The 57413-nt window shown below is 71.7% G+C and carries 54 protein-coding genes (2 of these 54 running past the window's edge); 4 read left to right on the top strand and 50 right to left on the bottom strand.

Annotated features, from left to right (window positions below; translation table 11 throughout):
• From HEK131_RS10460 to fmt, 12 genes are all read right to left on the bottom strand, one after another.
• On the bottom strand, positions 1–114 hold the 5' portion of the coding sequence (locus HEK131_RS10460) for a carbon-nitrogen hydrolase family protein (protein ID WP_244334460.1). It extends 687 nt beyond the left edge of the window; 114 of the gene's 801 nt are visible here — the first part of the coding sequence; it begins with the start codon at positions 112–114; its stop codon lies beyond the left edge, outside the window.
• A 182-nt stretch (positions 115–296) separates the two neighbouring features.
• Positions 297–677, bottom strand: coding sequence for a DUF742 domain-containing protein (locus HEK131_RS10455; RefSeq protein ID WP_244334459.1), 381 nt, complete (start codon positions 675–677; stop codon positions 297–299).
• A gap of 3 nt (positions 678–680) precedes the next feature.
• On the bottom strand, positions 681–1118 hold the full coding sequence (locus HEK131_RS10450; protein ID WP_217460944.1) for a roadblock/LC7 domain-containing protein: 438 nt from the start codon (positions 1116–1118) through the stop codon (positions 681–683).
• A complete protein-coding gene (locus tag HEK131_RS10445) occupies positions 1108–3351 on the bottom strand; it encodes a sensor histidine kinase (protein ID WP_244334458.1) in 2244 nt (747 codons plus the stop codon). The genes HEK131_RS10450 and HEK131_RS10445 overlap by 11 nt, the downstream gene beginning before the upstream one ends.
• A 97-nt stretch (positions 3352–3448) precedes the next feature.
• A complete protein-coding gene (locus HEK131_RS10440; protein ID WP_030810550.1) occupies positions 3449–3901 on the bottom strand; it encodes an Lrp/AsnC family transcriptional regulator in 453 nt (150 codons plus the stop codon).
• 107 nt (positions 3902–4008) lie between these two features.
• Positions 4009–5451 (bottom strand): GuaB1 family IMP dehydrogenase-related protein, encoded by a 1443-nt coding sequence (locus tag HEK131_RS10435; RefSeq protein ID WP_217460942.1) that lies wholly within the window; start codon positions 5449–5451, stop codon positions 4009–4011.
• Between the two features lie 126 nt (positions 5452–5577).
• Positions 5578–5913: a barstar family protein gene (locus HEK131_RS10430; RefSeq protein WP_244334457.1), complete on the bottom strand. Its 336-nt coding sequence runs from the start codon at positions 5911–5913 to the stop codon at positions 5578–5580.
• Entirely contained in the window at positions 5910–6377 is a 468-nt protein-coding gene (locus HEK131_RS10425; RefSeq protein WP_244334456.1) for a ribonuclease domain-containing protein, read from the bottom strand. Before HEK131_RS10425 ends, HEK131_RS10430 begins: the two co-directional genes overlap by 4 nt.
• 67 nt (positions 6378–6444) lie before the next feature.
• Positions 6445–7488, bottom strand: coding sequence for a sugar-binding transcriptional regulator (locus tag HEK131_RS10420; RefSeq protein ID WP_161150573.1), 1044 nt, complete (start codon positions 7486–7488; stop codon positions 6445–6447).
• Between the two features lie 90 nt (positions 7489–7578).
• Entirely contained in the window at positions 7579–8265 is a 687-nt protein-coding gene (gene rpe, locus HEK131_RS10415; protein ID WP_217460939.1) for a ribulose-phosphate 3-epimerase, read from the bottom strand.
• Positions 8266–8420: 155 nt separating this feature from the next.
• On the bottom strand, positions 8421–9839 hold the full coding sequence (locus HEK131_RS10410; protein WP_217460938.1) for an RsmB/NOP family class I SAM-dependent RNA methyltransferase: 1419 nt from the start codon (positions 9837–9839) through the stop codon (positions 8421–8423).
• Between the two features lie 80 nt (positions 9840–9919).
• Positions 9920–10852, bottom strand: a complete 933-nt coding sequence (gene fmt / locus HEK131_RS10405; RefSeq protein WP_217460937.1) for a methionyl-tRNA formyltransferase — start codon at positions 10850–10852, stop codon at positions 9920–9922.
• A gap of 303 nt (positions 10853–11155) precedes the next feature.
• On the opposite strand from fmt, the gene HEK131_RS10400 reads away from it, so the two are divergent.
• Complete coding sequence (locus HEK131_RS10400) at positions 11156–11683, top strand: hypothetical protein (protein WP_161149568.1); 528 nt, start codon at positions 11156–11158, stop codon at positions 11681–11683.
• Between the two features lie 65 nt (positions 11684–11748).
• Here the strand turns inward: HEK131_RS10400 and HEK131_RS10395 are convergent, their stop codons facing one another.
• From HEK131_RS10395 to pyrR, 14 genes are all read right to left on the bottom strand, one after another.
• Positions 11749–13896 carry a primosomal protein N' gene (locus tag HEK131_RS10395; RefSeq protein WP_217460936.1) on the bottom strand — a complete coding sequence of 716 codons (2148 nt, stop codon included), beginning with the start codon at positions 13894–13896 and terminating at the stop codon, positions 11749–11751.
• Positions 13897–14005: 109 nt separating this feature from the next.
• Positions 14006–15214 (bottom strand): methionine adenosyltransferase, encoded by a 1209-nt coding sequence (gene metK, locus HEK131_RS10390; RefSeq protein WP_030810578.1) that lies wholly within the window; start codon positions 15212–15214, stop codon positions 14006–14008.
• A 263-nt stretch (positions 15215–15477) separates the two neighbouring features.
• Positions 15478–16680, bottom strand: coding sequence for a bifunctional phosphopantothenoylcysteine decarboxylase/phosphopantothenate--cysteine ligase CoaBC (coaBC, locus tag HEK131_RS10385; protein ID WP_217460934.1), 1203 nt, complete (start codon positions 16678–16680; stop codon positions 15478–15480).
• A 123-nt stretch (positions 16681–16803) separates the two neighbouring features.
• Positions 16804–17076: a DNA-directed RNA polymerase subunit omega gene (gene rpoZ, locus HEK131_RS10380; protein ID WP_005319902.1), complete on the bottom strand. Its 273-nt coding sequence runs from the start codon at positions 17074–17076 to the stop codon at positions 16804–16806.
• A gap of 97 nt (positions 17077–17173) precedes the next feature.
• Positions 17174–17767, bottom strand: a complete 594-nt coding sequence (gene gmk, locus HEK131_RS10375) for a guanylate kinase (RefSeq protein WP_161150173.1) — start codon at positions 17765–17767, stop codon at positions 17174–17176.
• A gap of 60 nt (positions 17768–17827) precedes the next feature.
• A complete protein-coding gene (locus HEK131_RS10370) occupies positions 17828–18151 on the bottom strand; it encodes an integration host factor (protein ID WP_030810589.1) in 324 nt (107 codons plus the stop codon).
• Between the two features lie 255 nt (positions 18152–18406).
• The gene (gene pyrF / locus HEK131_RS10365) at positions 18407–19252 is read right to left on the bottom strand and encodes an orotidine-5'-phosphate decarboxylase (protein WP_244334455.1); all 846 of its coding nucleotides are present in this window, start codon (positions 19250–19252) and stop codon (positions 18407–18409) included.
• Positions 19249–20355 carry a quinone-dependent dihydroorotate dehydrogenase gene (locus tag HEK131_RS10360; protein ID WP_217460931.1) on the bottom strand — a complete coding sequence of 369 codons (1107 nt, stop codon included), beginning with the start codon at positions 20353–20355 and terminating at the stop codon, positions 19249–19251. The genes pyrF and HEK131_RS10360 overlap by 4 nt, the downstream gene beginning before the upstream one ends.
• A gap of 78 nt (positions 20356–20433) precedes the next feature.
• Positions 20434–23742 (bottom strand): carbamoyl-phosphate synthase large subunit, encoded by a 3309-nt coding sequence (carB, locus tag HEK131_RS10355; protein ID WP_244334454.1) that lies wholly within the window; start codon positions 23740–23742, stop codon positions 20434–20436.
• The gene (gene carA, locus HEK131_RS10350) at positions 23735–24892 is read right to left on the bottom strand and encodes a glutamine-hydrolyzing carbamoyl-phosphate synthase small subunit (protein WP_217460929.1); all 1158 of its coding nucleotides are present in this window, start codon (positions 24890–24892) and stop codon (positions 23735–23737) included. Before carA ends, carB begins: the two co-directional genes overlap by 8 nt.
• Complete coding sequence (locus tag HEK131_RS10345) at positions 24889–25473, bottom strand: hypothetical protein (RefSeq protein ID WP_217460928.1); 585 nt, start codon at positions 25471–25473, stop codon at positions 24889–24891. The genes carA and HEK131_RS10345 overlap by 4 nt, the downstream gene beginning before the upstream one ends.
• Positions 25470–26756, bottom strand: coding sequence for a dihydroorotase (locus HEK131_RS10340; protein ID WP_217460927.1), 1287 nt, complete (start codon positions 26754–26756; stop codon positions 25470–25472). The genes HEK131_RS10345 and HEK131_RS10340 overlap by 4 nt, the downstream gene beginning before the upstream one ends.
• A gap of 5 nt (positions 26757–26761) precedes the next feature.
• On the bottom strand, positions 26762–27742 hold the full coding sequence (locus HEK131_RS10335) for an aspartate carbamoyltransferase catalytic subunit (RefSeq protein ID WP_161150180.1): 981 nt from the start codon (positions 27740–27742) through the stop codon (positions 26762–26764).
• A gap of 91 nt (positions 27743–27833) precedes the next feature.
• Positions 27834–28406: a bifunctional pyr operon transcriptional regulator/uracil phosphoribosyltransferase PyrR gene (pyrR, locus tag HEK131_RS10330; protein ID WP_217460926.1), complete on the bottom strand. Its 573-nt coding sequence runs from the start codon at positions 28404–28406 to the stop codon at positions 27834–27836.
• Positions 28407–28657: 251 nt separating this feature from the next.
• Between pyrR and bldD the strand changes: the two genes are divergently transcribed.
• Positions 28658–29158, top strand: coding sequence for a transcriptional regulator BldD (gene bldD, locus HEK131_RS10325; RefSeq protein WP_161150182.1), 501 nt, complete (start codon positions 28658–28660; stop codon positions 29156–29158).
• A 155-nt stretch (positions 29159–29313) separates the two neighbouring features.
• On the opposite strand, the gene nusB is transcribed toward bldD, so the two are convergent.
• The 18 genes from nusB to HEK131_RS10235 form a co-directional block, all read right to left on the bottom strand.
• Positions 29314–29748 carry a transcription antitermination factor NusB gene (nusB, locus tag HEK131_RS10320; RefSeq protein ID WP_161150183.1) on the bottom strand — a complete coding sequence of 145 codons (435 nt, stop codon included), beginning with the start codon at positions 29746–29748 and terminating at the stop codon, positions 29314–29316.
• Positions 29749–29750: 2 nt separating this feature from the next.
• A complete protein-coding gene (gene efp, locus HEK131_RS10315) occupies positions 29751–30317 on the bottom strand; it encodes an elongation factor P (RefSeq protein WP_161150184.1) in 567 nt (188 codons plus the stop codon).
• Positions 30318–30366: 49 nt separating this feature from the next.
• Positions 30367–31473: an aminopeptidase P family protein gene (locus HEK131_RS10310; protein ID WP_244334453.1), complete on the bottom strand. Its 1107-nt coding sequence runs from the start codon at positions 31471–31473 to the stop codon at positions 30367–30369.
• 69 nt (positions 31474–31542) lie between these two features.
• A complete protein-coding gene (locus HEK131_RS10305; RefSeq protein ID WP_244334452.1) occupies positions 31543–32520 on the bottom strand; it encodes an AAA family ATPase in 978 nt (325 codons plus the stop codon).
• A 165-nt stretch (positions 32521–32685) separates the two neighbouring features.
• Positions 32686–33777, bottom strand: a complete 1092-nt coding sequence (gene aroB / locus HEK131_RS10300) for a 3-dehydroquinate synthase (RefSeq protein WP_244334451.1) — start codon at positions 33775–33777, stop codon at positions 32686–32688.
• Positions 33774–34292, bottom strand: a complete 519-nt coding sequence (locus HEK131_RS10295; RefSeq protein WP_217460922.1) for a shikimate kinase — start codon at positions 34290–34292, stop codon at positions 33774–33776. Before HEK131_RS10295 ends, aroB begins: the two co-directional genes overlap by 4 nt.
• Positions 34289–35473 (bottom strand): chorismate synthase, encoded by a 1185-nt coding sequence (gene aroC / locus HEK131_RS10290; RefSeq protein ID WP_161150189.1) that lies wholly within the window; start codon positions 35471–35473, stop codon positions 34289–34291. Before aroC ends, HEK131_RS10295 begins: the two co-directional genes overlap by 4 nt.
• A 179-nt stretch (positions 35474–35652) precedes the next feature.
• Positions 35653–36492, bottom strand: a complete 840-nt coding sequence (locus HEK131_RS10285; protein WP_244334450.1) for a shikimate dehydrogenase — start codon at positions 36490–36492, stop codon at positions 35653–35655.
• Positions 36482–38167 (bottom strand): endolytic transglycosylase MltG, encoded by a 1686-nt coding sequence (mltG, locus tag HEK131_RS10280; RefSeq protein WP_244334449.1) that lies wholly within the window; start codon positions 38165–38167, stop codon positions 36482–36484. The genes HEK131_RS10285 and mltG overlap by 11 nt, the downstream gene beginning before the upstream one ends.
• 122 nt (positions 38168–38289) lie before the next feature.
• Positions 38290–38754, bottom strand: coding sequence for a Holliday junction resolvase RuvX (gene ruvX / locus HEK131_RS10275; protein WP_217460918.1), 465 nt, complete (start codon positions 38752–38754; stop codon positions 38290–38292).
• A gap of 11 nt (positions 38755–38765) precedes the next feature.
• Positions 38766–41438, bottom strand: coding sequence for an alanine--tRNA ligase (alaS, locus tag HEK131_RS10270; RefSeq protein WP_244334448.1), 2673 nt, complete (start codon positions 41436–41438; stop codon positions 38766–38768).
• Positions 41438–41785 (bottom strand): hypothetical protein, encoded by a 348-nt coding sequence (locus HEK131_RS10265; protein ID WP_244334447.1) that lies wholly within the window; start codon positions 41783–41785, stop codon positions 41438–41440. The genes alaS and HEK131_RS10265 overlap by 1 nt, the downstream gene beginning before the upstream one ends.
• 8 nt (positions 41786–41793) lie before the next feature.
• Positions 41794–42237: a DUF948 domain-containing protein gene (locus HEK131_RS10260; protein WP_217460915.1), complete on the bottom strand. Its 444-nt coding sequence runs from the start codon at positions 42235–42237 to the stop codon at positions 41794–41796.
• A 184-nt stretch (positions 42238–42421) separates the two neighbouring features.
• The gene (gene rpsD, locus HEK131_RS10255) at positions 42422–43036 is read right to left on the bottom strand and encodes a 30S ribosomal protein S4 (RefSeq protein WP_161150195.1); all 615 of its coding nucleotides are present in this window, start codon (positions 43034–43036) and stop codon (positions 42422–42424) included.
• Positions 43037–43378: 342 nt separating this feature from the next.
• Positions 43379–44734, bottom strand: coding sequence for a replication-associated recombination protein A (locus HEK131_RS10250; protein ID WP_217460914.1), 1356 nt, complete (start codon positions 44732–44734; stop codon positions 43379–43381).
• A gap of 41 nt (positions 44735–44775) precedes the next feature.
• Positions 44776–45426 carry a vitamin K epoxide reductase family protein gene (locus HEK131_RS10245; protein ID WP_217460913.1) on the bottom strand — a complete coding sequence of 217 codons (651 nt, stop codon included), beginning with the start codon at positions 45424–45426 and terminating at the stop codon, positions 44776–44778.
• A gap of 223 nt (positions 45427–45649) precedes the next feature.
• On the bottom strand, positions 45650–46909 hold the full coding sequence (gene hisS / locus HEK131_RS10240; protein WP_244334446.1) for a histidine--tRNA ligase: 1260 nt from the start codon (positions 46907–46909) through the stop codon (positions 45650–45652).
• 10 nt (positions 46910–46919) lie between these two features.
• A complete protein-coding gene (locus tag HEK131_RS10235; protein ID WP_244334445.1) occupies positions 46920–47627 on the bottom strand; it encodes an MBL fold metallo-hydrolase in 708 nt (235 codons plus the stop codon).
• A 190-nt stretch (positions 47628–47817) separates the two neighbouring features.
• Between HEK131_RS10235 and HEK131_RS10230 the strand changes: the two genes are divergently transcribed.
• Entirely contained in the window at positions 47818–48636 is an 819-nt protein-coding gene (locus tag HEK131_RS10230; RefSeq protein ID WP_217460910.1) for a peptidylprolyl isomerase, read from the top strand.
• 168 nt (positions 48637–48804) lie between these two features.
• Positions 48805–50034 (top strand): DUF349 domain-containing protein, encoded by a 1230-nt coding sequence (locus HEK131_RS10225; protein ID WP_244334444.1) that lies wholly within the window; start codon positions 48805–48807, stop codon positions 50032–50034.
• Positions 50035–50099: 65 nt separating this feature from the next.
• Here HEK131_RS10225 and HEK131_RS10220 read toward each other — a convergent pair whose 3' ends face one another.
• From HEK131_RS10220 to ruvB, 6 genes are all read right to left on the bottom strand, one after another.
• On the bottom strand, positions 50100–52613 hold the full coding sequence (locus HEK131_RS10220) for a RelA/SpoT family protein (RefSeq protein WP_217460908.1): 2514 nt from the start codon (positions 52611–52613) through the stop codon (positions 50100–50102).
• Between the two features lie 239 nt (positions 52614–52852).
• Positions 52853–53392: an adenine phosphoribosyltransferase gene (locus HEK131_RS10215; RefSeq protein ID WP_161150203.1), complete on the bottom strand. Its 540-nt coding sequence runs from the start codon at positions 53390–53392 to the stop codon at positions 52853–52855.
• Positions 53389–54498, bottom strand: a complete 1110-nt coding sequence (gene secF, locus HEK131_RS10210) for a protein translocase subunit SecF (protein WP_244334443.1) — start codon at positions 54496–54498, stop codon at positions 53389–53391. The genes HEK131_RS10215 and secF overlap by 4 nt, the downstream gene beginning before the upstream one ends.
• A gap of 3 nt (positions 54499–54501) precedes the next feature.
• Positions 54502–56286, bottom strand: a complete 1785-nt coding sequence (gene secD, locus HEK131_RS10205) for a protein translocase subunit SecD (protein WP_217460906.1) — start codon at positions 56284–56286, stop codon at positions 54502–54504.
• Positions 56287–56430: 144 nt separating this feature from the next.
• Positions 56431–56967 carry a preprotein translocase subunit YajC gene (gene yajC, locus HEK131_RS10200; RefSeq protein WP_217460905.1) on the bottom strand — a complete coding sequence of 179 codons (537 nt, stop codon included), beginning with the start codon at positions 56965–56967 and terminating at the stop codon, positions 56431–56433.
• Positions 56968–57130: 163 nt separating this feature from the next.
• A protein-coding gene (gene ruvB / locus HEK131_RS10195) for a Holliday junction branch migration DNA helicase RuvB (protein ID WP_244334442.1) crosses the window boundary here: on the bottom strand, positions 57131–57413 show its 3' portion. Its footprint extends 785 nt past the window's final position; the window shows 283 of its 1068 coding nt (coding positions 786–1068); its start codon lies off the right edge, out of view; its stop codon occupies positions 57131–57133.

Raw genomic sequence — 57413 nt, 5'->3', positions numbered from 1 at the left:
CGCCAGCAGCCCGGCGCCCGCCTCGGCGGCGCGGCCCGCGGCCTCGTCGAGGACCTTGAGGTTCTCGGCGACGGAACCGGGGCGGCCGGAGCTCTGGAGCAGGGCGGTGCGCATGCGTGATCCTCACCGGAAAATGGGGGTTCGGGGGGCATCGGGAAGCCAGTAAGACGGTACGGTCGGCGCGCTCACCCGGACAAGAAGCACCCGTTGCGCGCCGGTGCGCGGTTCGTTGCGTCGACGCGGCCCCCGGCGGCGATTCATTGCGCGTGCCAGGGATGCACGCGCGTAGATGACGCCTAGAGCTCGCGCAGTCGGCGCACGATCTCCCGCAGCAGCTCCGGGTCGGCGGCTGCGCCGTGGACCGGGAGGCGGCGGGGCGCGTCGATGCGGATCAGGCCCTGTTCGGCCAGGTCACCGAGGAGAACCCGGACGACGGTGAGGGGCAGGTCGGCGTCGGCCGCCAGCTCGACCACCGGACGCGGCCCCCGCCGGACATGGCCGAGCAGGGCCGCCCGGGCGTGGTCGACGCCGGGGCCGTCCGGGCCGGGTTCCAGTGCCGTGACCCGGGACATCAGGTCGATGGCGTGCCGCGCCGAGGGCCGGGTGCGGCCGCGGGTGACGGTGTAGGGGCGGACCATCGCCCCGGTGTCCTCCTCGTACCAGTACTCCTCGTCCACCGGTCACGGCGCCGAGCGGGCCGCGGCGTCCAGGTGACGGCCGAGGCGGCGGACGAGGAGGGCCATCTCGTGGGCGAGCTGCCCCACGTCGGTGCGCGCCTCGCACAGCACGGCGAGCCGGCTGCCGTGTCCGGCGGGGGTGATGAAGAGGTAGGCGTCCTCCAGCATGACCATGGTCTGCCGCACCTCACCGGCGGTGAACCGCTCCCCCGCCGAGTCGGCGAGCCCCTGCAGGCCCGAGCAGACGGCGGACAGGTGCTCGATGTCGCGGCGGCGCATGCCGTCGGAGCTGCTGAGCGGCAGCCCGTCGGCGGTGAGGAGCACGGCCTGGCGCACGTGTTCGGTGCGCGAGACGAGGTCGTCGAGCAGCCAGCCGAGGTCGGTGCCGGGCGCGCCCTGGGGCACGGCCGGGTTCTCCGGGTTCAGATCGTCACCGTACATCTTCGGTGTCCGTCCCTTCGTCGACGTTGACGTCGGTGGGAGTGGGGGCGCCGCCGTCGGCGGGCAGGCCGTTGCGGCCGTCGTGCAGGCCCCGCTGGAAGGCGGCGAACAGCGCGCGCATCTCCTCGGGGTCGGCCGCGCCGAGCGGGGTGTCCTCCGGGGACGGCGGCTGGGCGCGGAGTTCGGGGGCGAGGGACGCCTGCCGGGTGCGGGTGGGCAGCGGGGCGCCCGCGGGGCCGGACACCGGCACGGGCGCCGCGCGCACCGGCCTGCGGGGGCTCGGCGGTGGTGCCGTACGCCCCGACGGCCGGGCCCCGGTGGGTTCGACGGCCGCGAGCACCCCTGCGGGGAGCAGCACCGTGGCGGTCGTGCCTCCGTAGGGGGACTCCCCGAGGCCGACCTCGATGCCGTGCCGGGCGGCGAGGCGACCGACGACGTACAGGCCGAGCCGGTCGTGCCGGGTGGGGTCGAAGGCGTCCGGGTCGCGCAGGGTGCGTGTCGCCTCCTCGCGCTGCCCGGCATCGAGTCCGAGGCCCCGGTCGTCGACGCGCAGGACGAGCCGGCCGTCCTCGTGCTCGGTGCGCAGGGTGACCTCGGTGTGCGGGGGCGAGAACAGGGTGGCGTTCTCCAGCAGTTCGGCGAGCAGGTGCACCACGTCGGCGACGGCGTCGGCCGCGATCCCGGCCCCCGGCATCGGCGGCACGACCACGCGGGCGTACGCCTCGATCTCGCCGACCGCCGAGGCGACCACGTCGGCGACGGGTACAGGTCCGCGCCAACGACGTCCGGGCGCCGCGCCGGAGAGGATGATGAGGCTCTCCGCGTGGCGGCGCATCCGGGTGGTGAGGTGGTCGATCCGGAAGAGCTGCCCCAGCACGTCCGGGTCGTCCGTGCGGCGCTCCAGGGTGTCGACGAGCTTCAACTGCCGGTGCACCAGTGCCTGGTTGCGGCGGGCGATGTTGAGCAGCACCGCCGACAGGCCCCGGCGCAGCGTGGCCTGGTGGACGGCGGCCTCGACGGCGGCGAGCCGGGCGGCGTTGAAGGAGCGGCCGACCTGGCCGATCTCGTCGTCGCGCACCTCGTCGGCGGTCAGCGGCGGGGCCTCGGCGGCCGCGTCCACGCGTTCGCCCGCGCTCAGCCGCCGCATCACGTCGGGGAGTTGGCGGGTGCTGAGCAGGTCGGCGGCGTCGCGCAGGTTCTCCAGCCGGCGGGAGACGCGCCGGGCGCCGCGCACGGCCAGCCACAGGGAGAGCGCCGCGGCCGCCAGACCGACCGCGCCGACGACGGCGGCCTTGGTCAACTCCCGGTAGGCGAAGGCACGTCCACGGACGGCGGAGTACTCGGCGGCGCTGGAGCACAGCCGCATGTAGCTGTGCACGGCCTGGTCCGCGACCGCCCGCCAGGTGTCCGCGGCTACGGCTCGGTCCGCGCCCCCGACCCCGGCGGTGAGCAGCGCGTCCTCGGCCCTCTCCAGCGCCCGGTGCAGGTCGCCGTCCCGGAACCTCTCGTACAGGGCGTGGGAGTCGGCGGGCAGGTCGGGTGCGTAGGTCCGCTCGAAGAGGCGGCGGTCCTCGATGGTGGCGGTCAGCAGGGCGTACTGGGCCGCGGTGAGGGTGCCCGCGGCCCGCGCTCCGGCGACCTGGGCGTCCTCCCGCGAGACGAACTCCCTTACCCGCACCAGCTCGATGACGGTCTGCGACTCGCGGGCGAGCTGTCCGGCCTGGAGGGCGGTGAGCGCGGACTGGACGGCGAAGCCGGGTTCGACCAGGGCGCTGTACCCGGTGACGGCGCGGTCCCAGCCGATCCGCCGGGACAGCACGTCGCGGCGCAGCGCGTCCAGCCTGGTGGTGGCGGTGGCCATGGCGTCCAGGGCCCGGCGCTGGCGGGCCGACAGCCGGTCCCGGTCGCCGCTCGCCATCGCCCGCCGCATGGCGGCCACCGCGCGGTCGGTGCGGCGCTGCTGGGCGAGGAGGTCGGCCGCCGGGGCCGCCGCGCTCGGGTCGCCGAGGTGGGCGGCGGACATGCGGCGCTCGATCTGGATCTGCCCGACCGCGGTGTCCACGGGGGTGCCGTAGTCCTCGTACACCCCCTGGAGCCGGATCAGGGCCCGTAACTCGCCGGTGACGGAGACCATGGCGAAGCTCCACAGCACGGTCAGGGCGAGGGCCGGAGCCAGGGCGAGGGCGACGATGCGGGCGCGGACGCTACGGGGACGGCCGACGGGCCAACGCATGGATCACCTGCCGGTTACCAGTCGGTAGAAAGTGCCGGACAACCTACGGGATCGCTCCGCGGAGCGCAATGGTCACCGTAGGTCGCCCGGCTCCCGGTCAGCCCGGAGCGCCCGAGGAGAAGCGCCGCAGCAGCGGCGAGAGCACCAGCACCGACTTGGTCCGCTCCACGAAGGGCTCCCCGGCGATGCGCTCCAGGACCCGTTCGAAGTGGCGCATGTCGGAGGCGAAGACCTGGGCGATGGCGTCCGCGTCCCCGGTGACGGTGGAGGCGGCCACGACCTCCTGGTAGCGCTCCAGACCGCGCAGGATGGTCTCCGGCGAGGTGTTGCTGCGGCAGTAGATCTCGATGTACCCCTCCGTCTCCCAGCCGAGGGCCGCCGGGTCCACCCGGACGGTGAACCCGGTGATGGCTCCGGTGGCCCGCAGCCTGTCCACGCGCCGCTTCACGGCGGGTGCGGACAGGCCGACCAGTTGCCCGATGTCCGCGTAGGAGCGGCGGGCGTCCTCGGCGAGGGCGTGCACGATGCGTTCGTCGAGATCGTTCAGCACAGGGGGTGGTTCACTTCTTCGGTACGGTCACTTCTCCTACGAAGTAGAACACGAGCCCCGCCCGTCCCCGCACCCGGAGACCTCCCAGGTGGGAGGCGTGCGCGAGGTCAGCTCCAGCTCGCGTGCAGGGGCATGCCCTCGGCGTACCCGGCCGCGCTCTGGATGCCGACGATGGCCTTCTCGGCGAACTCCTCCAGCGAGCCGGCGCCCGCGTAGGTGCAGGAGGAGCGGACGCCCGCGATGATCGAGTCGACCAGGTCCTCGACGCCCGGCCGGGCCGGGTCGAGGAACATGCGGGAGGTGGAGATGCCCTCCTCGAAGAGCCCCTTGCGGGCGCGGTCGTACGACGACTCCTCGGAGGTGCGGTTGCGCACCGCGCGGGCGGACGCCATGCCGAACGACTCCTTGTACAGGCGCCCGTCGGCGTCCTGCTGGAGGTCGCCGGGCGACTCGTAGGTACCGGCGAACCAGGAACCGACCATGACGTTGGAGGCACCGGCCGCGAGGGCCATGGCCACGTCGCGCGGGTGGCGGACACCGCCGTCGGCCCAGACGTGCTTGCCGAACTTCTTCGCCTCGGCCGCGCACTCCAGCACGGCGGAGAACTGCGGGCGGCCCACGCCGGTCATCATCCGGGTGGTGCACATGGCACCCGGTCCGACACCGACCTTGATGATGTCGGCGCCGGCCTCGATCAGGTCGCGGACGCCCTCGGCGGAGACGATGTTGCCCGCCACGATCGGCACCCGCGGGTCGAGGGCGCGCACCGTGCGGACCGCGCTGATCATCGACTCCTGGTGGCCGTGCGCGGTGTCGATGACGAGGGTGTCCACGCCCGCGTCCAGCAACTGCTTGGCCTTGCCCGCCACATCGCCGTTGATGCCCACGGCCGCGGCGATGCGCAGCTTGCCATTCGCGTCCACGGCCGGGGTGTACAGGGTGGCGCGCAGGGCGCCCTTGCGGGTGAGGATGCCCGCGAGGCGGCCCTCGGCGTCGACGGCCGGGGCGTAGCGGCGGTTGGCCGCGTCCAGCGTGTTGAACGCCTCGCGCGGGTCGATGCCGGCGTCGAGCAGCACCAGGTCGCGGGACATGACCACTTCGAGCTGGGTGAAGCGGTCGACCCCGCTGAGGTCCTGGTCGGTGACGACACCGACCGGGCGGTGGTCGGCGTCCACCACGACTCCGGCGTTGTGCGCCCGCTTGGGCAGCAGGGCCAGCGCGTCGGCGACGGTCTGGTGCGGGGACAGCACGATCGGGGTGTCCAGCACGAGGTGACGGCTCTTCACCCAGGTGACCACCTCGGTGACGACGTCGATGGGGATGTCCTGGGGAATGACCACCAGTCCGCCGCGCCGGGCCATCGTCTCGGCCATCCGGCGCCCCGCGATGGCGGTCATGTTGGCGACGACCAGCGGGATCGTCGTACCGGTGCCGTCCGGGGCACCGAGGTCCACCGCCTGCCGCGAGCCGACCGCGGAGCGGCTCGGCACCATGAAGACGTCGTCGTACGTCAGGTCGTAGGCAGGCTGGATGTCATTGAGGAAACGCACGTGCCGCACATCCCGGTCGATCAGAGGTGACCCCCTGACGGGTGCGCCAGGGGGAAAGAGCACGTACTTCATTCTCCCATGGCAGGGCCCCGGACATGCCCCCACCGAACCTCCAGGGACACCGGGTCACAGCTCGGAGGTTCCTCCAAGGGCGAGCACGACGTCGAGGAAGGAGGTGCGGTCCGCCGCCTCGGAGAGCACGTCCCGCGCGATGCGCCACTCGTCCGGAGCCGACTCGGCGAACGGCTCCCAGTTCCGTACGACGACCAGCAGACCGCTCTCGACGGCGGCCGGGGGCCAGACGGTGGTGTCGGAGAGGGAGTCCAGCAGGGCGTCCCAGTTGCGGCCGAACCAGTCGGGCAGGCTCAGGGCCTTCGCGGCCCGGTCCATCAGTCCGGCCTTGTCGCGGACGCCCTCGAGGTCGAGGGTGACCGCGTACCGGTCCCCCAGTTGTTCACTCATCTCAGCACCGCCCGGAACGAGTCGTAGTGATCATCGGTGTAGTAGAACTCCCCGCCGTCCCCGGTGACGATGCGCCGGGCGCCCCGGTCGCGGGAGCCTGGGGTGGGCACGGTGTACTCGTGGTAGTAGCCGCGCGGGTGCTTCGGCAGATGCCCCTCGAAGTTCCCGAAGACGATCCCGTCGCGTCCGTACGGGTACGGGCCGCCCTCGTCGATGAGGGCGAGGGTCCGCCGGGCCTCGGCGGGCAGCCGGGACTCGGGGACGGCGGCCATGCCCGCGGCCCAGGCCGGGGCCGAGGCGGCGGGACTCGCCTTGCGCGAAGCGGCCGGCGGCTCGGTGACCGTACCCGGCCCGGAACAGCCGGCCAGCAGGACACCGAGGACGGCCAGCACACCGGCGAACAGGCGCAGGGGCGCCGGGCCTCTGTCTCGTAGGAGGACCTTGGGGACGAACCGCGACAGCATGCCACAGATGCTGCCACGGCCCGCCCGCCGTGGCAGCGTTCCGCCGGTTTAGGCCTCGCCGGGTCCCTCAGACCCCGTCGGGGTCGGCGCGGCTGAGGGCGGGCTTCGGCGCGGGACCCGCGGTGAGCAGGTAGTCCGCGGCCGAGGTGTCCGTCACCAGGCTGGTGACGAGCCCGGACCGCAGCACCGCGTCGATGGCCGGCGCCTTGCGCTGGCCGCCCGCGATGGCCACGACCTCAGGGATGCGGCGCAGTTGGTCGGTCTTGACCGTGATGCACCGCTCTCCCAGGTCCCGCCCGATCCGGCGGCCCTCGGCGTCGAAGAGGTGCGCGGACATCTCGGCGGCGACACCGAGCGAGGCGTAGTGCGAGCGCTCCTCGTCGCTGAGCATGTCGTGCACCGTGGAGATGCCCGGCTCCCAGGAGCCGATGGAGACGCAGGCGACCGTGACCTTGTCGAAGTACTCGAAGGCACGGGCGATCCCGGTCTGGTTGCGCAGGGCGGCGGCGGTGGCCTCGTCCGGCAGCAGCATCGGCGCGTAGATGGGATGGGCGTCCCCGCCGGACACCTGGGCGGCGCGGCGGACGGCCTCGACCGAGCCGCGCTCGGCGGTCCCGGCGTCGTACACGCCCGTCAACTGCACCACCGTGCACGGCGGCAGCCGGTCGAGCGCGGCCGCCATGTGGATGGTGGAGCGGCCCCAGGCGAGGCCGAGGACATCGCCCTCGTCGACGAGTTCACCGAGCAGGTCGGCGGCGACCTCGCCCAGGTTCTCCGGGTCGGGGGTCTCCTCGGCGTCGGCCGGGGACTCGACCACGACGGCGTGTCTGAGGCCGTACCGGGCGCGGAGCGCGTCCGAGCGCTCGGCGTCCAGCTCGGCCGGGACGCGGATCTCGATGCGTACGAGATCCCGTTCGAGAGCGGTCTCCAGGACCCGGGCCACCTTGAAGCGGCTGACGCCGAACTCCTCCGCGATCTGGATCTTGGACTTGCCCTCCAGGTAGAAGCGGCGGGCCATGGCCGCCGCCTGCACCAGCTCAGCGGGCCCCATCCGCATGGCTGACCGGCCCGCCGACATACCCGACACGGCGATCTCCTCACTGCTGTTCACACTCTGGATTCGGCGTTCATCCTCGCAGATCCGAAGCCGCGGATCCGCCCTGATGGGTGGCCTTCTCTCAACCGTTCACCTCGGCGTGGCTCAGTGGCCGCACGCCCAGGACGAATCAGCGATCGCCCGGTCCGCCTGCGCGCGCAGCGCGCGCACCGCTTCGGCCGGGTCCTCGGCCCCGTACACGGCCGATCCGGCCACGAAGACGTCCGCTCCGGCCTCCGCGCACCGCTCGATCGTCTCGGCCGAGACACCGCCGTCGACCTGCAGCCACATCTGGAGGCCGTGCTTGGCGATCAGCTCGCGGGTGCGGCGGATCTTGGGCAGCGTGATGTCGAGGAACGCCTGCCCGCCGAAGCCCGGCTCGACCGTCATGATCAGCAGCATGTCCAGCTCGGGGAGCATGTCCTCGTACGCCTCGATCGGCGTCGCGGGCTTGAGGGCCATGGCGGCGCGGGCGCCCTTCGCGCGGATCTCACGGGCGAGCCGGATGGGGGCGTGGGCGGCCTCGACGTGGAAGGTCACCGAGGAGGCGCCCGCCTCGACGTACTGCGGGGCCCAGCGGTCGGGGTCCTCCATCATCAGGTGGCAGTCCAGCGGGATGTCCGTGGCGCGGGCCAGGGACTCCACGACCGGGGTACCGAGGGTGAGATTCGGGACGAAGTGGTTGTCCATGACGTCGACATGGAGCCAGTCGGCACCCTCGACCGCCTTCGCGTCGTCGGCGAGGCGGGCGAAGTCTGCGGACAGGATGCTGGGGTTGATCTGCGCGGCCATGTGCCAAGCCTGCCATGCCCCTCCGGGGGGAGCGGCGTCGGGCCGTCGGAGGTGCGGTTGTTCTTCGGGTGCCGGCCCGGTGGGGGTTGTTCGCGCAGTTCCCCGCGCCCCTGGGTCGGCTGCCCTGGAGGGGGTTCAGAGGTGCCCCGGACTCCTCACGCCGTGCGGCGGATCAGGGCCAGGTACATCGCGTCCGTGCCGTGGATGTGGGGCCAGAGCTGGATGTCGGGGCCCTCGCCGAGGTCGGGGACGCCGGGGAGGAGGGGGCGGGCGTCGATCAGTTCGGCTTCGGGGTGTTCCTTGAGGAGGTCGGCCACCACCGCCCGGGTCTCCGCGAGGTGCGGGGAGCAGGTCGCGTAGCCGACCACTCCGCCGACGCGGACGGACTCCAGGGCGGTGCGGAGCAGGCCGCGCTGGACCGGGGCGAAGTTCTCGAGGTCCTCGGGGCGGCGGCGCCAGCGGGCCTCGGGACGGCGGCGCAGCGCGCCCAGGCCGGTGCAGGGGACGTCCATCAGCACTCGGTCGAAGGTGCCGCGGCGCCACGGCGGACGGGTGCCGTCGGCGGTGATCACCTGGTACGGGCCGGGGTTGCCCGCCAGGGCCTTGGCCACCAGGCCCGCGCGGTGCGGCTGCTTCTCGGAGGCGAGGAGCGTGGCGCCGCGCTCGGCGGCGAGGGCGGCCAGCAGCGCGGCCTTGCCGCCGGGGCCGGCACAGCCGTCGAGCCACTTCTCGTCGGGGCCGTCGAGGGGCGCGTTGGCGAGGGCGAGGGCGACGAGCTGACTGCCCTCGTCCTGCACACCGGCCCGCCCCTCGCGCACGGCCTCGACCGCGCCCGGCTCGCCGCCCTCGGTCAGCCGCACCGCGTACGGCGACCAGCTACCGGCCACGGCGGCGTCCTCGGTCAGCAGTTCCTCGGCGGTGGACCGGCCGGGCCGCGCGACGAGGGTGACCTCGGGCCGTTCGTTGTCCGCCGCGAGCAGTTCCTCGATGCCCGCGCGGCCGCCGCCGAGGGAGTCCCACAGCGCGGAGACGACCCAGCGGGGGTGGGAGTGGACGACGGCGAGGTGGTCCTCGGGGTCCTCGTCGTAGGGCGGCGCTACCTGCTCCAGCCAGCCGTCCAGGTCGTGCTGGGCGATCTTGCGCAGCACGGCGTTGACGAACTTGGCCCGCCCGTCGCCGAGCACCACGCGGGCCAGTTCGACCGAGGCCGACACGGCGGCGTGGGTGGGGATGCGGGTCCCGAGCAACTGGTGCGCGCCCAGGCTCAGCACGTCGAGCACCGGCGGGTCCACCTCGCGCAGCGGCCGGTCGATGCAACTGGCGATGATCGCGTCGTACGTGCCCTGGCGGCGCAGCGTGCCGTACACCAGCTCGGTGGCGAGGGCGGCGTCCCGCGCGTCGAAGTCGCCGTTCTCCCGCGCCTTGCGCAGCAGCGGGGGCAGCACGAGGTTGGCGTAGGCGTCCCGTTCGTCCACCGCGCGCAGCGCGTCGAAGGCGAGGACGCGGACGGGGTCCTTCTGGGGGCGCCGGTAGGGCTTGGCGGGCCGGTGCGGCCGACGGGACTGCTCGCTCACGAGAAAGGTGCTCCGGATTGCAGAGGGGGGTGCGATCACCAGCGTACGTCGGTGAATCGTCACCCCCCACTCGCGGGGTGTCAGCCGCCGAGCGTCTCGCCCTCGGCGATGCGCGCCCCGCGCGCCCAGTCGGCGGCGCGCATCGGCTTCTTGCCCTGGGCCTGCACCCACAGCAGCTCGACGGCGTACGAGCCGGTGCCCACGTGCACGCTGTTCTTGCCGATGGCGAGCTGTCCGGGCGCGAGGTCGGTGCGCTCGGGCACGGGGGTGACGTGGACCAGCTTCAGCCGCTCGCCCCGGAAAACGGTCCACGCGCCGGGGGCGGGCGTGCAGCCGCGCACCAGCCGGTCGACGCGCAGCGCGGGCGCCGCCCAGTCCGCCTTGGCGTCCTCGACCGTGATCTTCGGCGCGAGGGTGATGCCCTCGGCGGGCTGCGGTACGGCCTTCAGGGCGCCGTCCTCGATGCCGTCCATGGTGGCCACGAGCAGCCCGGAACCCGCGAGGGCGAGCCGGGTGAGCAGGTCGCCGCTGGTGTCGGTGGGGCGGATCTCCTCGGTGACGGTGCCGTAGACCGGGCCGGAGTCCAGGCCCTCCTCGATGAGGAAGGTGGAGGCGCCGGTGATCTGGTCGCCCGACATGATCGAGTGCTGCACGGGCGCGGCCCCGCGCCAGGCGGGCAGCAGGGAGAAGTGCAGGTTGACCCAGCCGTGGGCGGGGATGTCGAGGGCGACGCGGGGCAGCAGGGCGCCGTAGGCGACGACCGGGCAGCAGTCCGGGCCGATCTCCTTCAGCCGCTCCAGGAATTCGGGGTCACGCGGGCGGGCCGGCTTCAGCACCTCGATGCCGGCCTCCTCCGCCCGCTCGGCCACGGGCGAGGCGACCAGCCTGCGGCCCCGCCCGGCGGGCGCGTCGGGCCGCGTGACGACGGCGGCCACCTCGTGCCGCCCGGAGGCGATCAGAGCGTCCAGGGCGGGAACGGCGACCTCGGGGGTACCGGCGAAGACGAGCTTCATGGGCGGGATCGAGCCTCTCGAGCGGCGGCGGACGGGCAGCGGACAAGTCTATGACCGCCGGTGGAGGTCGGGTCGTCGCGGGCACCCGGGGCCGCCGACGGCGCCCCGTCCCGGGTGCCGTCCGGCCTCCCGGCCGACCGTGGACGGGTGGTGTGCGGGCGGGAGACCCGGCGTACAGACACACCCCGCGCGCCCCACCCCGTGACCAGCGGAGCGTCCACGCGTTGGTCAAGAGAGAGTTGACCACCTCGGGCCGCTTCCAGCCGCCCAGTTCCTTTCAACGCCGGTTCGAGAGGCTTGTCCATGGCCGACCACGCAACCCACGACGCCCAGGCCCGTGCCAGCCTGCACTTGCTGGTGCGGGACATCGAGCGGGTCCGCCGGCAGGTGGACGCACTGCGCACCCTCACCGCCCAGCTCGGCAACGTCTACCGCCCCCGCCGCTCCGGCCCGTCCACCGGCTTCGTCGTCTACGGACGCGCCCCCGCCCCGACGGTCCGCCTCGCCCAGGAACTCCGGGACAGCGTCGAGACCCTGGTGACGGCGGCCGTGGACTTCGACCGCTCGCTCGGCTTCTCCTGGGACGCGGTGGGTTCCGCGCTCGGCGTCACCAAGCAGGCCGTGCACCGCCGTTACGGCGCCCGCCGCGCGGCCGCCCAGGCCGCCGCCGAGGCGGAGCGCGCCACCGAGCCGTCGGGCACCCGCACCCTCAACAGCGGCATGCCGACCGTCCCCGCGGCCCGTTCCATGCCGACCCAGCCCACCGCGGGCAGCCCCACCCTCCGCGACGACCCCCGGCCCCCCGCCTTCCCCGGCCCGCGCAGCGGCTGATCCGAGCCCCGCCCCGCCCTCCCGGCCACCCGACCGGGAGGGCGTTCGTGCACCCGGACGACGTCTCAGCCGATGTCCGGCGGGTCGATCCGCACCCGTACCGGTTCCGCGCTGCCGCGGGCCATGCGGGCCGCCTGGGCCGTCTTGAGGGCGGCGGCCAGGGCGGAGCCGCTGCCCGGCGGCACCCGGATCAGCGCGCGTTCCCACTGCTCCCCCGGCGGGGGCGCGCCGGGCCTGCGCGGCCGGCCGGGGAGGGTCGGGGGCAGCGGTACCGGGCCGAGCACCTCGGCGTCCGGGGGCGATTCGACGGCGGCGAGGAACTCGGCGACCGCCTCGGGCGTCCCGGACACGGCCGCCATCCGGGACACCGGAGGGAAGCCCAGTTCGGCCCGCTCGGCCAGCTCGCGCACCGCGAACCCGACGGGGTCCCAGCGCACCAGCGCCTGCACGGGCCGCAGCGTCGGTTCGGCCACGACCACCACGGTCCCGCCCGCGCCCTGCGGCCGTACCAGCGCCGCCGCCGCGATCCACCGGCGCAGCGCGTCCTCGCCGGAGCGCAGGTCGGGCCGTCCGAGCATGGCCCAGCCGTCGAGCAGCAGCGCGGCCGCGTAACCGCCCTCGGCGACCGGTTCGGCGCCCGGTGTGCTCACGACCAGCGCGGGGGCGTCCGGCACGGTGTCGAGCACGTGCTCGCGGCCGGAGGTGCGCACTGGCACGGCGGGAAACGCCCGCCCCAGCTCCTCCGCCGTCCGGCGCGCTCCGACCACCTGGGCGCGCAGCCGGAAGCCGCCGCACTCGGGGCAGTGCCAGGAGTGCTCCTGGCGCCCGCACCACTCGCAGCGCAGCGCCCCGGCGTCCTGCGCCTGGAGCGGCCCGGCGCAGTGCGCGCAGCGCGCGGGTGCCCGGCACTGGGCGCAGGCCAGGCGCGGCACGTACCCGCGCCGGGGCACCTGCACCAGCACCGGGCCGCTCTTGAGGCCTTCCCTGACCGCCTGCCAGGCGAGGCTGGGCAGGCGGGCGGCGCGGGCGGCCTCGTCGCGCGCGAGGTCGCCGTCGCCGACGGTCCGCACCAGTGGCGCGGCCCGGCGGACCTGGTCGCGTCCGGCGGTCAGGGGCCGCGCCCATCCGCTCTCGACGAGTTGCGCGGCCTCCACCGTGCAGCTCCGACCACCCACCAGGAAGGCGCACTTGTCCAGCGAGGCCCGCAGCAGCAGGACGTCGCGGGCGTGCGGCTGGGGTGCGTGCTGTTCGCTGTGGCTGTCGTCGCCGTCGTCCCAGATGGCCACGAGCCCCAGGTCCCGCACCGGCGCGAACATGGCGGCCCGGGTGCCGACGACCGCCCGTACGGAACCGCGCCGCACCGCGAGCCACTGCGCGTACCGCTTCTCGGGCCCGGCGTCGGCGGTGAGCAGCGCGTGGTGGCCCTCGCCGAGCAGCGCGGTCAGCGCGGCGTCGACCCGCGCGGCGGCCCGCCCGTCGGGGACGACGACCAGCGCGCCGCGTCCCGAGGCGAGGGTGGCGGCGACGGCACGGGCCAGTTCCTCGCTCCACTCGGGCCCCGGCAGGGTGTTCCACACCGCTCGGGGCGAGCCGCCGGAGGCCAGGGCGTCGAGGAAGGCGGGACCGTGCTCGTAACGCGCCCAGGTGCCCGCCTCCGGGGCGGGGGGCGCGGGCAGCGGCTCCGGGGAGGCGCGGCGCTCGGCACGGGCGCTGCGCGGCGGTACGGCCAGTTGCAGCACGTCGGCGAGGCTGCCCGCGTACCGGTCGGCGACGGCGCGGGCGAGACCGAGGAGTTCCTCGCCGAGCACCGGCTCCGGGGAGACGACCGCCGCGAGGGCGGCCAGCGGCCCTGAGTAGTCGGACTCGGCCCGCCGTTCGATCAGGAAGCCGTCGATGAGGCCGCCGCCCTCGCGGCGTCCGTCGCGCACCCGGTGCCGGCCGGCGCCGAACCGCACCCGGACCCGCACGCCGGGCTGCGCGTCGGCGTCCATCTCCTCGGGCACGGCGTAGTCGAAGTAGCGGTCGAGGTGGAGGACGCCCTTGTCGACGAGCACCCGGGCGACGGGCCGGTCCTTGGCCAGCGCCGCACCCCGCCAGGTGCGCGGCTTGGCCCGGGGTACGTCGGCCTCGCGCACGCTCTCCCGGATGAGCGCGAGCTGCTCCGGCGCCGGTCCCTCGGCCCCGCCGTCCCCCGGCCCGTTCTCGCTGCTCACGCTTGCATTCTTACCAAAGACCACCGACAACACCGCCCGCCGAGACGCCCGGAGCACGCCGAGGCCCGGCGCCCCTTGGGGAGCCGGGCCTCGGTTCTCGCGGTTCGGGTCAGACGCCGGCGGCCTTGCGCAGGGCGTCGACGCGGTCCGTGCGCTCCCAGGTGAAGTCGGGGATCTCACGGCCGAAGTGGCCGTAGGCCGCCGTCTGGGCGTAGATCGGACGCAGCAGGTCGAGGTCGCGGATGATCGCGGCCGGACGGAGGTCGAAGACCTCGTCGATGGCCTTCTCGATCTTCTCGGGCTCGATCTTGGCGGTGCCGAAGGTCTCCACGAAGAGACCGACCGGCTCGGCCTTGCCGATCGCGTAGGCGACCTGGACCTCGCAGCGGGAGGCCAGCCCGGCCGCCACCACGTTCTTGGCGACCCAGCGCATCGCGTAGGCGGCCGAGCGGTCCACCTTGGACGGGTCCTTGCCCGAGAAGGCGCCGCCACCGTGGCGGGCGAAGCCGCCGTAGGTGTCGATGATGATCTTGCGGCCGGTGAGGCCGGCGTCGCCCATCGGGCCGCCGATCTCGAAGCGGCCGGTCGGGTTCACCAGCAGGCGGTAGCCCTCGGTGTCGATCTTGATGCCCTCGTCCAGCAGGGCCTTCAGCTCGGGCTCGACCACGAACTCGCGGATGTCGGGCGCGAGCAGCGACTCCAGGTCGATGTCGGAGGCGTGCTGGGAGGACACCACGACGGTGTCGAGGCGGACGGCCTTGTCGCCGTCGTACTCGATGGTGACCTGGGTCTTGCCGTCGGGGCGCAGGTAGGGGATGGTGCCGTTCTTGCGGACCTCGGAGAGGCGCTTGGACAGGCGGTGCGCCAGGAAGATCGGCAGCGGCATCAGCGTCGGCGTCTCGTCCGAGGCGTAGCCGAACATCAGGCCCTGGTCGCCGGCGCCCTGCTTGTCCAGCTCGTCCTCGTCGCCCTCGACACGGGACTCGTACGCCGTGTCGACGCCCTGCGCGATGTCCGGGGACTGCGCGCCGATGGACACCGAGACGCCGCAGGAGGCGCCGTCGAAGCCCTTCTTGGAGGAGTCGTAGCCGATCTCCAGGATCTTCTCGCGCACCAGTTGGGCGATGGGCGCGTAGGCCTTGGTGGTGACCTCGCCGGCCACGTGCACCAGGCCGGTGGTGATCAGCGTCTCGACGGCGACGCGGGACGAGGGGTCCTCGCGGAGCAGCGCGTCGAGAATGGTGTCGCTGATCTGGTCAGCGATCTTGTCGGGGTGACCTTCGGTCACGGACTCCGAGGTGAACAGGCGACGGGACACAACGCTCCCTGGGGTTGCAGCGGCTGCTGGCTGATCATTGAAGGACCACACCGGGAGCTGCGCCCAGCGTCGTCCGTGAACAGTTTATCGGTCGCACCTGGCCACAAGGCCACCCGTTCTCGACCAGCGAGAACGCTGTGACCTGCGGCACAGGCATTCTGCCCGCTGGTGCGTGGCGTTGACCAGATCCGCCACGCGCCATCGCGGTGTGAAAAAAAGACTCCGAGTGGCCGAAAACGACCACCTCGGACGGCCCAGGGCCATCAGCCCAGCCGGGCCGCCACCAGGTCCCAGACGGTGTCGGCCAGGTCTTCCTTGGGTCCGTGCGGTACCGCCGTCTCGGTGCCGTCGGCGCCGAGGACGACCGCCTCGTTCTCCTCCGAGCCGAACGTCCTGCGCTCCCCCACCTCGTTCACCACGAGCAGATCGCAGCCCTTGCGGGCGAGCTTGGCGCGGCCGTTGGCGAGCACGTCGTCGGTCTCGGCGGCGAAGCCGACGACGACCTGGGAGGGGCGGGCGCGCTCGGCGGAGATCTCCGCGAGCACGTCGGGGTTGCGCACCAGGGTGACCGGCTCGGGCTCCTGGCCGTCCTTCTTCTTGATCTTCCCGCTCGCGTAGACCGCCGGGCGGAAGTCGGCGACGGCGGCGGCCATGACCACGGCGTCGGCGTCGGCCGCGGCCTTGAGCACCGCCTCGCGGAGCTGGACGGCGGTGCCGACGCGCACGATGTCCACCCCGGCCGGGTCGGGCAGCTCCGCATTGGCCGAGACCAATGTCACGCGGGCCCCGCGCGCGGCGGCGGTCCGGGCCAGGGCGTATCCCTGCTTGCCGGAGGAGCGGTTGCCGAGGAAGCGCACCGGGTCGAGCGGCTCACGGGTGCCGCCCGCCGAGACCACCACATGGCGGCCGGCGAGGTCGGGCCCGGCCACGCCCCTAGCCAGCACCCTGCGGCACACCTCGAAGATCTCGGCCGGGTCGGGCAGCCGCCCCTTGCCGGTGTCGACGCCGGTGAGGCGGCCGACGGCGGGCTCGATGACGACGGCGCCCCGTCGGCGCAGGGTGGCCACGTTCTCCTGGGTGGCCGGGTGCTCCCACATCTCGGTGTGCATCGCCGGGGCGAAGACCACCGGGCAGCGCGCGGTGAGCAGCGTGTTGGTGAGCAGGTCGTCGGCGAGGCCGTGGGCGGCCTTGGCGAGCATGTCGGCGGTGGCGGGCGCGACGACCACCAGGTCGGCGTGCTGGCCGATGCGCACGTGCGGGACCTCGTGGACGGCGTCCCAGACCTCGGTGGAGACCGGGTTCCCGGACAGCGCGGACCACGTGGCGGCGCCGACGAAGTGCAGCGCGGACGCGGTCGGCACCACCCGCACGTCGTGCCCCGACTCCGTGAACCGCCTCAGCAGCTCACAGGACTTGTACGCGGCGATGCCGCCGCTGACGCCCAGCACGACCTTCGGCTTGTCCACCGTCTCTCCCCGGACTTTCGAGAACCTTTGACACCCATGACACACCACAGGCCCGGCAGCATGACTGCCGGGCCTGTGGATAAGTCAGCCGCGATCTGAAAGTACGACCGCGATCTGGAGGTACTACTGGGCCGGGCCCTCGATGGCCTCGGAGGTCAGCAGACCGGCGTTGATCTCACGCAGCGCGATCGAGAGCGGCTTCTCGTGGACGTGGGTGTCGACGAGCGGACCGACGTACTCGAGGAGGCCCTCACCGAGCTGCGAGTAGTACGCGTTGATCTGACGGGCACGCTTGGCCGCGTAGATCACGAGGCTGTACTTCGAGTCGGTGGCCTCGAGGAGCTCGTCGATCGGAGGGTTGATGATGCCCTCGGGCGCGGTGATGGAAGAGGACACGCTCTGCCTTCCGATGGATGGGAAAGATTCAGTCGGTGCGCGTCTCAGGACGAGACGCGGTGACCCGTCCGTACCGTTCGAGGGACGGCGGTCACGATCACACAACGTCCATCAAGGCTAGCAGCTCCCCGGCCACGTCCTCGACGGAGGTGTTGACCAGCGTCACGTCGAACTCGGGCTCGGCCGCCAGTTCCGTCCTGGCCGCCTCCAGCCGGCGCTCGATGACCTCCGGCGGTTCGGTGCCGCGGCCGGTGAGCCTGCGCACCAGTTCCTCCCAGGAGGGCGGGGCCAGGAACACCAACTGGGCGTCGGACATCGACTCGCGGACCTGCCGGGCGCCCTGGAGGTCGATCTCCAGCAGCACCGGCTCGCCCTTCTCCAGCCGCTCCAGCACGGCCGCGCGGGGCGTGCCGTAGCGGTTGCCGGCGAACTCGGCCCACTCCAGCAGCTCGCCGTTGGCGATCAGCTTGTCCATCTCCTCGTCGCTGACGAAGAAGTAGTGGACGCCGTGCTCCTCGCCGGGGCGCGGCTTACGGGTGGTCGCGGACACCGACAGCCAGACGTCGGGGTGCGCCTTGCGCATATGGGCGACGACCGTGCTCTTGCCGACCCCGGAGGGGCCGGAGAGCACGGTCAGCCGCGGACGTGCGTCCGGGGGTACGGGGGTCGCGCCCCGGATTGATGAAGCCATGCAGCGATTATTCCAGCAATCCCGGAGTGTCCGGGACTCCGGTCCGGGCGGTGCCCGGACTCAGGAGCCGGTGCTGCCGAACTCACGCTCCAGGGAAGCGATCTGGTTGGAACCGAGGCCGCGCACCCGGCGGCTCTCGGAGATCCCCAGACGCTCCATGATCTGCTTGGCGCGGACCTTGCCCACGCCCGGCAGGGACTCCAGAAGGGCCGAGACCTTCATCTTGCCGATGACCTCGTTCTCCTGGCCCTGCTTGATGACCTCGTGCAGCGAGGCGCCGGAGTGCTTGAGTCGATTCTTGACCTCGGCCCGCTCCCGGCGAGCCGCGGCGGCCTTTTCGAGCGCGGCTGCGCGCTGTTCAGGGGTAAGGGGCGGAAGAGCCACGCCTACGTCACCTCGGATGTCGAACTGTCGGATACGGACCGGTGAGGAACCTAGTCGCCCCACACCTGGGGAGGGACGAGCAACACGCTCGCCCGCTCTCACTGCTCGGAGACTAGCGGGCAAGTTCGCCAGAGTCAGCGAGAACAGCGGAAAAGTCCTGGTCAGCCTCCGTGAGGTCGGACTTTTCCGGCATACTGCCCATGATTCGGGGATCTATTCGCCTCTCGGACCCCTGGTCGAGGTCGTCCGCGGTGCTCAGGCGCCGGCGACTGCGGCCCGGATCTCCCGCGCGAACTCCTCGGTGGCCGCCCGCAGCGCCGCCACGTCGGGCCCGTGCCGCAGCACGCCCCGGCTGACGTTCGGCACCACGTTGCCCACGGCCCGCCCGAACACCGCCGGGAGGTCGGCCGGGGTGGCACCCTGGGCGCCGACGCCTGGGGCGAGCAGCGGGCCGTTGATGGCGAGGTCGTACGAGGACAGGTCGCCCACGGTGGCGCCGACGACCGCACCGAAGGAGCCGAGGGGCTCGGCGCCCGCGTTCTCGGCGGCGAGGTGCGCCAGCACGGTGGCGGCGACCGTACGGCCGTCCGCGCGCACCGCGTGCTGCACCTCCGGGCCCTCCGGGTTGGAGGTCAGCGCGAGCACGAACAGCCCGGCGCCGTTCTCCCGGGCCAGCTCGACCGCCGGGGCGAGCGAGCCGTAGCCGAGGTACGGGGAGACGGTGAGCGCGTCCGAGAACAGCGGGGCGTCCTTGTGCAGGAACGCCTGTGCGTACCCGGCCATGGTGGAGCCGATGTCGCCGCGCTTGGCGTCCATCACGACCAGGGCGCCCGCCGCGCGGGTCTCCTCGACCGTGCGCTCCAGGACGGCGACACCGCGCGAGCCGAACCGCTCGAAGAAGGCGCTCTGCGGCTTGACGACGGCGACCCGGTCGGCGATCGCCTCGACGACCGTGCGGCTGAACCGCTCCAGACCGTTCACGTCGTCGTTCAGGCCCCAGGAAGCGAGCAGCGAGGCGTGCGGGTCGATGCCGACGCACAGCGGCCCGCGCTCGTCCATGGCGCGCCGCAGCCGGGCACCGAAGGGGTCGTTGGCGCTCATGCGGAGTTCCTGACGTCGGCGCCGACCGCGTCGGCGAGGGTGGCGTACGGGCTGGCGTCCAGCCGGGCGGCGAGGCCCTTGTGGACGGCACGGGTCCAGAAGGGGCCCTCGTAGACGAAGGCGCTGTAGCCCTGGACCAGGGTGGCGCCGGCCAGGATGCGCTGCCAGGCGTCCTCGGCGGTCTCGATGCCGCCGACGCCGACCAGGGTGATGCGGTCGCCCACGCGCGCGTAGAGGCGGCGCAGCACCTCCAGGGAGCGCGTCTTGAGGGGTGCGCCGGACAGCCCGCCGGTCTCCTTGACCAGCGAGGGGGTGGAGCGCAGGCCGAGGCCCTCGCGGGCGATGGTGGTGTTGGTGGCGATGATGCCGTCGAGTCCGAGTTCCACGGCGAGGTCAGCGACGGCGTCGACGTCCTCGTCCGCCAGGTCGGGGGCGATCTTCACCAGGAGCGGGACACGGCGGTCGCCGGTGGCGCGGTCGGCGGCCTCGCGCACGGCGCTCAGCAGCGGCCGCAGCGCCTCGGTGGCCTGGAGGTCGCGCAGGCCGGGGGTGTTCGGGGAGGAGACGTTCACCACGAGGTAGTCGGCGTGCGGGGCGAGCCGCTCGGCGGACTTCACGTAGTCGGCGACGGCGTCCGCCTCGGCGACGGCCTTGGTCTTGCCGATGTTGACGCCGACGACCGTACGGAAGACCGGGCGGCGCGAGGCGAGGCGGGCGGCGACGGCGAGGGAGCCCTCGTTGTTGAAGCCCATGCGGTTGATCAGCGCGCGGTCGGCGACCAGCCGGAACAGCCGCTGCTTCGGGTTGCCGGGCTGGGCCTCGCCGGTGACGGTGCCGATCTCGACGTGGTCGAAGCCGAGCATGGAGAGCCCGTCGATCCCGACGGCGTTCTTGTCGAAGCCCGCGGCGAGCCCGAAGGGGCCGTGCATGCGCAGGCCGAGGGCCTCGGTGCGCAGTTGCCCGTACCGGGGGGCGAGCGCGGCGGCGGCGAAGGTGCGCAGGACGGGGACCCGGGCGAGGGCGCGGATCCAGCGGAAGGCGAGGTTGTGGGCCTGTTCCGGGTCCATCCGCTGGAAGAGCAGCCGGAAGAACAGCTTGTACATGTGGGGAGTCCTCGAGGGCGGGGGCGGGCGTGGCTCATGAAGAGGGGGACACCGTTTCCGGTGTCCCCCTCGGCGCGGCTAGTCGCGGGCCGCGTTCAGATGTTCCGCGTGCTCCTGGAGGGAGCGGACGCCCACGTCACCGCGGCCGAGGGCGTCGATGCCCTGGACGGCGGCGGCGAGCGCCTGGACGGTGGTCAGGCACGGTACCGAGCGGGCCACGGCCGCCGTACGGATGTCGTAGCCGTCGAGGCGGCCGCCGGTGCCGTAGGGCGTGTTGACGATGAGGTCGACCTCGCCGTCGTGGATGAGCTGGACGATGGTCCGCTCGCCGTCGGGGCCGGTGCCCTCGGACTGCTTGCGCACGACGGTGGCGTTGATGCCGTTGCGCCTGAGGACCTCGGCGGTGCCGGAGGTGGCCAGCAGCTCGAAGCCGTGGGCGACCAGCTCGCGGGCCGGGAAGATCATCGAGCGCTTGTCGCGGTTGGCGACCGAGATGAACGCGCGGCCCTTGGTGGGCAGCGGGCCGTACGCGCCCGCCTGCGACTTGGCGTACGCCGTGCCGAAGACGGAGTCGATGCCCATGACCTCGCCGGTGGAGCGCATCTCCGGGCCGAGCACGGTGTCCACGCCGCGGCCCTGGATGTCCCGGAAGCGGGACCAGGGCATCACGGCCTCCTTGACGGAGATCGGCGCGTCCAGCGGGAGTTCGCCGCCGTCGCCGGTGGCGGGCAGCAGGCCCTCGGCGCGCAGCTCGGCGATGGTCGCGCCGAGCGAGATGCGGGCGGCGGCCTTGGCCAGCGGGACGGCGGTCGCCTTGGAGGTGAAGGGGACCGTGCGGGAGGCGCGCGGGTTGGCCTCCAGGACGTAGAGGATGTCGCCCGACATGGCGAACTGGATGTTGATCAGGCCGCGCACGCCGACGCCCTTGGCGATGGCCTCGGTGGAGGCGCGCAGCCGCTTGATGTCGAAGCCGCCCAGCGTGATCGGGGGCAGGGCGCACGCCGAGTCGCCGGAGTGGATGCCGGCCTCCTCGATGTGCTCCATGACGCCGCCGAGGTAGAGCTCCTCGCCGTCGTAGAGGGCGTCGACGTCGATCTCGATCGCGTCGTCCAGGAAGCGGTCCACGAGGACCGGCCGGGACGGGCTGATCTCGGTGGACTCCTCGATGTACGCGGAGAGGCGCTCCTCCTCGTACACGATCTCCATGCCGCGTCCGCCGAGGACGTAGGAGGGCCGGACGAGGACCGGGTAGCCGATCTCGTCCGCGATGGCCTTGGCCTCGGCGAAGGTGGTGGCGGTGCCGTGCTTGGGCGCGGGCAGGCCGGCCTCGGCGAGGACGCGGCCGAAGGCGCCCCGGTCCTCGGCGGCGTGGATGGCCTCGGGCGGGGTGCCGACGACCGGCACGCCGTTGTCCTTCAGCGCCTGGGCGAGGCCCAGCGGGGTCTGGCCGCCGAGCTGCACGATCACGCCGGCGATCGGGCCCGCGAGGGACTCGGCGTGGACGATCTCCAGCACGTCCTCCAGGGTGAGCGGCTCGAAGTAGAGCCGGTCGGAGGTGTCGTAGTCGGTGGAGACGGTCTCCGGGTTGCAGTTGACCATCACGGTCTCGTACCCGGCGTCGGAGAGCGCGAAGGAGGCGTGGACGCAGGAGTAGTCGAACTCGATGCCCTGGCCGATGCGGTTGGGCCCGGAGCCCAGGATGATCACGGCGGGCTTCTCGCGCGGCGCGACCTCGCTCTCCTCGTCGTAGGAGGAGTAGAAGTACGGCGTCTGGGCGGCGAACTCGGCGGCGCAGGTGTCGACCGTCTTGTAGACCGGGCGGATGCCGAGGACGTGCCGGACCTCGCGGACGACGTCCTCGCGCAGGCCCCGGATCTCACCGATCTGGAGGTCGGAGAAGCCGTGCCGCTTGGCCTCGGCGAGCAGCTCCGCGGTCAGCTCGGGGGCCTCGGCCAGCTCGTCGGCGGTCTCCTTGATCAGGAAGAGCTGGTCGACGAACCACGGGTCGATCTTCGTGTACTCGAAGATCTCCTCCGGCGTGGCGCCCGCGCGGATGGCCTGCATGACGGTGTTGATCCGGCCGTCGGTGGGGCGCACCGCCTCTTCGAGGAGGGCGGTCTTGTCGCCGGGCTCGCCCACGAAGGTGAACTGGCTGCCCTTCTTCTCCAGCGAGCGCAGCGCCTTCTGGAACGCCTCGGTGAAGTTGCGGCCGATGGCCATGGCCTCGCCGACCGACTTCATGGTGGTGGTCAGCGTGGAGTCGGCCTGCGGGAACTTCTCGAAGGCGAACCGGGGGGCCTTGACGACGACGTAGTCGAGCGTGGGCTCGAAGGAGGCCGGGGTCTCCTTCGTGATGTCGTTCGGGATCTCGTCCAGGGTGTAGCCGACGGCCAGCTTGGCGGCGATCTTGGCGATCGGGAAGCCGGTGGCCTTGGAGGCGAGCGCGGAGGACCGGGAGACGCGCGGGTTCATCTCGATGACGATGACCCGGCCGTCCTCGGGGTTCACCGCGAACTGGATGTTGCAGCCGCCGGTGTCCACGCCGACCTCGCGGATGATCGCGATGCCGACGTCGCGCAGAAGCTGGTACTCGCGGTCGGTGAGCGTCATCGAGGGCGCGACGGTGATGGAGTCGCCGGTGTGCACGCCCATCGGGTCGAAGTTCTCGATGGAGCAGACGACCACGACGTTGTCGTTCTTGTCGCGCATCAGCTCCAGCTCGTACTCCTTCCAGCCGAGGATGGACTCCTCCAGGAGCACCTCGGTGGTCGGGGAGAGCGTGAGGCCCTGGCCGGCGATGCGGCGCAGCTCGTCCTCGTCGTGGGCGAAGCCGGAGCCCGCGCCGCCCATGGTGAAGGAGGGGCGGACGACGACGGGGTAGCCGCCGAGCGTCTCGACGCCCTTCAGGACGTCGTCCATGGTGTGGCAGATGACCGAGCGGGCGGACTCGCCGTGGCCGGTCTTCTTGCGGACCTCCTCCACGACGTCCTTGAAGAGGTCGCGGTCCTCGCCCTTGTGGATCGCCTCGGGCTTGGCGCCGATCAGCTCGACGCCGTACTTCTCCAGCACACCGCTGTCGTGCAGGGAGATGGCGGTGTTCAGCGCGGTCTGGCCGCCGAGGGTGGGCAGGAGGGCGTCGGGGCGCTCCTTGGCGATGATCTTCTCGACGAACTCGGGGGTGATCGGCTCGACGTAGGTGGCGTCGGCGATCTCCGGGTCGGTCATGATCGTCGCCGGGTTGGAGTTGACGAGGATCACGCGCAGGCCCTCGGCCTTGAGCACGCGGCACGCCTGGGTGCCGGAGTAGTCGAACTCGGCGGCCTGACCGATCACGATCGGGCCCGAGCCGATGACCAGGACGGACTGGATATCGGAGCGCTTAGGCACGCTGGCCCTCCATCGTGGCGGTGCTCATCAAAGACGTGAAGCGGTCGAACAGGTAGGCGGCGTCGTGCGGGCCGGCCGCCGCCTCGGGGTGGTACTGGACCGAGAAGGCCGGCTGGTCGAGGAGCTGGAGACCCTCCACCACGTCGTCGTTGAGGCAGACGTGGGAGACCTGGGCGCGGCCGAACTTCGTGTCGCTGACCCGGTCGAGCGGGGCGTCGACGGCGAAGCCGTGGTTGTGCGCGGTGACCTCGACCTTGCCGGTGGTGCGGTCCTGGACCGGCTGGTTGATGCCGCGGTGGCCGTACTTCAGCTTGTAGGTGCCGAAGCCGAGCGCGCGGCCGAGGATCTGGTTGCCGAAGCAGATGCCGAACAGCGGGGTCTTCCGCTCCAGCACGGCGGTCATCAGGGCCACCGGGCCGTCGGCCGTGGCCGGGTCGCCGGGGCCGTTGGAGAAGAACACGCCGTCGGGGGCGACCGCGTAGACGTCCTCGGCCGTGGCGGTCGCCGGGAGCACGTGCACCTCTATGCCGCGCTCGGCCATCCGCTGCGGGGTCATGCCCTTGATGCCGAGGTCGATCGCGGCGACGGTGAACTTCTTCTCGCCGACCGCGGGGACGACGTACGCCTCCTTGGTGGCGACCTCCTCGTAGAGGCTCGCGCCCTTCATGTGCGGCTGGGCCTGGACCCGGGTCACCAGCTCGGCATCGGAGGCCAGCGCCTCGCCGGAGAAGATGCCGGCGCGCATGGAGCCGCGCTCGCGCAGGTGGCGGGTGAGGGCGCGGGTGTCGATGCCGCTGATGCCGACGACGCCCTGGGCTGTCAGCTCGTCGTCCAGGGAGCGCCGGGAGCGCCAGTTGGACGGCACGCGCGCGGGGTCGCGCACGACGTAGCCGGAGACCCAGATGCGGGCGGACTCGTCGTCCTCGTCGTTCCAGCCGGTGTTGCCGATCTGCGGGGCGGTGGCGACGACGATCTGGCGGTCGTAGGAGGGGTCGGTCAGGGTCTCCTGGTAGCCGGTCATGCCGGTGGAGAACACGGCCTCGCCGAAGGTCTCCCCCACGGCCCCGTAGGCGCGGCCGCGGAAGGTGCGGCCGTCCTCCAGGACGAGTACGGCGGGAGTCCTGGCGGCTCCCCTGGTGGAGGTCGTCATCGTGCGCCTTCCGTGTGGTTGGTCATCTGGTTCAGGGTCTCGACCCAGGTGGTGTGTTCGGCGGCGTGGTCGGAGCGGAAGCCGGAGTCGATCAGCTTCTCGCCGTGCGCCCAGGTCACCACGAGCAGTCCGCCCTCGGTGAGGACCTTGCCCGCGATGCCCTTGTCCAGCCGGGCGCCGCGCAGCGCCTCGACGGGGACGAAGAAGTCGGAGGCGCCGGGGCGCCCGACCACCAGGCCCGCGTCGGTGAGGGTCAGCTCGGCCCGGCTGCGGGAGCCCAGGCCGTGGGCCACGATCCGGTCCAGCCACTGCCCGGCGGTGGTGGAGCCGTGGTAGCGGCCGCTCATGGTCAGGATGGCCGGACCGGGGTCCTCCGGCACCTCGGGCAGCTCGGGCAGGTCGCTCTGGAGGGTGCCGCGCCACTTCCAGCCCTCGCGCATCAGCCAGTAGACGAGGGCGACGAAGAGGGCCAGTCCGACGAGCCAGCCCGCGCGGGCGGCCCAGTCGGTCACAGCGGCCGACTTCTTCTCGTCCGCCAGCCCCGTGGCGAGCGATACGGCGAGCTGAGTTGCAGGTGTCACGTGAGCTTCCCGTCCATGAGCGTGGCCTTGCCCCGCAGCCAGGTGTGGGTGACACGGCCCGGCAGCTCGCGGCCCTCGTAGGGGGTGTTGCGGCTGCGCGAGGCGAAGCGCGCGGGGTCCACCTGTCCACGGTAGGCCGTGTCCACGAGGGTGAGGTTGGCGGGCTCGCCCGCCGCGACCGGGCGGCCGTGGCCGGTGGCCTTGCCGATCCGGGCGGGGGTGAAGGACATCCGGTCGGCGACCTGGGCCCAGTCGAGCAGGCCGGTCTCGACCATGGTCTCCTGCACCACGGACAGCGCGGTCTCCAGGCCGACCATGCCCATGGCCGCCGCGGCCCACTCGCAGTCCTTGTCCTCGTGCGGGTGCGGGGCGTGGTCGGTGGCGACGATGTCGATCGTGCCGTCGGCCAGCGCCTCGCGCAGGGCGCGCACGTCGCGCTCGGTGCGCAGCGGCGGGTTGACCTTGTACGCCGGGTTGTAGGTGCGCACCATCTCCTCGGTCAGGAGCAGGTGGTGCGGGCACACCTCGGCGGTGACGTCGATACCGCGGGACTTGGCCCAGCGGATGATCTCCACCGAGCCGGCGGTGGAGAGGTGGCAGATGTGCAGGCGGGAGCCGACGTGCTCGGCGAGCAGCACGTCCCGCGCGATGATCGACTCCTCGGCGACGGCCGGCCAGCCGCCCAGCCCCAGTTCGGCGGAGACGACACCCTCGTTCATCTGGGCGCCCTCGGTGAGCCGGGGCTCCTGGGCGTGCTGGGCGATGACCCCGCCGAACGCCTTCACGTACTCCAGCGCGCGGCGCATGATGACCGCGTCGTCCACGCACTTGCCGTCGTCGGAGAAGACGTTGACCTCGGCGGCCGAGTCGTGCATGGCGCCCAGCTCGGCGAGCTTCTTGCCCTCCAGGCCGACGGTGACGGCGCCGATGGGGCGTACGTCGCAGTAGCCGGACTCCTTGCCGAGCCGCCAGACCTGCTCGACCACGCCGGCGGTGTCGGCGACGGGGAAGGTGTTGGCCATGGCGAAGACGGCGGTGAAGCCGCCGGAGGCGGCGGCGCGGGTGCCGGTCAGCACGGTCTCGGAGTCCTCGCGGCCCGGCTCGCGCAGATGGGTGTGCAGGTCGACCAGGCCCGGCAGCAGCACGCGGCCTTCGGCCTCGACGACCTCGGCGCCCTCGGCGGCGAGGCCGGTGCCGACCGCCTCGATCAGCTCCCCGTCGATCAGGACGTCCTGCGGCTCGCCCCCGAGCACCTTCGCACCACGGATCAGGATCTTGCTCATGGGTCTTACTTCTCCTCGGTACGAAGGTGGGCGGTGCCGGCGGGCTCGTTGCCGCCGAGCAGCAGGTACAGGACGGCCATGCGGACGGAGACGCCGTTGGCGACCTGCTCCACGACCGTGCACCGGTCGGAGTCGGCGACCTCGGCGGTGATCTCCATGCCGCGGACCATCGGGCCGGGGTGCATCACGATGGCGTGCTCGGGCAGCCGGGCCATGCGGTCGCCGTCGAGGCCGTAGCGGCGGGAGTACTCGCGCTCGGTGGGGAAGAACGCGGCGTTCATCCGCTCGCGCTGGACGCGGAGCATCATCACCGCGTCGGACTTGGGCAGGGTGGAGTCGAGGTCGTAGGAGACCTCGCAGGGCCAGGTCTCCACGCCGACCGGCAGCAGGGTGGGCGGGGCGACCAGGGTGACGTCGGCGCCGAGGGTGTGCAGCAGGTCCACGTTGGAGCGGGCGACGCGGCTGTGCAGCACGTCGCCGACGAGGGTGACGCGCTTGCCCGCGAGGTCCTGGCCGAGCCCGGCGTCGGGACCGATCAGGCGGCGGCGCATGGTGAAGGCGTCCAGCAGGGCCTGGGTGGGGTGCTGGTGGGTGCCGTCGCCGGCGTTGATGACGGGGGCGTCGATCCAGCCGGAGTTGGCGAGGCGGTAGGGGGCGCCGGAGGCGCTGTGCCGGATGACGACGGCGTCCACGCCCATCGCCTCCAGCGTCTGGGCGGTGTCCTTCAGCGACTCGCCCTTGGAGACGCTGGAGCCCTTGGCCGCGAAGTTGATGACATCGGCGGAGAGGCGCTTCTCGGCGGCCTCGAAGGAGATCCGGGTCCGGGTCGAGTCCTCGAAGAAGAGGTTGCAGACCGTGCGGCCGCGCAGGGTCGGCAGTTTCTTGATCGGCCGGTCCGCGACCCTGGCCATCTCCTCGGCGGTGTCGAGGATCAGGACGGCGTCGTCGCGGGTGAGGTCGGCGGCCGAGATGAGATGACGCTGCATCTGTCAGGCTCCGTAAGGCAGTTAATACGGGAGGTTTCGGGCGGACCGGGCTGTGTCAGGGCACGCCGAAGCGGCCGGACACCCGGATGCGCTACTGGTCGGCAGCCTTCGTACCGAGCAGCACGGTGTCCCGACCGTCCTCCTCGGCGAGCTGGACCTTGACCGTCTCCCGCAGCGACGTGGGGAGGTTCTTGCCGACGTAGTCGGCGCGGATCGGCAGTTCCCGGTGTCCGCGGTCGACGAGGACGGCGAGCTGCACCGCGCGGGGGCGCCCGATGTCGTTCAGGGCGTCGAGGGCGGCGCGGATGGTGCGGCCGGAGAAGAGCACGTCGTCGACGAGCACGACCAGGCGGCCGTCCACACCGTCACCGGGGATGTCGGTGCGGGCGAGGGCGCGCGGGGGGTGCATGCGCAGATCGTCGCGGTACATGGTGATGTCGAGCGAGCCGACCGGGATCTTCCGTCCGGTGACCTGCTCCAGCTTGACGGCGAGCCGCTGGGCGAGGAAGACGCCTCGCGTGGGGATGCCGAGGAGCACCACGTCGTCGGCGCCCTTGGCGCGTTCGACGATCTCGTGGGCGATGCGGGTGAGGACGCGGGCGATGTCGGGGCCTTCGAGCACGGGCCTGGCATCGGACGTCAGCGGATTTGCGTGCGAGTCCATACGAAACGGACCTCCTTCTCCGCCTCACGGGACGGACTTTAAAGGACGTCGGATTTGCGCCATCCACCCTAGCAGGTCACCGGGAGGGCTCGTTCACCCGCTCGGCGCAACGGGCGGCCACTACCACGGAAGCGTCGGTGTGGACCATTCGGCTTGACGCAGGAGAATCACGCTGCGTAACCTCACAGTGAGTTACCAGCCGCGCGGTGGGAACACCTGCCGACCGCGTCTACACAGTGTCCGGGAGCTATATGTCCAGCGAATACGCCAAACAGCTCGGGGCCAAGCTCCGGGCGATCCGCACCCAGCAGGGCCTTTCCCTCCACGGTGTCGAGGAGAAGTCCCAGGGGCGCTGGAAGGCCGTGGTGGTCGGTTCCTACGAGCGCGGCGACCGTGCCGTGACCGTGCAGCGCCTTGCCGAGCTGGCCGATTTCTACGGCGTTCCGGTGCAGGAGCTGCTGCCGGGCACCACGCCGGGCGGAGCCGCCGAGCCGCCGCCGAAGCTGGTCCTGGACCTGGAGCGGCTGGCCACGGTGCCGGCCGAGAAGGCGGGCCCCCTCCAGCGGTACGCGGCGACGATCCAGTCCCAGCGCGGTGACTACAACGGCAAGGTGCTGTCGATCCGCCAGGACGACCTGCGCACCCTCGCGGTCATCTACGACCAGTCCCCCTCGGTCCTCACCGAGCAGCTCATCAGCTGGGGCGTCCTGGACGCGGACGCGCGCCGCGCCGTCGCCCACGACGAGGGCTGACCGCCTCACGCCTGAGCAGAAACGTGCCGCCGGGATGGCCGGAACCCTACGGTTCCGTGCCGCCCCGGCGGCTCTTTCGTCTCTTCCGGGCGGCGGACACGCCGGAGGGCCCGCAGCAGGCGTGCTGCGGGCCCTCCGGCGTCTGGTCGTACCGCCTACGCCTCATCCCGGCGCAGGGACGGCTTCAGCTCCTTGAAGCGGCCCAGGAGGCCGTTCACGAACGCCGGCGACTCGTCCGTGGAGAACTCCTTGGCGAGCTGCACCATCTCGTCGAGGACGACCGCGTCCGGGGTCTCGTCCTCCCAGATCAGCTCGTACGCGCCAAGGCGCAGCAGGTTGCGGTCGACGACCGGCATGCGGTCGATCGTCCACCCCACCGCGTACTGGGCGATCAGGTCGTCGATTCGCCGGGCGCGCTCCGCGTACCCCTCGACGAGCTGCATCGTGTACTCGCTGACGGGGGGCTGGCGGGTGTCGGCCCGGGAGAGCCGGACCCAGTCGGCGAGGACCGTCAGGACATCGGTGCCGCGCTGGTCACCCTCGAAAAGGATCTGGAAGGCGCGCTTGCGGGCCGTGTTGCGGGCGGCCACGGTTAGCTGTTCACCCGGCCGAGGTAGTCGCTCGTACGAGTGTCGACCTTGATCTTCTCGCCGGTGGTGATGAAGAGCGGGACCTGGATCTGGTGGCCCGTCTCCAGCGTGGCGGGCTTGGTGCCACCGGTGGAGCGGTCGCCCTGGACGCCCGGCTCGGTCTCCGAGATGACCAGCTCGACGGCGGCCGGCAGCTCGACGAAGAGCACCTCGCCCTCGTGCTGCGCCACGACGGCGGTGAAGCCCTCGATCAGGAAGTTCGCGGCGTCGCCGACGGCCTTCGGGTCGATGTGGAGCTGGTCGTACGTCTCCATGTCCATGAAGACGAAGTACTCGCCGTCCTTGTACGAGTACTGCATGTCGCGCTTGTCGACGGTGGCCGTCTCGACCTTGACACCGGCGTTGAAGGTCTTGTCGACCACCTTGCCGGAGAGGACGTTCTTGAGCTTGGTGCGCACGAAGGCCGGGCCCTTACCGGGCTTGACGTGCTGGAACTCGACGACGGACCAAAGCTGGCCCCCGTCGAGCTTGAGCACCATGCCGTTCTTGAGGTCGTTCGTGGAAGCCACGGTTGCGGAATCTCCTGGACTGACGTACGACCCCGGCGCTCGCACCTGGCTACAGGGCGAGCAGTTCCTTGGTCGTGATGGTGAGTAGCTCGGGTCCGCCGTCCGCCTCGGGGCGGACGACGAGCGTGTCATCGATCCGGACTCCGCCCCGGCCCGGAAGGTGGACCCCCGGCTCGACGGTGACCGGCACGCAAGCGTCAAGTTTACCCATGGCCGCGGGGGCGAGCTGCGGGTCCTCGTCGATTTCGAGTCCGACCCCGTGTCCGGTGACCGCCTGGAGGGCGGCACCGTATCCGGCGGAGTCCAGCACCTGGCGTGCCGCGCGGTCCACGTCACGGCAGGCGGCGCCCGGCACGAGAGCCTCGCGCCCGGCCCGTTGGGCGGCGAAGACCAGGTCGTACAGCTCAATCTGCCACTCGGCGGGCGAGGTGCCGATCACGAAGGTACGGCCGATCTCGCAGCGGTAGCCGCGGTAGGCGGCGCCGAGGCAGACGGAGAGGAAATCGCCCTCCTCCACCCGGCGGTCGGTGGGACGGTGGCCCGGTCGGCCGGAGTTGGGGCCGGTGGCCACCGAGGTCGGGAAGGCGGGGCCCTCGGCGCCGTGGTCGACCAGACGGCGCTCCAGCTCCAGCGCGAGATGCCGCTCGGTCCGGCCGACCAGGATCGACTCCAGCAGCTCGCCGAGGGCCTGGTCGGCGATCTCGGCGCCGATGCGGAGACAGGAGATCTCCTCCTCGTCCTTGACCAGCCTGAGCTGCTCCACGGCCGTGCCGAGCCCCGCCAGGCGCAGTCCTGGTGCGACGGAGTCGAGGGCGCGGTACCGGGCGACGGTGAGGTGGTGCTCCTCCACGGCGAGGGCGTCGCTGCCCTGGCTCCCGGCGAGGCCGGCGGCGGCCACGGCCGGGTCGCGCCCCGGTGTGGACAGGATGTGCAGCACCAGGGCCTCGTCGGGGCGCCCGTCCACGGGGCGGTCCTCCGGCGGCACGGGGCACACCAACTGGTCCTCGTGCCTGCCGAGGAGCAGGACGGCGCCCTGGGGCGCCGCGCCCGCCAGGTAGCGCACATTGGCGGGGCGGGAGATGAGCGCTGCCGCGGTACCGGCCGCGTTACAGCGTTCCCTCAGCCGGGATCGGCGGGTCGCGTACACCTCTGACATGAGACGAGCGTAGAAGTTATGCCCGATTCGTGCCGTTCGGCGGGGGCCGAGTGGGCGGCGGCCCGGTGCCTACCAGTTCGGCGGGCTGGCGATCGCGCGGGCCAGGACCTCGTCCAGCACCCGTGCCGTGCCGGCCACGTCGAGCTGGGAGTTGTCGATGATGGGCAGCCCGGAGCCGTACCAGCCGGCCATGCGGCCGTGGATGCGGGCCACCTCCTCGTCGGTGAGGCGGCGGTTGCCGGAGCGCTCGGCGTTGCGCTCCAGGACGATGTCCAGGCCCGGCAGGAGCACCACCGGGAGCAGGCCGGGGCCCACATGGCGCTTCCAGCCGCCGAGCCCCACGACCGGGCGGTCCGGGAAGACCGCGTCGTCGAGGATGCAGGAGATCCCGTTGGCCAGGAAGTTGCGCGCGGCGAAGCCGCAGGTGCGGCGGGCCAGGCGGTACTGGGCCTCGGAGTGGTCGTTCCACCCGGTCTGCGGGTCGGCGAAGCCGGAGCGGACCCACTCGCGCACGTCGTCCAGGCTGATGTGGGCGGTGGGCACCCGGCGGTGGTCGGCCCAGAACTTGGCCACGCTGGTCTTGCCCGCGCCCGCCGGTCCGATCAGCAGCACGGCGAGCGTGGTGGCGGACGGGTCGGGGGCGCTCATGGCGGGGGCACCCACGGGACCGCCGGGCGGCAGCGTCAGATGGCCGGAGACGTCCGGCGCGTGCGGCGCCAGGGGGTGCTGCGGGGCCGGGACCTGCGCGGGCGGGACGTGCGCGGGCGGGACCTGCGCGGGCGGGACGTGCGCGGGCGGGACCTGCGCGGGCGGGACGTGCGCGGGCGGGACCTGCGCGGGCGGGACGTGCGCGGGCGGGACGTGCGCGGGCGGGACCTGCGGAGCCGGCGGCGTGGGCGGGGCGGGCGGTACGGGTCCCGCGCCGGAGAAGCCCGGTGGCGGGACGGGAGGACCCTGCGGCGCTCCCGCGGCCGGTGCCCAGCCGGTGTGCGGCCCGTGCCCCGGCTGGTGGGGCGGCGGCAGCGGAGATCCCACTGCGTGCTGCATCCGTTGCCACTCCATCTCGTACACGCACTCGGCGCCGGAAGGCGGGTACGGAGCCCGCACCCTACCGAACGGTACCGCCCCCGGCCGTCGTTTGGTGAAACGGCCGGGGGCGGTGCGAAGTGCCCGCTCCACGTGGGGAATCGGGCACACCGGGCGGTACGGGACCTACTGGCCGACCTCGCCGTAGGCGGCGAGCAGGACGGCCGGGTCGGGGCCCTCCAGCACGGTGGGCCGGGCGAGTCCGTCCAGGACGATGAAGCGCAGCATGTCTCCGCGGGACTTCTTGTCGACCTTCATGGCCTCCACCAGCTTGGGCCACTGGTCGTACCGGTAGTGCAGCGGCAGGCCGACCGACTCGAGGATCGCGCGGTGTCGGTCGGCGGTCGCGTCGTCCAACCGGCCCGCCAGGCGGCCCAGTTCGGCGGCGAAGTGCATGCCGACGGCGACGGCGGCGCCGTGCCGCCACTTGTACCGCTCGTTCTTCTCGATGGCGTGGCCGAGGGTGTGGCCGTAGTTGAGGATCTCCCGGCGGCCGGACTCCTTGAGGTCCGAGGAGACCACGTCGGCCTTGACCCGGATCGACCGCTCCAGCAGCTCGGCGGTGTGCGGTCCGGCCGGGGTGCGGGCGGCCTCGGGGTCGGACTCGATTCTGTCGAGGATCACCGGGTCGGCGATGAAGCCGGCCTTGATGACCTCCGCGAGCCCGGAGACGTAGTCGTGCACCGGGAGGGAGTCCAGCGCGGCCAGGTCGCACAGGACGCCGGCCGGGGGGTGGAAGGCGCCGACGAGATTCTTGCCCTCGGCGGTGTTGATGCCCGTCTTGCCGCCGACCGCCGCGTCCACCATGGCCAGCACGGTGGTCGGGACGGCGATCCAGCGCACCCCGCGCAGCCAGGTCGCCGCGACGAACCCGGCGAGGTCGGTGGTGGCGCCGCCGCCGACGCCCACGACCACGTCGGTGCGGGTGAAACCGGACTGGCCGAGCGCCTTCCAGCAGTAGGCGGCGACCTCCGCGGTCTTCGCCTCCTCGGCGTTCGGCACCTGGATGGCGACCGCCTCGTAGCCCTGGTCGGCCAGGTCGGCGCGGAGCGCGTCACCGGTCTCGGCGAGGGCCTCGGGGTGGATGACGGCGACCCGCCTGGCCTTCGGACCGATCAGCCCGGCCAGTTCGCCCAGCAACTGCCGGCCCACCAGCACCTCGTAGGGCTCGGTGCCCTCCGTCCCGGCGATCTGGATACGGGTGACTGCCTCGCTCATGCTTCCTTCAACTCCAGTGCGTCCAGGACGGCTCGGGCGACGTCCTCGGGACCGCGCCCGTCGGTCGTCACGACGGCGGTGGCGACCTCCTCGTACAGATGGCGGCGGGCCTCCATCAGCGTGCGCCACTGCTGGCGCGGGTTGACCGCGAGCAGCGGCCGGGCGGCGTTCAGCCCGGTGCGGCGCACGGCCTCCTCGACGTCCATCGAGAGGTAGACCACCCGCTGGGCCGTCAGCAGCGCCCGCGTGTCCGCGTCGAGGACGGCGCCGCCGCCCAGCGCGAGGACGCCCGCGTGCCCGGCGACGGCGGCGGCCACCGCGCGCTTCTCCAGCACGCGGAAGGCGTCCTCGCCGTCGTCCACGAAGATCTCGGCGACGGTGCGGCCCTGCTCGGCCACGATGTCGTCGTCGGTGTCCCGGAACGCCGCACCCAGCCGCTCGGCCAGCAGCCGTCCGACGGTGGACTTGCCCACGCCCATCGGACCGACCAGGACGACCACGGGCATCGCGCTCATCCGATCGCCAGGTTGTCGAGGTAGGAGCGGACGTTGCGGCGGGTCTCGGCGACGCTGTCGCCGCCGAACTTCTCCGCGACCGCGTCCGCGAGGACCAGGGCCACCATCGCCTCGGCCACGATGCCCGCGGCCGGGACCGCGCACACGTCGGAGCGCTGGTGGTGGGCCTGCGCGGCCTCGCCGGTGGCGACGTCGACCGTGGCCAGCGCGCGCGGCACGGTGGCGATCGGCTTCATCGCCGCGCGCACCCGCAGCAGCTCACCGGTGGTCAGGCCGCCCTCGGTGCCGCCGGAACGGCCGGTGGCGCGCTTGATGCCCTCGGGGGTGGTGAGGATCTCGTCGTGCGCCTTCGAGCCCGGCACCCGGGCCAGGTCGAAGCCGTCGCCGACCTCGACGCCCTTGATCGCCTGGATGCCCATGAGGGCGGCGGCGAGCCGGGCGTCCAGCCTGCGGTCCCAGTGCACGTGCGAGCCGAGGCCGACCGGGACGCCGTACGCCAGCACCTCGACGACGCCGCCGAGGGTGTCGCCGTCCTTGTGGGCCTGGTCGATCTCGGCGACCATCGCCTTCGACGCGTCAGCGTCCAGGCAGCGCACCGGGTCCTCGTCGAGCCGCTCGACGTCGGCCGGGGTCGGGTAGACGCCGTACGGCGCCTTGGCCGAGGCCAGCTCCACGACGTGGCTGACGATCTCGATGCCGGCGGTCTCCTTCAGGTACGACCGCGCCACCGCGCCGAGCGCGACCCGTGCCGCCGTCTCCCGCGCGGAGGCCCGCTCCAGGATCGGCCGGGCCTCGTCGAAGCCGTACTTCTGCATGCCGGCGAGGTCCGCGTGGCCGGGGCGCGGGCGGGTCAGCTTGGCGTTGCGCGCGAGGCCGGCCAGCACCTCCTCGTCCACCGGGTCGGCCGACATGACCTGCTCCCACTTCGGCCACTCGGTGTTACCCACCATGACCGCCACCGGGGAGCCGAGCGTGAGCCCGTGCCGCACACCGCCGAGGAACGTGACCTCGTCACGCTCGAACTTCATCCGCGCGCCGCGTCCATAGCCGAGCCGCCGCCGCGCGAGATGATCCGCCACCATCTCCGTGGTGATCGGCACACCGGCGGGAAGACCCTCCAGCGTCGCGACGAGTGCGGGACCGTGGGACTCCCCCGCGGTCAGCCAACGCAGCCTGCTCAACGTTGCTCCTCAGTTTTCGCGCCCACCACTGCCCCGCTCACGCGTTGTCCGCGCCTGCGGCGGCGGCCCGGCCGGGTGCGCGATCCCGGCCCGCCACCTCCGATCCTCCCACGCCGTGCCCGGTATCCGGGCCTCGGTCCGGATACCGGGACCCTGGTACGGGGCCGGGCGGCGGGCGCTCAGCGGGCGGCGAGGGCCCGTTCGCCCGCCTGGCGCATGGCCTCCAGCGGGGCCGGGGTGCGGCCGGTCATCCGCTCCACCTGGAGCACGGCCTGGTGGACCAGCAGGTCCAGGCCGCCGACCACGGCCCCGCCGAACATCGACCAGCGGGCCGCCAGCTCGGTGGGCCAGGGGTCGTAGAGCACGTCGAAGAGGGTGGCCGGGCGCTCGGGCACGGCGGTGGCGAGGGCGTCGGCGGTGCCGGCGGGCGTGGTGGCGATCACCAGGGGCGCCCGCAGGGCCTCGGCCGCGTCGGCCCAGTCGGCGGTGCGGACCTCCACGTCGAGCCGCTCGCCCCACTCCCGCATCTCGGCGGCGCGGGCGGCGCTGCGGACGTAGACCACCACCTCACCGGCGCAGACGCGGGACAGCGCGGCGAGCGCGGAGGAGGCGGTGGCCCCGGCGCCGAGGATCGCGGCGGACTCCACCTCCTCGATGCCGTGCTCGCGCAGGGCGGCCACCATGCCGGGGATGTCGGTGTTGTCGCCGACCTTGCGCCCATCCTCGGTGAACACCACGGTGTTGACCGCGTCCACGGAGGCGGCCGTCGCGCTCACCTCGTCCAGCAGCGGCATGACCGCCCGCTTGAGCGGCATCGTGAGCGACAGCCCGGCCCACTCGGGCCCGAGCCCCTCGAAGAAGCCCGGCAGCCCCGCCTCGTCGACCTCGAACCGGTCGTAGGACCAGTCACCGAGCCCGAGTTCGGCGTAGGCCGCCCGGTGCAGCACCGGGGAGAGCGAGTGGGCGATGGGCTTGCCGAGCACGGCGGCTCGGCGGGGGGCGGTTGCCCTAGTTGGCATTGAACTTGTCCTTGAGCGCCTTGAACTCGCTGTAGGTCTTGGCGAATTCGGTCTTGTTCATGCCGTCCGTCGCCACGAAGTACATCCAGCCGTCGTCCGTCGGGGCCAGGGCCGCGTTGAGCGCCTCGTCACCCGGGTTCCCGATCGGACCGGGCGGCAGACCCTTGTTGGTGTACGTGTTGTACGGGCTCCGGTTGCCGTTGATCTCATCCTCGGAGATGTGGATGTTGCTGGCGCCCTTGAGGTAGTTGTACGTCGAGTCGAACTGGAGGAGTTGATTCGTCTCGGTATTGTCCGGCTTGAGACGGTTGTAGACGACTTCCGCCATCTTGCGGAAGTCCTCGTGCGTCTTGCCCTCCGCCTGGACCAGGCTCGCCGTGGTGAGGAGCTGCCAGGGCGACTCCAGGCCGAGCCCGGACGCCTTCTGCTCCAGGCCCAGGGCGGTGTACTTCTCGTCGGCCCGCTCGACCATGGCCTTCAGGACGTCCTTGGGCTTCTGGTCCTTGCCGATGGCGTAGCTGGACGGGAAGAGGAAGCCTTCCAGCGGGTCCTTCAAGCCGGGGTGGTTGAGCGCCCAGGCGGGCAGGCCGAGGGACTTGTACTCCTTCTTGGCCACCGTCTGGGTGGTGCCCTTGGCCAGCTTCAGGCGCTTGTCGATCAGCGCGTAGACGGCCACGTTGCGCGTGCCCTCGGCGATGATCAGGTTGTTGCGGCTCTTCGGGCTGAGCATCAGTTCCACCGCGCTGGCGGCGGACATGTGCTTCTGGAGGATGTAGACGCCGTCCTGGAGCGCCTTGGCCTTCGGGTTCGCCGCCTGGGCCGAGACGAAGGCGTCCACGCTCTCGACGACGCCCGCCTCCTTCAGCTTGTTGCCGATGTCGTAGCCGCCCGCGCCCTTGGGGATCTCGACCGTCACCGACTCGCCGTTGCCGCTGCCCGCGTAGTCCGGGGCCGGGGCGAAACGATTTTTGTAGAACTGGTAGCCGAAGTACGCGACACCGCCGAGGCCGCCGCCGAAGACCACGACGACCACCATCAGGGCGCAGCCGGTGCGCCCCTTCTTGCTCTTGACGGGCTTGCGGCCCTTGCCGCGCCGCTCCGTGCGCGGCTCCCGGCCGTCGGCCTCGGGGTCGGCGTCGTCGTCCCCGGCGGGCAGGGGGTGCTCCTCGGGCTCCGCCTGGGGGTCCCAGCCGGCCTCCGGCTCCGGCTCCGGCTCCGACTCCGGGTGCCGGTGGCCGGGGGGCTGGGGCGGCGGGTAGGCGTCCTCGGTGCCGTAGAGGTCGGGCTGCTCGGCACCGTAGGCCGCGGGGTGCTGCCCGTAGGGGTCGCCCGGGTCGGCGGCATAGGGCACGTGGCCGTGGGTGCCCGTCGCGTCCCAGCCGCCCTGGTGCTGCTGGGGGTGCTGACCGGTCTGCTGAGGGTGCTGACCGGTCTGCTGGGGATCGAAGTACTGCTGGCCCTGCCCGTCGTACTGCGGGTACTGCTGGCCGCCGTAGCCCGGCTGCTGGTCCTGGGACCAGTTGCCGTACTGCTGGTGCTGCGGATGCTGCGGCTGGCCGCCGTACGGGTGCTGCTGGCCCGCGTGGGCCTGCTGCCCTCCCCATCCGCCGTCCCCGTACAACGGGTCCTCCGGATGCCACGGTTCGGTGCCTGGGCCCCGGCCATACTCAGTCATCGATCCCCTAGAGCCGCGAGGTCGACGGTCGCCCGGCTCCAGGACCGGCTTCCGTTCCGCCTCTTGCTGTGCGGCGGCTGTTCGAACACCGCCGCATCGCGCGGAACGTTACCGCACCGCGATCAGATGACCACTTCGACGCCCTCACCGGGTGCTTCGCCTGACACCCGTTCGGATTCCAGGGCCTGCTGGAGGATGATGACCGCGGCCGCCTGGTCGATGACGGAGCGGCCCTTCTTGGACTTCACGCCCGAGGCGCGCAGTCCCTGACTGGCCGTCACCGTGGTCATCCGCTCGTCCACCAGCCGCACCGGCACCGGTGCGATGCCGCGTGCCAGCTCCTGGGTGAACGCGCGCACCTTGACCGCCGCCGGGCCCTCGCCCCCCTTCAGGGAGCGAGGGAGACCGACGACGATCTCGATCGGTTCGTACTCCTCGACCAGTTGCCGCAGTCTGCGGTGCGCGGCCGGTACGTCACGTCCGGGGACGGTCTCCACCGGGGTGGCGAGGATCCCGTCGGGGTCGCACGAGGCGACCCCGATCCGGGCGTCCCCGACGTCGATGGCGAGCCGGCGTCCTCTGCGCATGACTGCCCGGCCTACTTCGCGGTGTCGGCGACGAGGCGCTCGACGGCGTCGACGGCCTCGCCGACGGCGGCCGGGTTCTGGCCACCGCCCTGGGCGACGTCCGGCTTGCCGCCACCGCCGCCGCCGAGGGTCTTGGCGGCGGTGCGGACCAGCTCACCGGCCTTGAGGCCGCGCTCACGGGCCGCCTCGTTGGTGGCGATGACGGTGAGCGGCTTGCCGTTGTTCACCGTGAACAGGGCGACCACGGCGGCCCGGCCGCCCTGGATGCGCCCGCGCACGTCCAGGACCAGCTTGCGCAGGTCGTCGGGGGCGGTGCCGTCCGGGACCTGGCCGGTGACCAGGGCGATGCCGCGCACGTCCTTGGCGGACTCGGCGAGACCGGCGGCGGCCTGGAGCACCTTCTCGGCGCGGAACTTCTCGATCTCCTTCTCGGCGTCCTTCAGCTTGCCGAGCATCGCGGAGACCTTCTCCGGCAGCTCCTCCGGGCGCCCCTTGATCAGCTCGCTGAGCTGGTTGACGACCGTGTGCTCACGGGCGAGGAAGTTGTAGGCGTCCATGCCGACCAGCGCCTCGATACGGCGTACGCCGGAGCCGATGGAGGACTCGCCGAGCAGCTTCACCAGGCCGAGCTGGGCGGTGTTGTGGACGTGGGTGCCGCCGCACAGCTCCTTGGAGAAGTCGCCGATGGTGACCACACGGACCCGCTCGCCGTACTTCTCGCCGAACTCGGCGATGGCGCCCTGCTTCTTGGCCTCGTCGATGCCCATGACCTCGGCGTGCACGTCCAGGTCGCGGGAGAGCACCTCGTTGATCTTCTGCTCGACGTCGGTCATCACGGCCGTGGGAACGGCGGCCGGGGAGCCGAAGTCGAAGCGGAAGCGGCCGGGCTGGTTCTCGGAACCGGCCTGGGCGGCCGTCGGGCCGAGGGCGTCGCGCAGCGCCTGGTGGGTCAGGTGGGTGGCCGAGTGGGCGCGGGCGATGGCCTTGCGGCGGCGGGAGTCGATGGACGCCTGGGCCTTGGCACCGACCGTGACCTCGCCGACCTGGACGACGCCCTTGTGGACGTAGACGCCCGGCACCGGCTTCTGGGTGTCGCGGATCTCGATGACGGCACCGGTGTCGACCTTGATGCGGCCGGTGTCACCGATCTGGCCGCCGCCCTCGGCGTAGAACGGGGTGCGGTCGAGCACGATCTCGACCTCGTCGCCCTCGGTGGCGGCCGGGGAGGAGACACCGTCGACGAGGATGCCGACGATGGTGGTCTCGCTCTCGGTGTCGCTGTAGCCGATGAAGTCGGTGGCGCCGGCGGCGTCCGCGATCTCGCGGTAGGCGCCGAGGTTGGCGTGGCCGGTCTTCTTGGCGCGGGCGTCGGCCTTGGCGCGGTCCCGCTGCTCCTTCATCAGGCGGCGGAAACCGGTCTCGTCCACGGCGAGGCCCTGCTCGGCGGCCATCTCCAGGGTGAGGTCGATCGGGAAGCCCCAGGTGTCGTGGAGCAGGAACGCCTTGTCGCCGGAGAGGACGCTGCCGCCGGACTGCTTGGTCTCGGTGACGGCGGTGTCGAGGATGTTGGTGCCGGCCTTCAGCGTCTTGAGGAAGGCGTTCTCCTCGGCGACGGCGACCTTCTCGATGCGCTCGCGGTCGGTGATGAGCTCGGGGTACTGCTGGCCCATCATGGCGATCACGACGTCGATCAGGTCCTTGACGACCGGACCGGTGGCGCCCAGCAGGCGCATGTTGCGGATGGCGCGGCGCATGATGCGGCGCAGCACGTAGCCGCGGCCCTCGTTGCCGGGGGTGACGCCGTCGCCGATCAGCATGACGGCGGTGCGCATGTGGTCGGTGACCACGCGCAGGGAGACGTCGGAGGCCTGGGCGTCGCCGTAGGCGACACCGGTCAGCTCGGTGGCCTTCTCGATGACGGCCATGGAGGTGTCGATCTCGTACATGTTCTGCACGCCCTGCAGAATCATGGCGAGGCGCTCCAGGCCGAGGCCCGTGTCGATGTTCTGGCTCGGCAGGTCCCCGAGGATCTCGAAGTCGTCCTTGCCGATGCCCTCGCCCCGCTCGTACTGCATGAAGACGAGGTTCCAGATCTCGACGTACCGCTCGTCGTTGACGGCGGGGCCGCCCTCGACGCCGAACTCGGGGCCGCGGTCGTAGTTGATCTCGGAGCAGGGGCCGCAGGGGCCGGGGACGCCCATGGACCAGTAGTTGTCCTTCATGCCCAGGCGCTGGATGCGCTCCTTGGGCACGCCCACGACGTCGTGCCAGATGCGCTCGGCCTCGTCGTCGTCCTTGTAGACGGTGATCCACAGGCGCTCGGGGTCGAGGCCGTAACCGCCCTTGTCCTGGGACGCGGTGAGCAGCTCCCAGGCGAACTTGATGGCGCCTTCCTTGAAGTAGTCGCCGAAGGAGAAGTTGCCGCACATCTGGAAGAAGGTGCCGTGGCGGGTGGTCTTGCCGACCTCTTCGATGTCGGGCGTGCGCACGCACTTCTGCACGCTGGTCGCGCGCGAGAAGGGCGGCTTGACCTCACCCAGGAAGTAGGGCTTGAAGGGCACCATGCCGGCCGGGACGAGGAGCAGAGTCGGGTCGTCCGCGATGAGCGACGCCGAAGGGACGACGGTGTGCCCGCGCTCCTCGAAGAAGCTCAGCCAGCGGCGGCGAATCTCGGCCGACTCCATCAGTGGTCCTCATTCCGGTTGTACGAGTACGTCGTGTTCTCGATGTACTTCACTGTGCTGCTGTTGTTCTCGATGGCGGTGATCCGCCGGGGCTCGGGCAGGGCGGGGCTCTCGTGGATGCCGAGCGCATCCTGAAGCTCCGCCTCGCGCTGGACCATGTTGTCGCGGACGTCGAGTGCGAAGCCGACCGCTGCGTCCTTGAGCCGGTGCCCGGTCTCCAGGGCCTTGTTGGCCGCGGTGGCGGCGAGGCTCTCGGGAGTGAGCTGCTTCAGCTTGCGGTTGACCTTGGTGGTGGCCCACACACCGGCGGCGACGCCCGTGCTGAACCAGAACGTACGGCGGAACATCGCGGTTCTCAGCCCTTCTTTCGCTTGCCCCGCCGGGTGGCCGGGACCGTCCGGCCCACGATCACCGTGCGTCGCGGTGTCTTCGCGGGCGTGGCCTCGTCGCGGCCGCCGAGCGCGCGGCGGACGCCGTAGCCGAAGGCGGCCACCTTGACCAGCGGGCCGCCGAAGGTGGAGGCGACGGTGGAGGAGAGCGCGGAGGCGTTCGACGTCACCTCCTGCACGTCGGAGGCGATCGCGTCGACGCGCTCGATCTGGGTCTGCGCCGAGCGCACCGCCGTAGACGCGTCCGCGAGCAGCGGGACGGCCTGGTCGGTCACGTCCGCCACCAGCTTGGTGGTCGCCTTGAGCGTCTGGGCCAGCCTCGCGAGCGCTACGGCGAGGAAGGAGACCAGGATCGCCCAGAAGACGGCCACCAGGATCCCGGCAACCTCTCCACCGGACACTGTGCGCACCAGCTCCCTGAAACGTGCTTGAGCATCTGAAAAGTCGTGGCACCGAGCCTATCGCGCCATGGGCAGGGCTCCGTACCGGATTACCGGCTGCTCGCGGGGCCGGATCCGGGAACGCGCGAGCCCGCCGCCCCGTCCGCCGGAAGGCGGGGGGACGGCGGGCCGTGGTGCTGCGCCGGGGCTGGGATCAGCGGGCGTAGTACTCGACGACGAGCTGCTCGTCGCAGATCACCGGGATCTCCTTGCGGTTCGGCTCACGGTCCAGGCGGAACGCCAGGGCCTTGAGGTTCACCTGCAGGTAACGCGGGGTCTCGCCGTCGGCGGCGAAGCCACCCTCACGGGAGACCTGGAAGAGCGTCTTGTCCTTGGAGCGGTCGCGGACCTGCACGACGTCGTCCGGACGGACACGGAAGGAGGGCTTGTCCACCTTCTGGCCGTTGACCTGGATGTGGCCGTGGACGACCATCTGGCGGGCCTGGTAGATCGTGCGGGCGATGCCCGAACGCAGGACCAGCGCGTCGAGGCGGCGCTCGAGCTCGATGATCAGGGCCTCACCGGTCTTGCCCTGGACCTTGGCGGCACGCTCGTAGGCGCGGACGAGCTGGCGCTCGGACACGTCGTACTGCGCGCGCAGACGCTGCTTCTCGAGCAGACGGACCTTGTAGTCCGAGTTCTGCTTGCGGCCGCGGCCGTGCTCGCCCGGCGGGTAGGGGCGGGCCTCGAAGTACTTGACGGCCTTCGGGGTCAGCGCGATGCCGAGGGCACGCGACTTCTTGACCTTGGGGCGGGACTGGTTCGCCATGAACCAAACACCTCGTTTTATCTGTGCGAATACGGCTTCACCAGGGTTAGGGGAGGTCGCATCCGCAGCCGGGGGGACCCTGCCTGTCCGCAGCGGACGGGCCGGGCAGCCGTTCCCCGGTCTGGGCACATACGTGCAGCACGCGAGTGGCCCACCGACCGGTTCCGGGCGCTGCCGGAGGGTGGTGGGCTGCCCGCGACACCTTCGACGGTGCGCGACGCTCCTGGAGAACCCCGCCCGGGGGCCGGACTCTCCGGCTGGATGTCCCGCTCTGGTGAGCCGTTCCCCCGATACGAGGGCCCGGACACGGGACTCAGCACTTCGAGGCAGTCTACAGGGCGCTCAGGACCGCTTTCGACCGAGGTGCTTCCTGGTCCACTCGACCGCGTCCGCGTACCGCGCCTCGGCGCCGTGCCGGGTGGGGGTGTAGTACTCGCGGTCCTTGAGGGCGTCCGGGGCGTACTGCTGGGCGGCGATGCCGTCGGGCTTGTTGTGCGGGTAGACGTAGCCCTGGGCGTGGCCGAGCTTCTTGGCGCTCTTGTAGTGGCCGTCACGCAGGTGCGGGGGCACCGGTCCCGCGTGGCCCTTGCGCACGTCGGCCATGGCCTCCTGGATCGCGGTGGTCGCCGAGTTGGACTTGGGGGCGAGCGCGAGGGCGATGGTGGCGTGGCTGAGGGTGAGCGACGCCTCGGGGAAGCCGATCATGGCGACGGCCTGGGCTGCGGCGACGGCTGTCTGCAGGGCATTGGGGTCGGCGACGCCGATGTCCTCGCTGGCGGAGATCATCAGGCGCCGGGCGATGAAGCGGGGGTCCTCGCCGGCCTCGATCATCCGGGCCAGGTAGTGCAGGGCCGCGTCCACGTCGGAGCCCCGGATGGACTTGATCAGGGCGCTGGCCACGTCGTAGTGCTGGTCGCCGTCGCGGTCGTACTTCACGGCGGCGCGGTCGACGGTCTCCTCCAGCGTCGTCAGGCCGATCTCGCTCTCGCCCTTGTCCAGGGCGGCGCCCGCGGCGGCCTCCAGGACGGTCAGGGCGCGCCGGGCGTCACCGCCGGCGACCCGCAGGATGTGCTCCTCGGCCTCCTCGGGGAGGGTGAGCGCGCCGCCGAGACCGCGCTCGTCGGTGAGGCTGCGGCGGACCAGGGCGCGCACGTCGTCGTCGGTGAGCGGTTCGAGGGTGAGCAGCAGGGAGCGGGAGAGCAGCGGGGAGATGACCGAGAAGTACGGGTTCTCGGTGGTGGCCGCGATCAGGGTGACCCAGCGGTTCTCCACGGCCGGGAGCAGGGAGTCCTGCTGGGCCTTGCTGAAGCGGTGGATCTCGTCGAGGAAGAGGACGGTCTCCTTGCCGAAGCCGCCGGTGGCGCGGCGGGCGCCGTCGATGACCGCGCGGACCTCCTTGACGCCCGCGCTGATGGCGCTCAGCTCCACGAAGCGCTGGTCGGTCGCCCTGGACACGACATGGGCGAGCGTGGTCTTGCCGGTGCCGGGCGGGCCCCACAGGATCACCGAGGAGGGTCCGGCCGGGCCGCGGTCGCCCTCGCCGACCAGGCGGCGCAGAGGTGAGCCGGGCTTCAGCAGATGGCGCTGGCCGACCACCTCGTCCAGGGTGCGAGGGCGCATGCGGGCGGCGAGGGGACTGCCCGCGGGGTCCTTCTCCTGGCGTTCTTCGGCTGCGGCGGTGAACAGGTCGGCTTCCACCCTGAAACCCTAGAACACGCCACTGACAACCGGCCCGGACCTCAGCTCGTCCAGAAGCTCCACCAGCGGGTCAGGATCAGCATGCCGATGATCCCGATGTGCAGCACGGGCAGCACCCAGGTGAACTCGCCGAAGAACGACTTCAGCGGACGCGGGGCGGGCAGGAAGCCCTGGCGCACGTTGAACGAGGTGACGTACCAGAACATGATGATCGTGGCGACCCAGGCCAGGGAGCACCACAGGCACAGGGCGTTGATCCGGTACAGGGACTGGAACTGGAGCCAGGTGCAGAAGGCCACCCCGAAGAGCGTGCCGGCGTTGAAGGTGAGCCAGTACCAGCGGGGGTAGCGGGCGCGGGCGAGCAGGCTCACACCGACGCAGATCACGATGCCGTAGGCGACCAGGCCCAGCATGGGGTTGGGGAAGCCGAAGGCGGCGGCCTGCTTGCTCTCCATGACGCTGCCGCAGGAGACCACCGGGTTGAGGCTGCAGCCGGGGGTGAAGGTCTTGCCCTCGACCTTGGCCTCGAGGAGTTTGAACTTGTCGATCGTGATGACCCAGGCGGCGAGCAGTCCGGCCGCACCGGTGATCAGCAGCATCAGGGCGAAGGCACGGCTGCCGCCTTCGGCGCGTGCCGTGCCGCGAGTGTGTTCGGGCTCCGTGGAGACGTCGTTGACTGTCGTCTTGCTCATCACGCCGGTTTCCGTCACTCGATAGATCGGGCCTGCTTCGGGCATCGGTCATTGTGCCGCACAGGCGCCCCCGCGCACCGTTCGCTGGGGATAAGTTCGAAGCGGGCCGGGCACGCTGACTCCATTTTCGGCCGTTTCCGCTCGCACGGCAGCACAGGCGATCGAACGGTGACGGGCCGGACGACTGTACGTCCGGCCCGCCGCCCTTCCGATGCCTCTCGGATCAGAGCCGGGACTCCAGCTCCGCGACGACCTCGTCGATGCCGACAGCGGTCTGCTCGCCGGACTCCATGTCCTTGAGCTGGACGGAGCCCTCGGCGAGGTCGCGCTCGCCGAGCACCAGCGCGTAGCGGGCGCCGGAGCGGTTGGCGGCCTTCATCGCGGCCTTCAGACCCTTGCCGCCGTAGGCGAAGTCGGCCGCGATGCCGACCTTGCGCAGCTCGGTGACCTTGGCGAACAGCACCCGGCGGGCCTCCTCGCCGAGCGGGACGGCGAAGACGCTGGTGGTGGAGGGCAGGTCCAGCTCCACGCCCTCGGCCTCCAGGGCGAGGACGGTGCGGTCCACGCCGAGCGCCCAGCCGACGGAGGGCAGCGCGGGGCCGCCGATCATCTCGGAGAGGCCGTCGTACCGGCCGCCGCCGCCGACGGCGGACTGGGAGCCGAGGCCGTCGTGGACGAACTCGAAGGTGGTGCGGGTGTAGTAGTCCAGGCCGCGGACCAGCCGGGGGTCGTCCTCGAAGGCGACGCCCGCCGCGGTGATCAGCTCGCGGACCTCCTCGTGGTACGCCTTGCAGGCGTCGCACAGGTAGTCGCGCAGCACGGGTGCCCCGGTGAGCTGCTCCTGCACCGACTCGCGCTTGTCGTCCAGGACGCGCAGCGGGTTGATCTCGGCGCGGCGCAGGGTGTCCTCGTCCAGGTCGAGTCCGCGCAGGAAGTCCTGGAGCGCGGCCCGGTACACCGGACGGCACTCCTTGTCGCCCAGGCTGTTGAGCAGGATGCGGAACTGGCGCAGGCCCAGCGAGCGGTACGCCTGGTCGGCCAGGATGATCAGCTCGGCGTCCAGCGCGGGGTCCTCGGCACCGATCGCCTCGGCGCCGACCTGGGAGAAGTGGCGGTAACGGCCCTTCTGCGGACGCTCGTAGCGGTAGTAGGAGCCGGAGTACCAGAGCTTGACCGGGAGGTTGCCCGCCTTGTGCAGGTTGGCCTCCAGGGCGGCGCGGAGCACGGAGGCGGTGCCTTCGGGGCGCAGGGCGAGGCGGTCGCCGCCCTTGGTCTCGAAGGCGTACATCTCCTTGGTGACGATGTCGGTGGACTCGCCGACACCGCGTGCGAACAGCTCGACGTTCTCGAAGCCGGGGGTCTCGATGTAGCCGTACCCGGAGTCGCGCAGGGGGGCGGCGATGGCCTCGCGCACGGCGAGGTACTTCGCGGACTGCGGCGGGATCAGGTCGTACGTGCCCTTGGGGGCCTTGAAGGTGCTCACGGAAGTCTCGTCACATTCCTCGTCGGGGAGCCGGGTCGGTTCCCTGGCCGGCGGCCACCTGCCGCAGATAGGGGTTGGTGGCGCGTTCCTGGCCGATGGTGGTCTGGGGGCCGTGGCCGGACAGCACCACGGTGGAGTCGTCGAGCGGCAGGCACACGCGTGCCAGCGACCCGAGCATGTCCTCCATCGATCCGCCCGGCAGGTCGGTGCGTCCCACGGAGCCGGCGAACAGCAGATCCCCGGAGAAGAGGACCGACGGGACGTCGGCGCTCTCGGGCATCGCGAAGGTCACCGACCCCTTGGTATGGCCCGGCGCGTGGGCGACGGAGAAGTCCATCCCGGCGAGCTGGAGCTTCGCCCCGTCGGTCAGCTCCCGGAGGTCGTCCGGCTCCCCCACGGTCAGCTCGCCCATGAGCGGCATGCCGATGGACCGGCCGAGCGCCTTCTCCGGGTCGCTCAGCATGTAGCGGTCGTCGGGGTGGATCCAGGCGGGCACGTCGTGCGCGCCGCAGACCGGGACGACGGAGGCGACATGGTCGATGTGGCCGTGGGTGAGGACGACGGCGACGGGCTTGAGGCGATGCTTCCTGAGCGCTTCCTCGACGCCGGGAGCGGCCTGATGGCCGGGGTCGATGATCACGCACTCCTCACCGGCGGCGGGGGCGACGAGATAACAGTTCGTCCCCCAGGCCCCGGCGGGGAACCCGGCAATGAGCACGATCGTCCTTCGTTGTGTCGGTACGGGAGGGCTCGCGCGCGGGCGGCCCGTGGTGGGAAAAGCCCCTAGAGCCTACCGGCGCTGCCGTTTCCTCAGCGAACCCATATACGGTACGGGGCTACACGCGCCTGTCGGATCACAGGACGCACGCGTACCGGTCGGCACACGACACGCATGAGGAGAGAACCCGGTGGTCAGCCAGGAGCAGCGACGGCGTCAGCTCGCACGGGAGAAGTTCTTGCGGCAGCAGCAGCGGCGCACGGACTCGCGACGCAAGGCGCGCATGCGCAACTCGGTGATCGCGTCGGTGCTCGGCGTGGTCGTGATCGGCAGTGTGGCGCTGTACACGACGGGCGTGATGAAGGGCGACGACGACAAGAAGGTGGACACGGCCGCCGGGGCGTCGCCGAGCGCGAGCCCGAGCAAGGCGCCGGACCCCTGCGAGAAGCCGGCCAAGGGCTCGGTGAAGAAGCAGTCCTGGAAGAAGGAGCCGGCGATGTCGATCGACACGTCGGCCGACTACACCATGAAGCTGGACACCACCTGCGGTGACATCGGCGTGGCCCTGAAGACGGCGGCCCCGCACACGGTGAACTCCTTCGCCTTCCTCGCGGACAAGGGCTTCTTCGACCACACCAAGTGCCACCGGCTGACCACGAACGGGATCTACGTCCTGCAGTGCGGCGACCCGACGGGCACCGGCACCGGCGGGCCGGGCTACACCATCCCGGACGAGAATCTGAAGGACAAGAGCCTCAAGAAGAACACGTACCCGGCGGGCACGGTGGCCATGGCCAACACCGGGCAGCCGCACACCGGCGGCAGCCAGTTCTTCCTGGTCTACAAGGACAGCCCGCTGCCGCCGCAGTACAGCCCCTTCGGCACGATCGACAAGGCCGGGCTGAAGGTGCTCGACAAGATCGCCAAGGCGGGCGACAGCACGGGCCAGGGCGACGGCGCCCCGAACGCGACGGTCGTGATCGACAAGGCGACGGTCACGAAGTCCTGACGCCGCCGGGGCGTTCCGGTCCGCGCTCGCGGGCCGGTCGCCTGCGGAATTGGCTGCCGCTGGATGCGGACAGGCCACCCGATGGTCGCCTATGTTGGCGATGACGAAACTGTGGACGATGCCAGGGGGCCGGGAGGCTCCCCGCAGGCATCATGTGGAGGAGGCGCTGTGAGCAGCGACCCGTGGGGCCGCGTCGACGAGACGGGGACCGTGTACGTGCGTACGGCCGATGGCGAGCAGGTCGTCGGATCGTGGGCGGCCGGCTCCCCCGAGGAGGCGCTTGCCTACTTCGAGCGCAAGTACGAGGGCCTGGTTGTCGAGATCGGCCTCCTCGAGAAGCGTGTGCAGACCACCGATCTGTCCGCGAAGGACGCCCAGACCGCGATCGGTCACATCCGCGAGCAGGTGGACGCGCACCACGCGGTGGGTGACCTCGACGCGTTGCGGACCCGCCTCGACAAGCTCGTCAAGACGGTCGAGTCGCGCCGCGAGGAGCGCAAGGCGCAGCGGGCCAAGCAGTCCGACGAGGCCCGCAAGGCCAAGGAGGATCTGGTCACGGAGGCGGAGCAGCTCGCGGCGTCCGACCAGTGGCGGGTGGCCGGTGAGCGGCTGCGGGCCCTGGTGGACACCTGGAAGGGGCTGCCCCGGCTGGACCGCAAGTCCGACGACGAGCTGTGGCACCGCTTCTCGCACGCCCGGTCGGCGTTCTCCAAGCGCCGCAAGGCGCACTTCGCGCAACTGGACTCGCAGCGCGAGGACGCCCGGCGCATCAAGGAGCGGCTGGTCGCGGAGGCGGAGGCGCTGTCCGGTTCGACGGACTGGGGCACCACGGCGGCCCGCTACCGCGAGCTGATGGCGGACTGGAAGGCCGCGGGCCGCGCCCAGCGCGAGCACGAGGACGACCTGTGGAACCGCTTCCGGGGCGCCCAGGACGTGTTCTTCGCCGCGCGCAGCGGTGTGTTCGCCGAGCGGGACGCGGAGCAGGCGGAGAACCTGAAGCTGAAGGAGGCGCTGGCCGAGGAGGCCGAGCAGATCCTCCCGGTGCGGGACCTGAAGGCCGCGCGGGGCGCCTTCCGTTCGGTCAACGAGCGGTGGGAGGCCATCGGTCAGGTGCCGCGGGACGCGCGGGGCAAGGTCGAGGGCCGGATGCACGCCGTCGAGCGGGCGATCCAGGAGGCCGAGGAGGCCGAGTGGCGCCGGACCAACCCGGAGGCACGCGCGCGTGCCGAGGGTCTGACCGGTCAGCTCCAGGCCGCCGTGGACAAGCTCCGGGGCCAGGCCGAGCAGGCGCGCGCCCAGGGCAACAACTCCCGCGCCGACAAGCTGGAGCGTGAGCTGGAGGGCCGCCAGGCACTGCTGGACCAGGCTCTGAAGGGCCTGGAGGAGTTCGGGGGCTGAAATTCCACCGCCCTAAACGCCGAGGGCTCCGTACGCACCGTACGGAGCCCTCGGCGTTTGCGCTGCTACGAGCGGTTGCGGGCCGAGGTGACGCGGTAGACGTCGTAGACGCCCTCGACGCCGCGGACGGCCTTCAGGACGTGGCCGAGGTGCTTGGGGTCGCCCATCTCGAAGGTGAAGCGCGAGGTGGCGACCCGGTCGCGGGAGGTCTGCACGGCCGCGGACAGGATGTTGACGTGCTGGTCGGACAGGACGCGGGTGACGTCCGAGAGCAGCCGGGAGCGGTCCAGCGCCTCGACCTGGATGGCGACCAGGAAGACCGAGGACTGGGTGGGCGCCCACTCGACGTCGAGGATGCGCTCGGGCTCCCGCGACAGCGAGTCCACGTTGACGCAGTCGCTGCGGTGCACCGAGACACCGCTGCCCCGCGTGACGAAGCCGATGATCGGGTCGCCGGGTACCGGGGTGCAGCAACGGGCCAGCTTCACCCACACGTCGTCGACGCCCTTGACGACGACGCCCGGGTCGGAGCTGGAGCGGCGCTTGCGGCTGCGGCGGGTCGGCGGGACCGGGTCCTCGATCTCCTCGGTGGCCGCCTCCTCGCCGCCGAGCGCCTGGACCAGCTTCTGCACGATGTTCTGCGCGGAGACGTGGCCCTCGCCGATCGCCGCGTACAGCGCGGAGATGTCCGAGTACCGCATCTCGTGGGCGAGGGTGACCAGCGAGTCGCCGGTCAGGATGCGCTGGATCGGCAGGTTCTGCTTGCGCATCGCGCGGACGATGGCGTCCTTGCCCTGCTCGATCGCCTCGTCCCGGCGCTCCTTGGAGAACCAGGCGCGGATCTTGTTGCGGGCGCGCGGGGACTTGACGAAGCCCAGCCAGTCGCGGGAGGGCCCGGCACCGGGCGCCTTGGAGGTGAAGACCTCCACCAGGTCGCCGTTGTCCAGGGTGGACTCGAGCGGCACGAGGCGTCCGTTGACGCGTGCCCCTATGGTCCGGTGGCCGACCTCGGTGTGCACCGCGTAGGCGAAGTCGACCGGGGTGGCCCCGGCCGGGAGCGCTATGACGTCGCCCTTGGGCGTGAAGACGAAGACCTCGTTGCGGGACAGGTCGAAGCGCAGGGACTCCAAGAACTCGCCGGGGTCCTCGGTCTCCTTCTGCCAGTCCAGCAACTGGCGCAGCCACGCCATGTCGTTGAGGTGGTCGTCCTTGCCCTTGCCGGACGACTTCGGCGCGTCGGTGCGCACCTTGGATGCGCCGGCGACGGCCTCCTGCTTGTACTTCCAGTGCGCGGCGATGCCGTACTCGGCACGGCGGTGCATGTCGAAGGTGCGGATCTGGAGCTCGACCGGCTTGCCGTTGGGTCCGATGACCGTCGTGTGCAGCGACTGGTACATGTTGAACTTCGGCATGGCGATGTAGTCCTTGAACCGGCCGGGGACCGGGTTCCATCGCGCGTGGATCGTGCCGAGCGCCGCGTAGCAGTCCCGGACGGTCTCGACCAGGACGCGGATGCCGACCAGGTCGTAGATCTCCGCGAAGTCACGGCCGCGGACGATCATCTTCTGGTAGACGCTGTAGTAGTGCTTGGGGCGCCCGGTGACGGTCGCCTTGATGCGCGCGGCGCGCAGGTCGGCCTGCACCTCGTCGGTGACTATGGCCAGGTACTCGTCGCGCTTGGGGGCGCGCTCGGCGACCAGCCGCACGATCTCGTCGTACATCTTGGGGTAGAGGATGGCGAACGCCAGGTCCTCCAGCTCCCACTTGATGGTGTTCATGCCCAGGCGGTGGGCGAGCGGCGCGTAGATCTCCAGGGTCTCGCGCGCCTTCTTCTCCTGCTTCTCGCGCTTGAGATAGCGCATGGTGCGCATGTTGTGCAGGCGGTCGGCGAGTTTGATGACCAGGACGCGGGGGTCCTTGGCCATGGCGACGACCATCTTGCGCACGGTCTCGGCCTGAGCGGCCTCGCCGAACTTGACCTTGTCCAGCTTGGTGACGCCGTCCACGAGCAGCGCGACCACGTCGCCGAAGTCGCGGCGCAGGTCGTCCAGGCCGTACTCGGTGTCCTCGACGGTGTCGTGCAGCAGTCCGGCCATCAGCGTGGCCGGGTCCATGCCCAGCTCGGCGAGGATCGTGGTGACGGCGAGCGGGTGCGTGATGTACGGATCGCCGCTCTTGCGCTTCTGGCCGCGGTGCCAGCGCTCGGCGACCTGGTAGGCGCGCTCGATCTGGCGGAGCGTCGCGTTCTCGATCTTGGGGTCGTTGCTGCGCACTATCCGCAGCAGCGGCTCCAGCACCGGGTTGTAGGGGTTGGCGCGCTGCACGCCGAGGCGGGCCAGACGGGCGCGGACGCGGTTGGAGGAGCCGGAGCGGGGCGCGGTCTGACCGGCCGCCGGGCGCACGGGGGCCGGCTTGGGGCGCGCCGTGTCGGCGGTCTTCTCCACCGGCGCCGACTGGGCGTGCTCGACCGAGCCGTGCCGGTCGTTCTTCGCGTCCGACGCGTTCGGCGCGGGCTTCACCGCGGGTGCCGAAGCGGACTCCGGCTTTGCGGCGGTCAGTGGCTGGGCCTCGTCTGGCAAGAGGACTCCTAGTGCGCGATCCGGGTCCCCCGGTCAGGCTCCGGAAACCCCATGGTAGCGATCCCGCGCCTCACCATCGCCTTCAGCCTGACGGGAGAGCGGTCCACCAGTGGAACACGTGGGGCGGGTGGGGGATTCCGGGGGTCCGGCGCGGGCCGTCGGGAAAACGGAGCGGCCGCGAGCGCGGGCCGGGGGTGAACCCGGTGCGCTCGCGGCCGCTCGCGGTCCGCTCGGCTCCGTCAGACCTGGAGCAGCGCCTCCAGGGGCGCGCCGTCCAGGGCGGGCTCCAGGCGGGCGCGGCCGCCGAGGAAGCCCAGCTCCATGAGGACCGCGACGCCGCAGACCTGCGCGCCGGCGCGCTCGATCAGCTTGATCGCGGCCTCGGCGGTGCCGCCGGTGGCGAGCACGTCGTCCACGATGAACACGCGGTCGCCGTCGGACAGGTCCTCGGCGTGCACCTCGATCTCGGCGGAGCCGTACTCCAGGTCGTACGCCTGGCGCAGCGTCGCTCCGGGGAGCTTGCCGGCCTTGCGGACGGGGATGAAGCCGAGGCCGGCGCGGACGGCGACCGGCGCGCCCAGGATGAAGCCCCGCGCCTCCAGTCCGACGATCTTGGTCGCCCCTGCGTTCGCGGCGAGTTCCGCCAGAGTGTCGGTGAGGGCGGTGAACGCGGCGGGGTCGGCCAGGAGCGGGGTGATGTCCTTGAACATCACGCCCGGCTCCGGGTAGTCGGCCACGTCGCGGATACGGCTGAGCAGAAGCTCCTGGATGGAGGTCATCGGCGCTTTCCAGAGGGTCGGCCGCGGCCCCGGTTGCGGGGTGCGGACTGGTCACGCGGGCCCACCACGGCGGGCGACGCGTCGTCGGACGGTTCTCCGGTGGCGGACCGGGACTCCCCGTGCGCTTCCCCGGCGGCGGCCTGGGCACGCTTGGCCAGGACCCGCTTGCGGAGGGCCTTCATCGCGGGCTCGCGCTCCTTGAGGTCGGCGACGAGCGGCGTGGCGATGAAGATCGAGGAGTACGCGCCGGCCGCGAGGCCGACGAACAGCGACAGTGAGATGTCGTTGAGGGTGCCCGCTCCGAGGAAACCGCCGCCGATGAACAGCAGGCCCGCCACCGGGAGCAGTGCGACCACCGTGGTGTTGATGGAGCGCACCAGGGTGCTGTTGATCGAGTGGTTGGCGATGTCGCTGTAGGTGAAGCGGGTCTGCTTGGTGATGTCCTTGGTCTGCTCCTTGAGGCTGTCGAAGACGACGACCGTGTCGTAGAGCGAGTAACCGAGGATGGTCAGCAGACCGATGACCGTGCCGGGCGTGACCTCGAAGCCGACGAGGGCGTAGATGCCGACGGTGATGGTGATGTCGTGGATCAGCGCGACGAGGGCCGCGATGGCCATGCGCCACTCGAAGGCGATCGCCAGGTAGATCACCACGAGCACCATGAAGATCGCCAGGCCCTGCCACGCCTTGTTGGCGATCTGCTCACCCCAGCTCGGGCCGACCAGGTCGGCGTTGAGCCGCTCGGAGTCGATCTTGAGGTCCTTGGCGAGGGTCTGCTTGATCTCGTCGGACTTGCCGGTGTCGATGCCGGCGATCTGGATGCGCAGGCTGCCGTTGCCGAGCTTCTGGACGACCGCCTCGTGGCCGGAGGCGTCCTGGGCGTACTCCTCGACCTGGGCGACCGAGGCGCTCATCTTGGTCGGGGTGGTGAAGACGGCGCCGCCCTGGAAGTCGATGCCCATGTTCAGGCCGCGCACCGCCAGGCCGAGGATGGCCGTGATGGTGATCAGGATGGAGACGCCGTACCAGATCTTGCGCTTGCCGATGAAGTCGTAGCTGACCTCACCGCGGTGCAGCCGCGCGCCGATAGAACCGAGTTTCGACATCGCTCACGCCCCCTTGGGGTCGACGGGGCCCGCGGAGGGACCGGAGGGACGGCGGGTGCGGCGCAGCGGCGGCTTGGCACCCAGGCTCTGCGGGTCGAGCCCGGACCACTTGTGGCCTTCGGCGAAGAACCTGCGGCGGGCCAGCAGGGTCATGAGCGGCTTGGTGAAGAAGAAGACCACCACGACGTCGAGGACGGTGGTCAGACCGAGCGTGAACGCGAAGCCCTGGACCTTGCCGACGGTGACGATGAAGAGCACCGCGGCGGCGAGGAACGACACGAAGTCGGAGACCAGGATGGTGCGCCGGGCGCGCGGCCAGGCCCGCTCCACGGCGGGGCGCAGCGAGCGGCCCTCGCGGATCTCGTCCCGGATGCGTTCGAAGTACACGATGAACGAGTCCGCGGTGATACCGATGGCGACGATGGCACCGCAGACGGCGGGCAGGTTCAGCGCGAAGCCGATGGCCGGGCCGAGCAGCGACATGATCACGTAGGTGAGGATCGCGGAGACCAGCAGGGAGGCCATGGCCACGAGCGACAGCCCGCGGTAGTAGGCCACCAGGTAGATCACGACCAGGACGAGGCCGATGGCGCCGGCCAGCAGACCGGCCTTGAGCTGCTCGCCACCGAGCGCGGCGGTGACCGTGGTGACGGTCTCCTCCTGGAAGGACAGCGGGAGCGCGCCGTAGGACAGCATGTTGGAGAGGCTCTGGGCCTCCTCCTGCGTGAACCGGCCGGAGATCTCGGCCTGGCCGCCGGTGATGGCCTGCTGCACGAACGGGCTGGAGACCACGTCGCCGTCGAGGACGATGCCGAACTCGTTCTGCGGCTGCTGGTTCTTGGCCAGCTCGCCGGTGATGTCGGCGAACTTCTTGGCGCCGGAGGAGGTGAAGGTCATCTGCACCTGCCAGCCGGAGGCGCCCTGGGTGTCGAAGACCGCGCTGGCCTTCTTCACCTCGGTGCCGTCCACGGCGGCGGGGCCGAGGACGTACTTGTACCAGACCTTGTTGATCTCGCCGCAGGCCACGACGGGCTCGCTGGGCTTGTTGGCCTGGCCGGCCTTGGCCCGGTCGGCGGGCTTGGTGCAGTCCAGGGCCGCGTAGGCGGCCTGGAGCTTCTTGGTGTCGTCCGTGCCACCGGTGGCCGGCGCGGAGGGGCTGGCCGGGGCGCCGGAGGACTTGGTGCTCGGGGAGCCGGTCGGCGACGGGGTGGCGTCGGCCTTCAGCGCGTCGCTGACGGCGCGGCCCTGCGAGGTGGCCGTGGCGCTCGGCGAGGCGGAGCCGGTGGGCGCGGACGCCTTCTGGTCGCCGGAGGGGCTGGCGGACGGGCTCGGGGAGCCGCTGGCGCCGGAGGAGGTGCTCGGCGAAGGCTTGGGGGTGGCGCCGCCGCTGGGCTCGCTGGCCAGGACCGGGCGGAAGTACAGCTTGGCGGTGGTGCCGACCTGCTGCTGGGCCTCCTTGGAGTTGGTGCCCTTGGGGATGTTGACGATGATGTGATCGTCACCCTGGGTCTGCACCTCGGCCTCGGAGACACCAAGGCCGTTGACACGGCGGTTCATGATGTCGACCGCGGTGTCCATGTTGGCCTTGTTGATCGCCGACCCCTGGTCGGCCTTCGCCTTGAGCGTGATGCTCGTGCCGCCGGCAAGGTCGATGCCGAGACGCGGGGTGGTGTGACCCGCGAGGAACATGCCTCCGGTCATCGCCACGATGGCGATCAGGATGAGGACCAGCGAGCGCCCTGGCTTGCTCTGGGTGCTCGCGCCCCGGCCCTTCTTAGGTGCTGCCACCTTCTCGTACTCCCTCTCGGGCCGCCCGGTGCGCCGTGGGCGCCGGTGGCCATGACATGGTGTCGGGATTCCGTGCGGGGAACGACGGCGTCCGGGGCGTGCCCCGCGCCCGGTGAAAGGCGCCGGGACGCCCCGGAGACGTGACTACTTCGTGTCGGCGTCGCCGTCGGTCTTCTTCGGCGACTCGGCGGGCTCGGCCTTGTCGGCGACCGCGTCGTTCCCGGCCTCGGGCTTGTCGGCGGCCTCGACGGTCTCCGCCTTGTCGGCGACGGCCTTGTCCTCGGCGGGCTCGGCGTCGTCCTTCTTGCCGAAGTCGACGGCCTTGTGCTCGGCGTCGGTCGCGGTGAGGGCGGACGCGTCGTCCGGGACGATCTCGGAGTCCGACTTCAGGTCGTGCTCGATGCCGTGGATGATGCGGTTGTACTCGTCGTCGGAGAGGACGGCGCCGATCGCGTTCTTGGCGAAGATCAGCTCGACGCCCGGCCCGGCGTCGAGGAGGACGGTGTCCTCGGTGACTTCCTTGACCGTCGCGTACATCCCCCCGATCGTGCGGACACCCGAGCCGGGCTGCATCTCGTTCCGCATGTTGGCAGCCTGCTGCTGCTTCTTCTTGGCCGAGCGCGTCATCAGGAACATGACCGCGATGAGCACGATGAAGGGGAGAAGGGTATAGACATTCACGAGACGGAATTTCCTTCGCGTGACCGCGCGGTGAGCGGCCTGTTGGAGGGGGCTGGTCGGCGTCGCCCACATGGGCGGCATCGGCGGAGTCTAAGCGAGTCCGCGCGCATGGAACAACGCTCAGCATGGCACCTGGGTTCCGCATGGGGCCAATGCGACCGTCTCACGCCCCGAACAGGTCCCGTTGTCCGTTTCCCTTGGCCGGTCCCTGCGGCGGGGTGAGGCCGAGATGCGCCCAGGCGGCGGGGGTGGCGACGCGCCCGCGCGGGGTGCGGGCGAGCAGGCCCTCGCGGACGAGGAAGGGTTCGGCGACCTCTTCCACCGTCTCGCGCTCCTCCCCCACCGCGACGGCCAGTGTCGACAGGCCCACCGGGCCGCCGCCGAACAGTTTCAGCAGCGCCTCCAGCACGCCCCGGTCGAGCCGGTCGAGGCCGCGCGCGTCCACC

Source organism: Streptomyces seoulensis, from assembly GCF_022846655.1.
In the GTDB taxonomy this organism is placed as follows: Bacteria; Actinomycetota; Actinomycetes; order Streptomycetales; family Streptomycetaceae; genus Streptomyces.
Note: the sequence above shows the minus strand (reverse complement) of the source record. Positions and strands in the feature narration are given on the sequence as shown.

Coding starts and splice junctions, on each gene's coding strand:
- HEK131_RS10450 (WP_217460944.1), bottom strand. CDS start 1,118: ATGTACGGTGACGATCTGAACCCGGAGAACCCGGCCGTGCCCCAGGGC.
- HEK131_RS10445 (WP_244334458.1), bottom strand. CDS start 3,351: ATGCGTTGGCCCGTCGGCCGTCCCCGTAGCGTCCGCGCCCGCATCGTC.
- HEK131_RS10430 (WP_244334457.1), bottom strand. CDS start 5,913: ATGAGTGAACAACTGGGGGACCGGTACGCGGTCACCCTCGACCTCGAG.
- HEK131_RS10425 (WP_244334456.1), bottom strand. CDS start 6,377: ATGCTGTCGCGGTTCGTCCCCAAGGTCCTCCTACGAGACAGAGGCCCG.
- rpe (WP_217460939.1), bottom strand. CDS start 8,265: ATGGCCGCGCAGATCAACCCCAGCATCCTGTCCGCAGACTTCGCCCGC.
- fmt (WP_217460937.1), bottom strand. CDS start 10,852: ATGAAGCTCGTCTTCGCCGGTACCCCCGAGGTCGCCGTTCCCGCCCTG.
- HEK131_RS10400 (WP_161149568.1), top strand. CDS start 11,156: ATGGCCGACCACGCAACCCACGACGCCCAGGCCCGTGCCAGCCTGCAC.
- gmk (WP_161150173.1), bottom strand. CDS start 17,767: ATGGCTTCATCAATCCGGGGCGCGACCCCCGTACCCCCGGACGCACGT.
- pyrF (WP_244334455.1), bottom strand. CDS start 19,252: ATGAGCGCCAACGACCCCTTCGGTGCCCGGCTGCGGCGCGCCATGGAC.
- HEK131_RS10360 (WP_217460931.1), bottom strand. CDS start 20,355: ATGTACAAGCTGTTCTTCCGGCTGCTCTTCCAGCGGATGGACCCGGAA.
- carA (WP_217460929.1), bottom strand. CDS start 24,892: ATGACGACCTCCACCAGGGGAGCCGCCAGGACTCCCGCCGTACTCGTC.
- HEK131_RS10340 (WP_217460927.1), bottom strand. CDS start 26,756: ATGAGCAAGATCCTGATCCGTGGTGCGAAGGTGCTCGGGGGCGAGCCG.
- HEK131_RS10335 (WP_161150180.1), bottom strand. CDS start 27,742: ATGCAGCGTCATCTCATCTCGGCCGCCGACCTCACCCGCGACGACGCC.
- pyrR (WP_217460926.1), bottom strand. CDS start 28,406: ATGGACTCGCACGCAAATCCGCTGACGTCCGATGCCAGGCCCGTGCTC.
- bldD (WP_161150182.1), top strand. CDS start 28,658: ATGTCCAGCGAATACGCCAAACAGCTCGGGGCCAAGCTCCGGGCGATC.
- HEK131_RS10310 (WP_244334453.1), bottom strand. CDS start 31,473: ATGTCAGAGGTGTACGCGACCCGCCGATCCCGGCTGAGGGAACGCTGT.
- HEK131_RS10305 (WP_244334452.1), bottom strand. CDS start 32,520: ATGCAGCACGCAGTGGGATCTCCGCTGCCGCCGCCCCACCAGCCGGGG.
- aroB (WP_244334451.1), bottom strand. CDS start 33,777: ATGAGCGAGGCAGTCACCCGTATCCAGATCGCCGGGACGGAGGGCACC.
- HEK131_RS10295 (WP_217460922.1), bottom strand. CDS start 34,292: ATGAGCGCGATGCCCGTGGTCGTCCTGGTCGGTCCGATGGGCGTGGGC.
- HEK131_RS10285 (WP_244334450.1), bottom strand. CDS start 36,492: ATGCCAACTAGGGCAACCGCCCCCCGCCGAGCCGCCGTGCTCGGCAAG.
- mltG (WP_244334449.1), bottom strand. CDS start 38,167: ATGACTGAGTATGGCCGGGGCCCAGGCACCGAACCGTGGCATCCGGAG.
- ruvX (WP_217460918.1), bottom strand. CDS start 38,754: ATGCGCAGAGGACGCCGGCTCGCCATCGACGTCGGGGACGCCCGGATC.
- alaS (WP_244334448.1), bottom strand. CDS start 41,438: ATGGAGTCGGCCGAGATTCGCCGCCGCTGGCTGAGCTTCTTCGAGGAG.
- HEK131_RS10265 (WP_244334447.1), bottom strand. CDS start 41,785: ATGTTCCGCCGTACGTTCTGGTTCAGCACGGGCGTCGCCGCCGGTGTG.
- rpsD (WP_161150195.1), bottom strand. CDS start 43,036: ATGGCGAACCAGTCCCGCCCCAAGGTCAAGAAGTCGCGTGCCCTCGGC.
- HEK131_RS10245 (WP_217460913.1), bottom strand. CDS start 45,426: ATGAGCAAGACGACAGTCAACGACGTCTCCACGGAGCCCGAACACACT.
- HEK131_RS10215 (WP_161150203.1), bottom strand. CDS start 53,392: ATGACCTCCATCCAGGAGCTTCTGCTCAGCCGTATCCGCGACGTGGCC.
- secF (WP_244334443.1), bottom strand. CDS start 54,498: ATGTCGAAACTCGGTTCTATCGGCGCGCGGCTGCACCGCGGTGAGGTC.